The organism is Thermophilibacter provencensis (assembly GCF_900128445.1).
In the GTDB taxonomy this organism is placed as follows: Bacteria; Actinomycetota; Coriobacteriia; order Coriobacteriales; family Atopobiaceae; genus Thermophilibacter; species Thermophilibacter provencensis.
On sequence record NZ_LT671417.1, the window covers coordinates 56,643 to 112,803 of the forward strand.

53 protein-coding genes and 1 pseudogene (2 of these 54 only partly in view) are annotated in these 56,161 nt (G+C 66.6%); 16 read left to right on the plus strand and 38 right to left on the minus strand.

The annotated features are described in order from the left end of the window. From BQ7391_RS00265 to BQ7391_RS00310, 10 genes are all read right to left on the minus strand, one after another. A protein-coding gene (locus BQ7391_RS00265; RefSeq protein ID WP_075278785.1) for an ATP-binding cassette domain-containing protein crosses the window boundary here: on the minus strand, positions 1-408 show its 5' end (the start). The gene continues 480 nt to the left of window position 1, outside the view; the window shows 408 of its 888 coding nt (coding positions 1-408); the start codon lies at positions 406-408; the stop codon falls past the left edge of the window. Further along, positions 408-1,271, minus strand: a complete 864-nt coding sequence (locus tag BQ7391_RS00270; RefSeq protein ID WP_075280803.1) for an alpha-D-ribose 1-methylphosphonate 5-phosphate C-P-lyase PhnJ — start codon at positions 1,269-1,271, stop codon at positions 408-410. The genes BQ7391_RS00265 and BQ7391_RS00270 overlap by 1 nt, the downstream gene beginning before the upstream one ends. Next, positions 1,264-2,397, minus strand: a complete 1,134-nt coding sequence (locus BQ7391_RS00275; RefSeq protein WP_075278786.1) for a carbon-phosphorus lyase complex subunit PhnI — start codon at positions 2,395-2,397, stop codon at positions 1,264-1,266. The genes BQ7391_RS00270 and BQ7391_RS00275 overlap by 8 nt, the downstream gene beginning before the upstream one ends. Continuing rightward, positions 2,397-3,071 carry a phosphonate C-P lyase system protein PhnH gene (gene phnH / locus BQ7391_RS00280; protein WP_075278787.1) on the minus strand — a complete coding sequence of 225 codons (675 nt, stop codon included), beginning with the start codon at positions 3,069-3,071 and terminating at the stop codon, positions 2,397-2,399. Before phnH ends, BQ7391_RS00275 begins: the two co-directional genes overlap by 1 nt. Further along, entirely contained in the window at positions 3,068-3,532 is a 465-nt protein-coding gene (gene phnG, locus BQ7391_RS00285; RefSeq protein WP_200799548.1) for a phosphonate C-P lyase system protein PhnG, read from the minus strand. Before phnG ends, phnH begins: the two co-directional genes overlap by 4 nt. A 127-nt stretch (positions 3,533-3,659) precedes the next feature. After that, positions 3,660-4,538: a PhnE/PtxC family ABC transporter permease gene (locus BQ7391_RS00290; RefSeq protein WP_075278788.1), complete on the minus strand. Its 879-nt coding sequence runs from the start codon at positions 4,536-4,538 to the stop codon at positions 3,660-3,662. After that, positions 4,538-5,362, minus strand: coding sequence for a PhnE/PtxC family ABC transporter permease (locus tag BQ7391_RS00295; RefSeq protein ID WP_075278789.1), 825 nt, complete (start codon positions 5,360-5,362; stop codon positions 4,538-4,540). Before BQ7391_RS00295 ends, BQ7391_RS00290 begins: the two co-directional genes overlap by 1 nt. Then, the gene (gene phnC, locus BQ7391_RS00300; RefSeq protein ID WP_083662010.1) at positions 5,359-6,216 is read right to left on the minus strand and encodes a phosphonate ABC transporter ATP-binding protein; all 858 of its coding nucleotides are present in this window, start codon (positions 6,214-6,216) and stop codon (positions 5,359-5,361) included. Before phnC ends, BQ7391_RS00295 begins: the two co-directional genes overlap by 4 nt. A gap of 104 nt (positions 6,217-6,320) precedes the next feature. After that, a complete protein-coding gene (locus BQ7391_RS00305; protein ID WP_075278790.1) occupies positions 6,321-7,427 on the minus strand; it encodes a phosphate/phosphite/phosphonate ABC transporter substrate-binding protein in 1,107 nt (368 codons plus the stop codon). A gap of 446 nt (positions 7,428-7,873) precedes the next feature. Continuing rightward, on the minus strand, positions 7,874-9,082 hold the full coding sequence (locus BQ7391_RS00310) for a MalY/PatB family protein (protein ID WP_075278791.1): 1,209 nt from the start codon (positions 9,080-9,082) through the stop codon (positions 7,874-7,876). A 72-nt stretch (positions 9,083-9,154) separates the two neighbouring features. Between BQ7391_RS00310 and BQ7391_RS00315 the strand changes: the two genes are divergently transcribed. Beyond that, the gene (locus tag BQ7391_RS00315) at positions 9,155-9,538 is read left to right on the plus strand and encodes a VOC family protein (protein WP_075278792.1); all 384 of its coding nucleotides are present in this window, start codon (positions 9,155-9,157) and stop codon (positions 9,536-9,538) included. Between the two features lie 403 nt (positions 9,539-9,941). Here the strand turns inward: BQ7391_RS00315 and BQ7391_RS00320 are convergent, their stop codons facing one another. The 5 genes from BQ7391_RS00320 to BQ7391_RS00340 form a co-directional block, all read right to left on the minus strand. Beyond that, positions 9,942-11,027 (minus strand): IS110 family RNA-guided transposase, encoded by a 1,086-nt coding sequence (locus BQ7391_RS00320; RefSeq protein ID WP_075278793.1) that lies wholly within the window; start codon positions 11,025-11,027, stop codon positions 9,942-9,944. 498 nt (positions 11,028-11,525) lie between these two features. Continuing rightward, the gene (leuB, locus tag BQ7391_RS00325) at positions 11,526-12,656 is read right to left on the minus strand and encodes a 3-isopropylmalate dehydrogenase (RefSeq protein ID WP_075278794.1); all 1,131 of its coding nucleotides are present in this window, start codon (positions 12,654-12,656) and stop codon (positions 11,526-11,528) included. Between the two features lie 2 nt (positions 12,657-12,658). Further along, positions 12,659-13,165: a 3-isopropylmalate dehydratase small subunit gene (leuD, locus tag BQ7391_RS00330; protein WP_075278795.1), complete on the minus strand. Its 507-nt coding sequence runs from the start codon at positions 13,163-13,165 to the stop codon at positions 12,659-12,661. Between the two features lie 689 nt (positions 13,166-13,854). Continuing rightward, a complete protein-coding gene (gene leuC, locus BQ7391_RS00335; RefSeq protein WP_200799549.1) occupies positions 13,855-15,117 on the minus strand; it encodes a 3-isopropylmalate dehydratase large subunit in 1,263 nt (420 codons plus the stop codon). Positions 15,118-15,408: 291 nt separating this feature from the next. Next, positions 15,409-16,944 (minus strand): 2-isopropylmalate synthase, encoded by a 1,536-nt coding sequence (locus BQ7391_RS00340; protein WP_075278796.1) that lies wholly within the window; start codon positions 16,942-16,944, stop codon positions 15,409-15,411. A 515-nt stretch (positions 16,945-17,459) separates the two neighbouring features. On the opposite strand from BQ7391_RS00340, the gene BQ7391_RS00345 reads away from it, so the two are divergent. The 4 genes from BQ7391_RS00345 to BQ7391_RS00360 all read left to right on the plus strand — a co-directional run bounded on the left by BQ7391_RS00345 (position 17,460) and on the right by BQ7391_RS00360 (position 20,695). Continuing rightward, complete coding sequence (locus tag BQ7391_RS00345) at positions 17,460-18,287, plus strand: Cof-type HAD-IIB family hydrolase (protein WP_075278797.1); 828 nt, start codon at positions 17,460-17,462, stop codon at positions 18,285-18,287. Positions 18,288-18,569: 282 nt separating this feature from the next. After that, on the plus strand, positions 18,570-19,811 hold the full coding sequence (locus tag BQ7391_RS00350) for a radical SAM/SPASM domain-containing protein (protein WP_075278798.1): 1,242 nt from the start codon (positions 18,570-18,572) through the stop codon (positions 19,809-19,811). An 84-nt stretch (positions 19,812-19,895) separates the two neighbouring features. Continuing rightward, a complete protein-coding gene (locus BQ7391_RS00355) occupies positions 19,896-20,384 on the plus strand; it encodes a hypothetical protein (protein WP_075278799.1) in 489 nt (162 codons plus the stop codon). Between the two features lie 41 nt (positions 20,385-20,425). Next, complete coding sequence (locus BQ7391_RS00360; RefSeq protein ID WP_075280807.1) at positions 20,426-20,695, plus strand: helix-turn-helix domain-containing protein; 270 nt, start codon at positions 20,426-20,428, stop codon at positions 20,693-20,695. 115 nt (positions 20,696-20,810) lie between these two features. Here BQ7391_RS00360 and nudC read toward each other — a convergent pair whose 3' ends face one another. Further along, the gene (gene nudC, locus BQ7391_RS00365; RefSeq protein WP_075278800.1) at positions 20,811-21,710 is read right to left on the minus strand and encodes an NAD(+) diphosphatase; all 900 of its coding nucleotides are present in this window, start codon (positions 21,708-21,710) and stop codon (positions 20,811-20,813) included. A 172-nt stretch (positions 21,711-21,882) separates the two neighbouring features. Continuing rightward, a complete protein-coding gene (locus tag BQ7391_RS00370) occupies positions 21,883-22,764 on the minus strand; it encodes a DMT family transporter (protein WP_075278801.1) in 882 nt (293 codons plus the stop codon). Between the two features lie 329 nt (positions 22,765-23,093). On the opposite strand from BQ7391_RS00370, the gene BQ7391_RS00375 reads away from it, so the two are divergent. Continuing rightward, positions 23,094-23,828 (plus strand): iron-sulfur cluster assembly scaffold protein, encoded by a 735-nt coding sequence (locus BQ7391_RS00375; protein ID WP_075278802.1) that lies wholly within the window; start codon positions 23,094-23,096, stop codon positions 23,826-23,828. Positions 23,829-23,846: 18 nt separating this feature from the next. Continuing rightward, a complete protein-coding gene (locus tag BQ7391_RS00380) occupies positions 23,847-24,851 on the plus strand; it encodes a GGGtGRT protein (RefSeq protein WP_075278803.1) in 1,005 nt (334 codons plus the stop codon). 100 nt (positions 24,852-24,951) lie between these two features. Here the strand turns inward: BQ7391_RS00380 and BQ7391_RS12550 are convergent, their stop codons facing one another. Next, entirely contained in the window at positions 24,952-25,257 is a 306-nt protein-coding gene (locus BQ7391_RS12550; protein WP_235858698.1) for a hypothetical protein, read from the minus strand. A gap of 167 nt (positions 25,258-25,424) precedes the next feature. Further along, positions 25,425-25,724: pseudogene (locus tag BQ7391_RS12555) on the minus strand (transposase); the annotation flags it as partial. Between the two features lie 247 nt (positions 25,725-25,971). Between BQ7391_RS12555 and BQ7391_RS00390 the strand changes: the two are divergent. Then, complete coding sequence (locus BQ7391_RS00390) at positions 25,972-26,406, plus strand: DUF1893 domain-containing protein (RefSeq protein WP_075278804.1); 435 nt, start codon at positions 25,972-25,974, stop codon at positions 26,404-26,406. Positions 26,407-26,524: 118 nt separating this feature from the next. Here the strand turns inward: BQ7391_RS00390 and BQ7391_RS00395 are convergent, their stop codons facing one another. From BQ7391_RS00395 to BQ7391_RS00440, 10 genes are all read right to left on the minus strand, one after another. Beyond that, positions 26,525-27,205: a PspA/IM30 family protein gene (locus tag BQ7391_RS00395; RefSeq protein ID WP_075278805.1), complete on the minus strand. Its 681-nt coding sequence runs from the start codon at positions 27,203-27,205 to the stop codon at positions 26,525-26,527. 12 nt (positions 27,206-27,217) lie between these two features. Then, complete coding sequence (locus BQ7391_RS00400; RefSeq protein ID WP_200799550.1) at positions 27,218-28,120, minus strand: hypothetical protein; 903 nt, start codon at positions 28,118-28,120, stop codon at positions 27,218-27,220. Between the two features lie 352 nt (positions 28,121-28,472). Continuing rightward, positions 28,473-28,775, minus strand: coding sequence for a hypothetical protein (locus tag BQ7391_RS00405; RefSeq protein ID WP_075278806.1), 303 nt, complete (start codon positions 28,773-28,775; stop codon positions 28,473-28,475). Positions 28,776-28,781: 6 nt separating this feature from the next. Then, complete coding sequence (locus BQ7391_RS00410; RefSeq protein WP_083662013.1) at positions 28,782-29,816, minus strand: ABC transporter ATP-binding protein; 1,035 nt, start codon at positions 29,814-29,816, stop codon at positions 28,782-28,784. Continuing rightward, positions 29,816-31,045 carry an ABC transporter ATP-binding protein gene (locus BQ7391_RS00415; RefSeq protein ID WP_075278807.1) on the minus strand — a complete coding sequence of 410 codons (1,230 nt, stop codon included), beginning with the start codon at positions 31,043-31,045 and terminating at the stop codon, positions 29,816-29,818. Before BQ7391_RS00415 ends, BQ7391_RS00410 begins: the two co-directional genes overlap by 1 nt. Positions 31,046-31,058: 13 nt before the next feature. Beyond that, positions 31,059-32,738 (minus strand): ABC transporter permease, encoded by a 1,680-nt coding sequence (locus BQ7391_RS00420; RefSeq protein WP_075278808.1) that lies wholly within the window; start codon positions 32,736-32,738, stop codon positions 31,059-31,061. Between the two features lie 17 nt (positions 32,739-32,755). Next, a complete protein-coding gene (locus BQ7391_RS00425; RefSeq protein WP_075278809.1) occupies positions 32,756-33,742 on the minus strand; it encodes an ABC transporter permease in 987 nt (328 codons plus the stop codon). A 200-nt stretch (positions 33,743-33,942) separates the two neighbouring features. Beyond that, positions 33,943-36,195 carry an ABC transporter substrate-binding protein gene (locus BQ7391_RS00430; RefSeq protein WP_075278810.1) on the minus strand — a complete coding sequence of 751 codons (2,253 nt, stop codon included), beginning with the start codon at positions 36,193-36,195 and terminating at the stop codon, positions 33,943-33,945. Between the two features lie 251 nt (positions 36,196-36,446). Further along, positions 36,447-37,022, minus strand: a complete 576-nt coding sequence (locus BQ7391_RS00435; RefSeq protein WP_075278811.1) for a GNAT family N-acetyltransferase — start codon at positions 37,020-37,022, stop codon at positions 36,447-36,449. A 37-nt stretch (positions 37,023-37,059) separates the two neighbouring features. Next, positions 37,060-38,280: an MFS transporter gene (locus BQ7391_RS00440; protein ID WP_075278812.1), complete on the minus strand. Its 1,221-nt coding sequence runs from the start codon at positions 38,278-38,280 to the stop codon at positions 37,060-37,062. A 60-nt stretch (positions 38,281-38,340) separates the two neighbouring features. On the opposite strand from BQ7391_RS00440, the gene BQ7391_RS00445 reads away from it, so the two are divergent. After that, positions 38,341-38,613: a hypothetical protein gene (locus tag BQ7391_RS00445; RefSeq protein ID WP_075278813.1), complete on the plus strand. Its 273-nt coding sequence runs from the start codon at positions 38,341-38,343 to the stop codon at positions 38,611-38,613. A gap of 72 nt (positions 38,614-38,685) precedes the next feature. On the opposite strand, the gene BQ7391_RS00450 is transcribed toward BQ7391_RS00445, so the two are convergent. The 3 genes from BQ7391_RS00450 to BQ7391_RS00455 are packed head-to-tail and all read right to left on the minus strand — an operon-like array spanning position 38,686 to position 42,155. Beyond that, positions 38,686-39,885 (minus strand): helix-turn-helix domain-containing protein, encoded by a 1,200-nt coding sequence (locus BQ7391_RS00450; protein WP_159437334.1) that lies wholly within the window; start codon positions 39,883-39,885, stop codon positions 38,686-38,688. Beyond that, positions 39,882-40,400, minus strand: coding sequence for a hypothetical protein (locus BQ7391_RS12285; RefSeq protein ID WP_159437335.1), 519 nt, complete (start codon positions 40,398-40,400; stop codon positions 39,882-39,884). The genes BQ7391_RS00450 and BQ7391_RS12285 overlap by 4 nt, the downstream gene beginning before the upstream one ends. Before the next feature lie 51 nt (positions 40,401-40,451). Continuing rightward, positions 40,452-42,155, minus strand: a complete 1,704-nt coding sequence (locus BQ7391_RS00455) for a M3 family oligoendopeptidase (protein ID WP_200799551.1) — start codon at positions 42,153-42,155, stop codon at positions 40,452-40,454. Positions 42,156-42,253: 98 nt separating this feature from the next. On the opposite strand from BQ7391_RS00455, the gene BQ7391_RS00460 reads away from it, so the two are divergent. After that, positions 42,254-43,138, plus strand: a complete 885-nt coding sequence (locus BQ7391_RS00460; RefSeq protein ID WP_083662015.1) for a DegV family protein — start codon at positions 42,254-42,256, stop codon at positions 43,136-43,138. Positions 43,139-43,234: 96 nt separating this feature from the next. Here BQ7391_RS00460 and murI read toward each other — a convergent pair whose 3' ends face one another. Then, a complete protein-coding gene (gene murI, locus BQ7391_RS00465) occupies positions 43,235-44,002 on the minus strand; it encodes a glutamate racemase (RefSeq protein WP_235858595.1) in 768 nt (255 codons plus the stop codon). Between the two features lie 149 nt (positions 44,003-44,151). Here murI and BQ7391_RS00470 point away from each other — a divergent pair, with 149 nt between their 5' ends. The 6 genes from BQ7391_RS00470 to BQ7391_RS00495 all read left to right on the plus strand — a co-directional run bounded on the left by BQ7391_RS00470 (position 44,152) and on the right by BQ7391_RS00495 (position 49,040). After that, the gene (locus tag BQ7391_RS00470) at positions 44,152-45,933 is read left to right on the plus strand and encodes a Tat pathway signal sequence (RefSeq protein ID WP_235858596.1); all 1,782 of its coding nucleotides are present in this window, start codon (positions 44,152-44,154) and stop codon (positions 45,931-45,933) included. 154 nt (positions 45,934-46,087) lie between these two features. Next, positions 46,088-46,438 carry a PadR family transcriptional regulator gene (locus tag BQ7391_RS00475; RefSeq protein ID WP_075278816.1) on the plus strand — a complete coding sequence of 117 codons (351 nt, stop codon included), beginning with the start codon at positions 46,088-46,090 and terminating at the stop codon, positions 46,436-46,438. Then, entirely contained in the window at positions 46,435-47,520 is a 1,086-nt protein-coding gene (locus BQ7391_RS00480) for a hypothetical protein (protein WP_075278817.1), read from the plus strand. Before BQ7391_RS00475 ends, BQ7391_RS00480 begins: the two co-directional genes overlap by 4 nt. A gap of 141 nt (positions 47,521-47,661) precedes the next feature. Beyond that, entirely contained in the window at positions 47,662-48,090 is a 429-nt protein-coding gene (locus BQ7391_RS00485; protein WP_075278818.1) for an FKBP-type peptidyl-prolyl cis-trans isomerase, read from the plus strand. Between the two features lie 280 nt (positions 48,091-48,370). Next, entirely contained in the window at positions 48,371-48,751 is a 381-nt protein-coding gene (locus BQ7391_RS00490) for a type II toxin-antitoxin system RelE/ParE family toxin (protein WP_075278819.1), read from the plus strand. Continuing rightward, on the plus strand, positions 48,738-49,040 hold the full coding sequence (locus BQ7391_RS00495) for a helix-turn-helix domain-containing protein (RefSeq protein ID WP_075278820.1): 303 nt from the start codon (positions 48,738-48,740) through the stop codon (positions 49,038-49,040). The genes BQ7391_RS00490 and BQ7391_RS00495 overlap by 14 nt, the downstream gene beginning before the upstream one ends. A gap of 46 nt (positions 49,041-49,086) precedes the next feature. Here BQ7391_RS00495 and BQ7391_RS00500 read toward each other — a convergent pair whose 3' ends face one another. The 5 genes from BQ7391_RS00500 to BQ7391_RS00520 form a co-directional block, all read right to left on the minus strand. After that, positions 49,087-52,065 carry a glycoside hydrolase family 2 TIM barrel-domain containing protein gene (locus BQ7391_RS00500; RefSeq protein ID WP_075278821.1) on the minus strand — a complete coding sequence of 993 codons (2,979 nt, stop codon included), beginning with the start codon at positions 52,063-52,065 and terminating at the stop codon, positions 49,087-49,089. 131 nt (positions 52,066-52,196) lie between these two features. Beyond that, on the minus strand, positions 52,197-53,480 hold the full coding sequence (locus BQ7391_RS00505; protein WP_075278822.1) for an O-acetylhomoserine aminocarboxypropyltransferase/cysteine synthase family protein: 1,284 nt from the start codon (positions 53,478-53,480) through the stop codon (positions 52,197-52,199). Between the two features lie 184 nt (positions 53,481-53,664). Then, positions 53,665-54,546: a MurR/RpiR family transcriptional regulator gene (locus BQ7391_RS00510; RefSeq protein WP_075278823.1), complete on the minus strand. Its 882-nt coding sequence runs from the start codon at positions 54,544-54,546 to the stop codon at positions 53,665-53,667. A gap of 113 nt (positions 54,547-54,659) precedes the next feature. Further along, positions 54,660-55,562, minus strand: a complete 903-nt coding sequence (locus tag BQ7391_RS00515) for a ketose-bisphosphate aldolase (RefSeq protein WP_075278824.1) — start codon at positions 55,560-55,562, stop codon at positions 54,660-54,662. Between the two features lie 89 nt (positions 55,563-55,651). Further along, a protein-coding gene (locus BQ7391_RS00520; RefSeq protein WP_075278825.1) for a class II fructose-bisphosphate aldolase crosses the window boundary here: on the minus strand, positions 55,652-56,161 show its 3' portion. The gene runs 351 nt beyond the window's last position; only the last 510 of its 861 coding nucleotides appear in the window; its start codon lies off the right edge, out of view — the gene reads right to left on this strand; its stop codon occupies positions 55,652-55,654.

Below are 56,161 nucleotides of genomic sequence, written 5' to 3' on the forward strand. Positions count from 1 at the left end.
GTTCTGGTAGACCATGCCGAAGATGCGGTCGCGGATGAAGCGCTTCTGCTGGCGGGAGATCTCGAAGCAGTTGGCGGCGCCGTCGTCGTAGGGGGCGACGCGCATGTCGCCCTCAGTCGGGTCCTGGTCGAAGTAGAGGCACTGCATGAGCGTCGACTTGCCGGAGCCCGACTCGCCCACGATGCCCAGGATCTCGCCGGGGTGCACCTCGAGCGAGACGTCGCGCACGGCGTGCACGGTCCCGCAGACCGGGCAGATGTTGCGCTCGAGCACGGCCCCCGGCGCGAGGCAGTGCGCGCAGCCCGGGCCAAAGCGGCGGGACAGGTGGCGCACGGCCAGGACCGGCGCCTCGTCAACGAACTCGTGGCGCATGGTCGCGGGCAGAAGGCCCAGGTCCTTCTCGGCCATCAGGCCTCGCCTCCCCTCTCGTCCGCGGCGCGCGCGGCGACGCGCTGGGCGCAGAAGTCGGTGTCGGAGCACTGCCAGGCAGGCTCGCCGGTCGCAGGGTCCACGGTCTGGGTGAGATAGACGCCCGTGGCGCCGCAGACGCAGCAGCGCGCCCCCTCGAAGTCCTCGGTCACGAAGGGGTGGTCGTCAAAGGCGAGCGACTCTACGCGGGTGTGCGGCGGCACGGCGTAGATCTTCTTCTCGCGGCCGGCGCCGAGCAGCGTGAGGTTCTCGGCGTCGTCGAGCTTGAAGTTGTCGTAGCGCGGGATGGGGCTCGGCGCCATGACGTAGCGACCGTTCACCATCACCGGGTGGTCCGCGCCCGTCGTGGTGGTGCCGTAGCGCACGACCTGCTCGAAGAGCTCGAGGTAGGCGCCCGTGTACTCGGCCTCGGCGTGGAGTCGCTTGGTGACGGTCTCGCGCGGCTCGTAGGTACGCAGCGGCTCAGGCGTGGGGACCTGCAGCACGAGCAGCTGGTCGCGCGTGAGCGGGCGCTCGGGAATGCGGTGGCGGCTCTGGATGAGCGTCGCCCCCTCCGTGTGCGTGGTCGTCTCCACGCCCGTGGTCTCGCGCACGAGCCTGCGGATGGAGACGGCGTTCACGCTCGCGTCCGACCCCTGGTCGATGACCTTGAGCACGTCATCGGGGCCGATGCAGGAGAGCGTGAGCTGCAGGCCGCCCGTGCCCCAGCCGCGTCCGATGGGCATCTCGCGACTGGCAAAGGGCACCTGGTAGCCCGGAATGGCCACGGCCTTGAGCGCGGCGCGGCGAATCTCCCGCTTGGAGCCCTCGTCGAGGAAGGCGAAGTTGTAGTTCCTACGCATCGGCATCGCCTCCCTTCTCGGCCATGGAGCGTATCGCCGAGTCGAGCTTGCTCTGGAAGGTGACGTAGTGGGGCAGCTTGAGGTGGCTGATGAAGCCGGTGGCCTCCACGCCGTCGATGTGGTAGAGGACGAACTCCTGGTCCTGGGTGGGGAAGCGCACGTCATCCGCGCGCAGGCTGTGGTCGAGCACGCTCATGGCGATGGCCTTGGACTCGTCTGCGCCCATCACCAGGCCGTAGCCCACGTCGAGCGCGGAGCGGTGCTGGCCGCGCTCGTCGACCTCGTCGCAGACGATGAGGCTCTCCACCTCGGTGGCGGGAATGGAGCCCAGGTAGTAGGCATCGTCCCTCTCGCCAGCGCCCCCCGGGGCATCGATGGTCACCGCGAGGTCGCCGCGGCGGAGCTCGCCCACCGTGGGATGCGAGAGGCCAAAGCCGCGGATGGCGGCGTAGCCGATGGCCACGACCGCCTGCGTGAGGCCGCGGGAGAGCGCCTGGAGGACCGCGCTTCTCGGCGCGGGGAAGGAGAGGGGCGTCTTGGTGACGTCCACGGGCTCGGCATCATCCGTCGGCCAGGAGCGCACCATGTCGAGCGAGCGGAGATGGTCCAGGACGCGCGGCATCCGCGCGAGCGTCTCGGCGTCGTCGGCGGCGCGGGAGTGGTCCGCCTCGTCGGCGAGGTCCTCGTTGATCTGGCGGAGGCGCTCGCGCACGTCGGCCGCGGTCTCGTCCACGAGGTCGAAGTCAATGAGGCGATGCGAGTAGTCGCGCGTGGCACCGAGCACCTGACCGCCCGCGATGTCCTTGAACGCGGCGGAGATCCTGCGGTCGACGCGCATCTCCGAGGTGTCGATCACGCGCGAGACGTAGAGCCGCTCGAGCGTGGAGCGCCACGCCCGCATGAGGAAGACGGCCTCCTCGACCGAGCCGCGGGCCTGCTTGACGGCCACGGCGGCCTCGTCGGGAGCCCAGAGCGACCCCTCGGACTGCACCTGCTCCACGAGCTCGGGCAGCGCGTCGCGAATGAGCGCGCACGACAGCGCGCCGCCCTCGAGCCGGCGCGCCTCCAAGAGGTCGAGCGAGGCGGCGATCGCCTGCTCGCCGCCGCTCACGGCAACGTATCCCATCAGGCCACCCCCTCTACCCGCGTCGTGCGCGGGATGGCGACCACGTGCCCGGCACGGTCGACGAGCACGAGGTCGATGCCGCACGGGAACTCGTCAGCTCGCCCGATGCGGGCGAGAAGGACGTCGGCGCGGTCGCACTCGACGAGCGCGGCGTCCTTGATGCCGGGGCCCGTGAGACGCCACGCGCTCGCGGCCGCCTCGCCGCTGGAGGAGCCCACGCGACTCCCGTCCGGGCCCGCGCCCACGAGCGCGGAGCACTCCACCACGCACGTGGCGCCAAGCTGCGGGTCGAGCAGGTTGCCCGGCGTGAGGGAGGCCACTGCCGCGGACGCCTCGTCGCCGCGCACGGAGCACGGGAGCAGCACATAGGGGGCCGTCTCGACGGGCGCGCCGAGAGCGTGCGTGCGTCGAGAGATCACGCGGGCAGCCTCGGTGTCTTGACCTGCCACGGCCACGGACGTGGCCGCGTCGAGAAGGACGTCGGCCACCGCGACGGTGGGGGCGAGCAGTCCCGCCTCCGCGGCATCCGCCGCACAGGCCTCGTCCGCGCGTGGGAGCTCGGCCACCTCGCCGGGACGCGCCGTTGCGTCGAGCAGGGCGCGGAAGGCAGCCTGCAGGTAGAAGGCACGACGGTCGATGAGAGCGTCGCGCTCGAAGACGTCATCGCGCGTCATTTGACCACCGCCTGAACGCTCATGTCCTGCCCGCCCATCTCGTCAAAGCTCACGCGCGAGACGCACGTGCGTGCCGCAGCGCGGCGACGCTCCTCGGCAAGCCTGCCCTCGGCGGCGAGAATCGAGCGCTCCAGCTCGCCCGCCAGCTCGGGAGCGACGCCTCCCTCGGAGAGCGCGGCGTCAATAACGGCCAGGTCGCGGGCAAGCTCGGGGCGGGCGCCAAGCACGGCGCCGAGCCCCTCCGCGTCGCCGATGCGGACGCGGCACTCGGTCATGAGGGCCTCTCCGAGATAGAAGCGCGAATTTCTCGCCGTCTCCCTGACCTGGCACATCACGAGACCCTGCCGGGGCGGTGCGACCTCGCGGACTCCGACCGCGCGCTCCACGAGCGCGGCGAGGTCGTGAGCAACGGAGGGGTCGCTCTCCACAAGCGCCTCGGTCCTTCTCCGTCTGGAAATCATGCGTTCCTTTCTGCAAATTGGGGACGTGTTTTTTCTTTCAGTGGTTTTGGGACAGGTCTTGGTTGAGAGGGCTCGCGGACAGACCTGTCCCAATTTGGCTGCAAGAAATAACCCGTCCCCTTTTTGGCTAATCGTTGAGGATGTAGCGGCGGCGCAGGCGCACCGAGACGAACTCGAGCACGAAGGCCGCGACGAGGCATACGTAGACGATCACGCCCACCTCGTGGAGGTTGTAGTAGCGGCTGCCCGCCTGGTAGAGCTGAAAGCCGATTCCGCCCGCGCCGGCGAAGGCGCCCACGGCCACCGCGTTGGTGAAGTTGATTTCCAGGCGGATGAATGTCCAGGAGATGATCTTGGTGATGGTGGCCGGAACGATCGCCTGGAAGACCACCTGCCAGAAGCTCGCGCCCGAGGCGCGCAGCGCCTCGATCACGCCCGCGTCGATCTCCTCGAACGACTCCGAGTAGCTCTTGGTGAGGTAGGCGATCGAGTGGAACGAGATGCCGAGAACCGCCGCCTCGGAGCCCAGGCCGATGGCCACGGTGAAGACGAGGACCCAGAGGATCGTGGGGATGGAGCGGATGATCGCCACGACGCCCTTGACCACGTTTGAGACCGCGGGGCTCGAGAGGTTCTCCGAGGCGGCAAGCGCCAGGAAGAACGACACGATGCCCGAGATCACCGTGGTGATGGCCGTGATGGCGAGCGTGATGACGGCGCTCTCGAGCACCGTCTCCCACGTGAAGTGGCCGGCACCGTAGGGCGGGTCGAGGGCGGGCTGGGCCATCATGGCCCAGAAGTCGGCAAGGGCCTGGCGCGTGGCCTGGACGAGGTCGACCGTGCCGTAGCCCATGCGCAGGAACGTCACCACAGTGAGCGCCACGAGCACGACGAGCGTCACCTGGACGGACACGTTGCGGTTTGAGGAGGAGGTGAGGCGGATCTTGCCGAGCACGTCGCGCTCGACGGTCGCCGCCGCGCCCTCGGTGAGGCGTACGCTCTCCATCAGATCATCGACCTCCTCGCCTTGTTGGAGACGGCCTCGATCACGAGGACGAAGACAATCGTCACGATGATCACGAGGCCAGCCGTGTCATAGCGGAACGACGTGTAGTACAGGTTGAAGACAAAGCCGATGCCCGTTCCCGTGAGCAGGCCGATGAGCGTGGCCGAGCGGATGTTGGTCTCCACCATGTAGAGCATCCAGCTCATGAGGTCGGCCACCGCGAGCGGGATGCCTGCCTGGAACACGATCTGCCAGTAGGAGGCGCCCGTCGCGCGCAGGGCCTCGATCGGGCCGCCCGGTATCTCGTCGAACGTGTCCAGGAAGAAGCGCGTCAGCTGGCCGAACGTGGTGAGGAACAGGGCGAGAAACCCGGTGAACTCGTTCTGCTTGAACGAGAGGAGCAGAAGCAGCGCCCAGGCGATCATCGGGATGTTGCGAAAGACGCTCGCCACAGCGCGGATGACGGCGCGCACGGGTGCGAACTCGACGCCGATCGAGGAGGACCCGAGCACGGCGAGCACGATGCCCACCACCGCGGCGATCACCGTGGCGGCCACGCTGTCGAGCGCCGTGGAGACGGTCTGCTCGATGATGATCGAGAAGTACTGGAACGACTCGGCCGTGGGGATGAAGTTCTGGAACATCCAGACGAAGGCGGCCGGGATCGAGGTGATGGCGTAGGCGAGGCTGAAGTTGCAGATCATCGAGCAGCCCTGGAATACCAGGACCGCCGCGACGACGACCGCGAGCGCGCGCAGCTGCTTGCGCCGGAACCACGCGAGGTCGACCGAGGGACGCTCGACGACCGCGGCACCCGCGCTCATCGCGCCTCTCCCATCGCGGCTGCGACGGGGGTCGCGACCTGCCCGTTCTTCTCGACCCCAACCGCCACGTCGACCATGGCCTCGGCGTCGCCCTCGTAGATGCCGCGGATGACGTCGGGGGTGCACTCCGCCGGAGAGCCGTCGAAGACCTTCTCGCCCGCGCGCAGGCCGACGATGCGGTCGGAGAACTCGAGGGCGAAGTCCACCTGGTGGAGGTTCACGATGCAGGTGATGCCGCGGGAACGCGAGAGGCGACGCAGCTGCTCCATGACCATGCGGGAGCTCTTGGGATCAAGCGAGGCAATCGGCTCGTCGCAGAGCATGATCTTGGGCTCCTGCATGAGGGCGCGCGCAATGCCCACGCGCTGTTTCTGGCCGCCGGAGAGCTGGTCTGCGCGGCGGTAGGCGAACTCGCCGAGACCCACCTCGTCGAGGAGCTCGAACGCGTGGATCTTCTCCTCCTCGGTGTAGAGGCCGAGACTTCCCGCGAGGACGTTCTTGTAGCCGAGGCGTCCGTGCAGGACGTTCTGGATGGCGGTGAGACGATAGACCAGGTTGTAGTTCTGGAAGATCATCGCGATCTGTCGGTGCACCGGGCGAAGCTGCCCACGCGAGAGATGCGTGATGTCCTGCCCGCAGAAGGTGACGGTGCCGTCGGTGGGCTCGATGAGGCGGTTGATGCAGCGCAGGAAGGTGGACTTGCCGGCGCCGGAGGGGCCGATGACGGTGATGAGCTCACCGGGCTCCGCCGTGAAGTCAACGTCCCTGAGCGCGCGCTGCCCCTTGTCTCCGTTGCGCGTCTGGTAGGCCTTGCCGAGACCGGTCACGACAAGCAGCTGGGTGGATGTGTCCATGACGCTCCTCTCGAATCAAAGTCGCGGATGCGGCGCCCGACGCTGTGCGCCGGGCGCCGCTGGGAAGGGGCCCGACAGGGAGGGAGGCCGGGCGATGGAGTCTGCTAGGCGAGCGCGCGAATGGGGTCGTACCACTCGTCCTCGACGGCAATGAAGCCGGCGGTGTCGCCCTTGCTCCAGATGGCACCGGTGCCCTCGGCATCCTCGGGGGCGAAGAGCTGCTCGTTGCCGGCGACCTCGGCGGACGTCATGCCCTCGAGGATCTTGTCCTTGAGGTCCTCGGGCAGCACGTCGGCGTTGTAGACGATCGGGCCGTTGAGGACGGGGGTGGACTGGATGATGCCGAACTCCTTGCCCTGGACGCGGTCGAAGGGCTGGGCAGCGCCCTCGGCGACGCCGTAGACGGCGCCGGGCTGGTTCACGGCGTCGCGCTCGCCCTCGGGGACGGCGAGGTACATGTCGACGTCGATGTCATCGAAGGCGGCCACGTCGGCGTCGCCCTGGAGCAGGTTCACGCAGGAGCCGGGGTGGGAGTTGCCAAAGAGGACCTGGCTGAAGAAGCCGGGCTGGGCGAGCTCGTCGGTGGAGGTCACCTCGTCGGGGAACTCCGCCATGATGGCGTTGCAGGGCACCTTGAAGCCGGAGGTGGAGGTCTGCGTGACGAAGCTCATGCGCTTGCCCTTGATGTTCTTGATGGAGTAGCCGGTCGCGCTCTCGGCGTCCTCGTACTCGGCCATCTGGTCGGCGGGCACGGCGATGCGGCTGTAGTACTTGGCGCCGTCGAGGGTGCCCTCGGTGTCGGCCGTGGTGAAGAGGGAGTGGACGTTGGGGTTCTTCTCCTGCGCCTGGATGTAGCCCTCGGCGCCGAGGTTGGCCATCTGCGCCTTTCCGGAGGCGATGGCCTCGATGGCGACGTTGTAGTCGGTGGTGGTCATGAGCTCCACCTCGACGCCCGCGTACTCGGAGAGGACGCGGCCGAACTCCTCGCGGCCGGCGTCGAACTCGGCGGCGGACTCGTTGGGAAGCCACACCATGGTGATCTTGTCGAGCGAGGCGGCATCGGTGCTTGCAGCCGCGTCATCGGTGCTCGTGGCGGCGCCGCCCTTGCCGGCATCGTTGCCGCCGCAGCCAACGAGGCCGAGGCCAAGCGCGGTGACGCCGAGGGCGCTCAGGAACGAACGACGGGACATCGAGGTCTTGTTGAGGTTCATCGCCGTGCTTCTCCCTTCGGGGCACGTGCCCCTTCACGTGTTGTTCCGTCCGCATCGCGGACTCCGAGGGAGATGGTATGGACCTGACGGCGGCCCTGGGAGCGCGCCCGGGCATGCCTTACCGGACAATGACCGAACTTTACGAAAGTCCGCGCGGGGGCCGGCCGGTCCCCGCGCGGATGCTGACGCTCTCGATACGAAACTCTGACGCGCCTTACCAAAAGCTTGCCGGCGCGAGGGCTGGACGCAGAACGCGGCGGCAAGTCCACGCGCGGGCAAGCGAGCAGGTAGGCGAGTTAGTTGGTAAGTGACAGCTTCCGACCGGATAGGGCCCCCGGAAGGGCCCCGTCTGTTCGAAAGCAGTCACTCACTCACCTGCCCACCCATCCGCTCATGTTTGGGATACCGCCAATCTCTAGGGGGCCAGCCCTCTTGGCTGGGTACGCCTAAGCGGAGAAGACGTGACGCTCCAGGCGCCCGAAGGCCTCCTGCACGCGGGAGAGCGGCAGTGCCAGGTTCATGCGAATGTGGCAGGGGCCGTTGAAGGCGCGTCCGTCCTGCCAGTAGACGCCCACGCGCCAGCCGGCACGCAGGAGCTCGTCGATGCTTCGCCCGTTCTTCTCGCACCACCGCGTGCAGTCGAGGAAGAGCATGTAGGTGCCCTGCGGCCGGAAGACGTCAACGCCGGGGATGCTGCGCTCGATGAAGTCGCACGCCCAGTCCACGTTGCCGGCGATCACCTGGTTGAGCTCGTCGGCCCATGCGCGACCCTCGGGGCCATAGGCGCCGATGAGCGCATGCTGCGAGAGCACGTTCATCGAGTTGTAGTGGGGCTTTGAGCCCTTGGACTCAACGCGGTCGCGCAGGTAGTCGCTATAGATGACGTGGTAGCTGCCGATAAGGCCGGCGAGGTTGAAGGTCTTGCTCGGCGCGTAGAGCGCAACCGTGCGCTCGCGCGCGTCGTCAGAGACGGACTGCGTGGGGACGTGCGCGCACCCCGGGCGCACGATGTCCGACCAGATCTCGTCGGAGACGACCACGCAGTCGTGGGCGCGGAAGAGCTCCATCGCCCGCTCGACCTCCCAGCGCTCCCACACGCGCCCGCAGGGGTTGTGCGGCGAGCAGAAGATGGCCACGTGGATGCGCCCCTCGGCAAGGCGGCGCTCCATGTCCTCGAAGTCCATGCGCCAGACGCCGTCCGCGTCCCGAACGAGCGGCGAGTGCACGATCTTGAAGCCGTTGTCCTCGAGCGCGTGCGTGAAGCCCACGTAGGTGGGGCTGTGCACGAGTACCGGATCCCCCGGCGCCGCAAAGGCCGTGAGCGCCGAGACCACGCCGCCGAGCACCCCGTTCTCGTAGCCGATGTGGCGCGGCTCGAGGTCGCCCATGCCCTTGCGGTCGCGGTGCCAGTCGATGATGGCCTGGTAGTAGGCATCGCTCGGACGGAAGTAGCCAAAGGTTGGGTACTGGAGCCGCTCCTCGATGGCACGCGTGATTGAGGGCGCCACGGGGAAGTTCATGTCCGCGACCCACATGGGGATGGGGTCGAAGCCCTCGTCAGGCGCGGGATATCCCGAGCCCGGAGCGCCGATGGCGTCGAGCGCGAGCGCGTCATGCCCGGCACGGTCGAGGATGGTCGTGAAGTCATAGGTCATGGGGGGTCCCTTCGCCGCGGTTTTCCTTTGCTAGGATACTCGCAACGGAGCACGCCCGGCATTGGAGGGACCATGAGAATCGAGCATGTCGCGCTCTATGTCACCGACCTCGAGGGAGCGAGGGACTTCTTCGTCCGCTTCTTCGGCGCCGTCGCTGATGACGGATATCACAACCCGCGAACGGGCTTTCGCTCCCACTTCCTCACCTTCGACGACGGGGCGCGCCTCGAGGTCATGACCAAGCCGGACATGACGGACGCAGAGAAGGGCCTCGCGCGCACCGGATGGGCGCATCTCGCCTTTGCAGTGGGCTCCGAGGCCGAGGTCGACCGGCTCACCGCCAAGCTCGTCGCGGCGGGCTACGAGGTCGTAAGCGGACCGCGCACCACGGGCGACGGATACTACGAGTCTTGCATCCTCGGACCCGAGGGCAACCAGGTGGAGATCACGGTCTAGGGTCGCCGCCCGGCCAACTCTGACAAAGAGGCCGTGCAGTCACCGGGATAGTGTGAAATAATCTCGCTGCGCCACGCAATCACCGGGATAGTGTGAAGCATTTTCGGCACCCAAAGCCGCTCTGATATGTAGATCAACCTGTCAAGAGGCAAGACCGTCCCGGCCCGCGGAGGTGCGGGTTGGGACGGTTTCGCTATGCTCCGATCCGGGGCGGCGGCGCGGCGGAGAGCCGGAAGGCTTCAGCGATCTCCAGTCTGACATCCGCGCGTCGTGGCGCATTCCGATCTGTCCGGCGCGGGGCACCCGCTTTCTAGGATCGCGCGTCGCCAGGGGCTGCGCATAGCGGCATCGCGGTTCTCCCCATCGCCCGCCCGGCGCCTGCGCCCCGGGGGTCGGCGGTTTGTCAGCCCTCGCAGTTGGCGAGGGCCCAGACGAAGCCGGCGAGCTCGCGCGCGACGGCGACGTTGGCCTTCGCGGGGCGCACGCCCCTCCTCCTCAGCCGCTCCGCCTTCGAGTGGAGCCTCCGGTTGGCCTCCGCCGCGACGCGAGCGGCCTCCGGGCCTATCCCCCGGCGCGCGGCGACCTCGGTCGGCAGCAGGGGGCTCCATCTGCGCGCGTGGTGCCAGGCGGCCTCGACGAGCAGCGTCCGGACGTGGGCGTTGCCCGTCCGCGTGATCGGCCCCCGCGCGACCGAGCCGCCCGACGAGCCCTCCGAGGGCACGAGGCCGAGGTAGGACATGAACGAGGGGGCCGTCGGGAAGCGCGAGAAGTCGCCGATCTCGGCGGCCACGGAGAAGGCGGTGACGGTGGAGATGCCGCGCACGGCCGAGAGCCGGGAGACGACGGGGCGCCACTCGTCGGTCGCGGCGAGCGCGGCGATGGCGGCGTCGAGCCGGTCGCGCCGCTGCTCGCAGGCGACGACCTGCTGCAGGTACTCCGAGAGCACGAGCCCCTCGGTCGAAAGCGGCAGCTCGATGGAGCGCAGCCAGTCGCGGTGGGCTGCGGTCCAGGCGCTCTTCCCCGGGTAGACGAGCCCCTTCCTCAGCAGCATCTTGGAGAGCCTGTGGCGTGCCGCCATGAGGTCGTCCCGGGCGTCGGCGCGGGCTCGGGCGAGGTCGCGGGCGGCCTCCTGCCCGGGCGTCGGGCACCACACCTCGACGACGTTGCCGACCGCGAGCATGCGCGCCAGGAACACGGCGTCGCGCCTGTCAGTCTTCACGCGGTCCCCGGCCGGCCGGAGCATCTTGCTCACCGCGCCCACCACGCACGGCAGACCGAGGGCGTCGAGGGAGCGCTTGAGGTCGAAGCCGGTGGGGCCGGACTCGTAGACGGCCCGCGCGGGCTGCGGCAGGGCCGCCGCCCACGCGGCGACGGCGGCCGCGTCGTAGCCGAACGAGCTCTCCTCGACCTCCCCGGTCTCCGGGACGAAGGCCGCCGCGGCGATCGAGCGGGCGTGTACGTCGAGGCCGACGCTGGTACGATAGATCATGGCTGGGACCTCCTATGACTTGTGGCGGGCCTGTCTCACGACTCGAGCCTAACCCACGTCGCCGCTGGCGCGGCCCTTGGTTCATAGAGAGAGGTCCCAGTCGCTCTCTACATATCTTCTAGGGCCACACGGACACATCGCCATCTGGGCTTTTGCGGGCTTGCTACCACGGAGGCTCGAAAAAATGCTTCACACTATCCCGGTGATTGCATAAAAACCTCGGCCGCTTTCACACTATCCCGGTGATTGCGCGCTCAGCCGTCGCCGAAACGGCAAAGTGCGCCCGAGCGCGCCTCAGCAGAGCCGGAACGGCCATCGAGATAGGCGCCTACTGGGAAAACTCGGCAGGGCAAGAAGGGCCTCGATCACCCCGACGTCCATTGCCGGATGTCCGACGCACCTGGAGCCAGAGGAGCCCCGCCCCGGATTCTTGCCGCGCCCTTCGCGGCAAGCTGTCCGAGCGCCGGACCTTCTCTGGCTCCTGCCAATCCGAAACGCCTAGCCCAGGGCCCCCACGATCTTGTCGCCCATCGCGGCGGTGCCGAGGACCTTCTCGGCAGGCGTGCCCTCGTCGGCGATGTCCGCGGTGCGCCAGCCCTCGTCGAGCACGCGCGTGACCGCGACGGCCAGCTCGTCGGCGGCGTCGTCCATCCCAAAGCTGTAGCGCAGCATGAGCTCCACGGAGAGAATCTGCGCTATCGGGTTGGCGATCCCCTGCCCCGCGATGTCGGGCGCCGAGCCGTGGCTCGGCTCGTAGAGCGCCGTGCCGTCGCCCAGGCTCGCGGAAGCGAGCATGCCGAGCGAGCCCGTGAGCATGGAGGCCTCGTCGGAGAGGATGTCGCCGAAGGTGTTCTCGGTCACGAGCACGTCAAACTGCGCCGGGTTGGCGATGAGCTGCATCGCGGCGTTGTCCACGTACATGTCCTCGAGCGTGACGTCGGGGTACTCGGCGGCGATGTTGTGCGCCACCTCGCGCCACATGCGGGAGGTGTCGAGCACGTTGGCCTTGTCCACGGAGTGCACCACGCCCCTGCGGCGGCGCGCCGCGTCAAAGGCCCAGCGCACCACGCGGTCGACCTCGTACTCGGAGTACTCCAGGATGTCGCGCGCGTACTCACCGCGGGTGCCGCCCACGCCGGCGCCCTCGACTCCCATCGTGCGCTCGTGGCCGCCAAAGTAGAGGCCGCCCGTGAGCTCGCGGACGATGATGAGGTCAACGCCCGTGAGCACCTCGCGCTTGAGCGTGGAGGCGTCGATCAGCGCGTCAAACATGCGCACCGGGCGCAGGTTGAGGTAGAGCCCCAGCTCCTTGCGGATGGCAAGGAGCCCCTGCTCGGGGCGCACGGCGCCCACGCGCGTGTCGGTCCACTTGGGGCCGCCCACCGCGGCGAGAAGAACCGCGTCGGCCGCACGCGCCGCCTCGAGCGTGGCGGGCGGGAGCGCCGAGACCGGACCGCCGGCCGCCTCGGTGGCGTCGATCGCCGCACCGCCGATCAGATGGTCCTCGCAGACGAACTCGACGTCGTACTTCTCGCCAAGCGCGGCGAGGACCTTCTTGCCCTCGGCGATGATCTCGGGGCCGATGCCGTCACCCGGCAGGGTACAGACGCGATAGGTCGCAGAAGCCATGACTACATCACGCCCTTCTCGGCCATGACGCGCTTGGTGCGCGCGACGAGACCGCCGTCGTTGATAATTTCCTGGATGAACGGGGGGAACGGCTGGGCACGGAAGACGGCCCCCGTCGTCTCGTCGGTGATGATGCCGGTGTCCGCGTCCACGGAAACCACGTCGCCCTCCGAGATGGCATCGACGGCCTCGGGACACTCGAGGATGGGCAGGCCCATGTTGATGGAGTTGCGGTAGAAGATGCGCGCGAAGCTCTTGGCGATGACGCAGGAGACGCCGGCCGCCTTGATCGCCACGGGCGCGTGCTCGCGGCTGGAGCCGCAGCCGAAGTTCTCCTCGGCCACGACGATGTCGCCCGCGCTCACGCGGCTCACGAACGTAGGGTCGAGGTCCTCGAGGCAGTGCTTGGCGAGCTCGGCCGGGTCCGACGTGTTGAGGTAGCGCGCCGGAATGATGACGTCGGTGTCGATGTCGCGTCCGTAGCGGAAGACGGTTCCCTTGAACTGCATCGTTGTCCTTTCTGCCGGGTGCCCGGGTCGTGGGACACGCCCCGCGCGTCGAGAAGAGCGTGCTGTTGGGGAGGAGCCGCCTGACGCAGCTCGCGTCATCGCGGGGCCTCCGTCGATTCTTGGCTGGCGCCATTCTAGCGTCGGCATCGCGACGCTCTTACAAAAAGGGGGATGGGTTCTTCGAGCATTAACGGAACTACTCTCAGAGCCCGTCCGAAGGGCCGGAACATGACATGGCGGCACGCGAAGGGGGCGCGGCCGCAGCGGACCGTCTGCGGGATTGCGGCCAGCTCCGCCTCACCCGGGCTGCTTCGTCGGCTTAGACGCCCGGACCCGGCGCCCCTCTCGCCAGGCCCACCCATCGGGCAGCGCTCCGTATAATTCATTTATTTATTACATGGATAAGCATGTAGGAACGGCTGTCCCGGGCCGGGATTATGCCAAGGCGCCCCAGTTCCTACATGCTTTTCAATGTAATAAAGAATCGAACTGAAGAGAGCGCTCGGACCAAGCGGCCACAAGACGCCGGGGGCGGACAGGGTGACCGCCCCAGCCCGAAAGAAAAGACGACCGATGGGGCGCGCGCGAGAAGGGCGGTGGAGAAGAGAAACCCCGGCCCCAATCCAGGCGAGCCGCGCGGCCCACCCGAAGGGCTGCGGCTCTGGAGGGGCCGGGATTTCCGGCGGGGCTTACAGGTCGGATGGCAGTGCGATGTGGCCCGCGACGGCCGAGGCGGCCGCGACGGCGGGACTCGCCAGGTAGACCTCGGAGGTGGGGTCACCCATACGTCCCACAAAGTTGCGGTTGGTGGTGGAGACGCATCGCTCCCCCGCCGCAAGGATGCCCATGTAGCCGCCGAGACACGGGCCGCACGTGGGAGTGGAGACCACGCAGTGCGCGTTGATGAAGATGTCCATGAGCCCCTCGTGCACGCACTCGAGCCAGACGCCCTGGGTCGCGGGGATCACGATGCAGCGCACGCCATCGGCGACGGTGCGCCCGCAGAGGACGTCGGCGGCGGCGCGCATGTCCTCGATGCGGCCGTTGGTGCAGGAGCCGATGACCACCTGGTCGATCTTGATGTCGCGGCTCTCTGCCACCGGGTGCGTGTTGGAGGGCAGGTGAGGCCAGGCGACGGTGGGCACCACGTCGGCGGCGTCGATGTGGATGACCTGCTTATAGGCAGCGTTGGGGTCGGCGTGGTACTCGACGATGGGGCGCTGGGAGCGGCGGCTCACGTACTCGCGGCACTTGTCGTCAACCTCGAAGAGGCCCGCCTTGCCACCGGCCTCGATGGCCATGTTGGCAATGGTGAGGCGGCCCTCCACGGAGAGCTCCTCGATCGTGGAGCCCGCGAACTCCATCGCGCAGTAGAGCGCGCCGTCCACGCCGATCTTGCCGATGACGTGCAGGATGATGTCCTTGGCCGACGCCCCCTCAGGCAGCTCCCCCTCGACCTCGATGCGAATGGTCTCGGGCACCTTGAACCACGCGCGACCGGTGGCCATGCCCACGCCGGCGTCCGTAGAGCCAACGCCAGTAGAGAAGGCGCCGATGCCGCCGTAGGTGCAGGTGTGGGAATCGGCGCCGATCACGAGGTCGCCAGGCACCACGATGCCTCGCTCGGGAAGAAGCGCGTGCTCGATGCCCATGCAGCCCTGCTCGTAGTAGTGCGTGATCTGGTACTCATGGGCAAAGTCGCGCGTGACCTTGGTCTGCTCGGCGCTCTTGATGTCCTTGTTGGGGGCATAGTGGTCGGGCACGAGGCAGATCTTGTCCTTGTCGAAGACGCCGGCCCCGATCTCGCGCACCGTCTTGATGGCAATGGGCGCCGTGATGTCGTTGGCGAGAACCAGGTCGAGGTCGCACTCGACGAGCTGCCCGGGGACGACCTCCTCGAGCCCCGCGTGCGCCGCAAGTATCTTCTCCGCCATCGTCATGGGACGTGCCATGTCTCTCCTTCCGATGAGCTGGCGGGAGGTTGTCCCCGTGCTCAAACAGCTTTGCTTCGCAAAGAACTGCGCGCGGGGACAACCTCCCGCCAGCGTCAGCTCGATACAACTCTCAACAACGTAAGACTCACAACCAAAACCCTCGGTAAGAGCTAGCGACAAGGACGTGAACGCCATCTCGTCGCAGAGACGTTAACGCAGGCCGTTCGGGGCGAGGTTTTTCTTCCCAGCGACTTCTGAGCGCAGCGAAGTGAGCTGGGAAGAAATACCTCGCCCCGAACGGCCGGACCGCTACCTGCCTTCCTTCGAGCGCGAGGTCTGGATCATGCGGTTGATGGCGTTCACGTACGCCTTCGCGCTCGAGACGATGATGTCGTTGTCGGCGCCGCGGCCGGTGTAGACCTTGCCGTCCTCGGCCGTGATGCGCACCGTGACCTCGCCAATGGCGTCGATGCCGCGGGTGATGGCCTTGACGGAGAACTCCGCGAGGTCGCCGTGGACCGCCACGACCTTGTCGATGGCCTGGTAGGCGGCATCGACGGGGCCGGTGCCAGTGGCGGCGACCACGTGCTTCACGCCCAGCTCGTCGGTGATCGTGGCCGTGGCCGTGGGGATCAGCGGGTCGCCGCAGGAGACCTGGAGCGCCTCGAGCGTGTAGACGGCCGCGACGTCGCGCTGGCGCTCCTGGACCATGGACTCGAGGTCCTCGTCGTAGACCTCCTTCTTCTGGTCCGCAATCTCCAGGAAGCGCTGGTAGACCTCGTCGAACTCCGCATCCTCGAAGGTGTAGCCGAGCTCTGCCAGACGGTGGCGCAGCGCGGCGTGGCCGGAGCGCGCCGAGAGGATGATCTCGGAGCCGGCGGCGCCCACGTCCGCGGGGTCGATGATCTCGTAGGTGTTGCGGGCCTTGAGGACGCCGTCCTGGTGGATACCCGAGGAGTGCGCGAAGGCGTTGGCGCCCACGATGGCCTTGTTGGCCTGGACGTTCATGCCCGTGATGCGACTGACGAGGTGGCTCGCGCGCGTGAGCTCCTGGGTCACGACGTCGGTGTGGGCGTCGAGCTCGTCGCCGTGCATCTTGATGGCCATGACGACCTCCTCGAGCGCGGTGTTGCCGGCGCGCTCGCCCAGGCCGTTGATCGTGCACTCGATCTGGCGGGCGCCGTTCTTCACTCCCTGGAGGGCGAGCGCCGTGGCCATGCCGAGGTCGTTGTGGGTGTGCACGGAGATGATGACGTCCTCGATGCCGATGACGTTGTCGCAAAGGCCCTTGATGCGGCGACCAAAGTCCTCGGGCAGCTGATAGCCCGTGGTGTCGGGGATGTTCACGACGGTGGCGCCGGCCTTGACCACGGCCTGGATCACGCGCTCGAGGAAGGCCTGGTCCGCGCGCCCCGCGTCCTCGGCGTAGAACTCGACGTCCTCCACGTACTTCTTGGCGTACTCCACGCAGTGGATGGCGCGCTCGACGCACTCGTCCTCGGTGATGCGCAGCTTGTCGCGCAGGTGGGAGGGCGAGACGCCGATGCCGGTGTGGATGCGCGGGCGCTTGGCGCACTTGAGCGCCTCGGCCGCGCGGTCGATGTCCTTCTCGACGGCGCGCGTGAGGCCGCAGACCACGCAGTCGTCGCCCGCCAGCCGTCCGATCTCCTGCACGGAGCGGAAGTCGCCCGGCGAGGAGATGGGGAAGCCCGCCTCGATGACGTCAACGCCCATGCGGATGAGCTGCTGGGCGATGACGAGCTTCTCCTCGGTGTTCATGGACGCGCCGGGGCTCTGCTCGCCGTCGCGCAGGGTGGTGTCAAAGATGTGAATCTTCCTGGTCATGTGAGTGCCTTTCTACGATGCCTTCGCGGGGGGAGGGCCGCAGCGCGGCGGGGCTGAGCACACAAAAAGTGCCCCGTCCCCTCAGGGAGACGGCGGCACAGCTGGCGCGCGCAGGGGTGTGCTGACCCTAGCGCGCGCTGGTTAGGTCGAGTAGGTTGGCCATGGCAAGCAGGAGATCCCGGCTGCCGAGAAGCACGAGCGCGGACGCGCGCTCGGTGACTCGATTGACAGCAGCCCCATGCCGTACCATTGCCGGACCCCCTTGACGGTCAAGCGCCCCCAGCGGGCGCGATACGTCGCACTATGCCATAGATGACGCTACGGTCCACATTAGGATTCGGACCCGAAACAATCGATTCCGCGGACGGCGCGCGGCGACGGACGGGCGGCGCGTTCTTCTCGCCGTGCGCGCTACCCCCCCTCTTTAGCACGCACGGGCAGACGCAGGGGTCTCGCCATCTGGCGCCTGACGGAGTACCCTGAACGAGTCAGGACGCCACCGCCAGGGAGGAACCATGTACCGCCTCATCGCCGCCGATCTTGACGAGACGCTGCTCGACTCCGGCCATCACGTACCCGAGCGCGTCCGCGCCGCGATCTCCGCCGCCCGCAGGCTCGGGGCGCGCTTCGTCCCCGCGACGGGACGTCCCTTCGCCTCGGTGGCTGGAACGCTTGACGAGCTGGGGCTGCTCGGTGCGCCGGGCGAGTACGTCCTCTCCTTCAACGGCGGCGTCATCACCGAGAACTCCCGATCCAAGCCGCTTACCTCATGCGGGCTCGACCCGCAGCGCGCCGAGGAGCTCTACGCGTTCGGGGCCCGGCACGGGTTCTGCATGCACCTCTACACGCTCGACCACGTCTACGTGCGCAACTACCTTCCCGAGGAACGCGCCTACATCGGCGGGCGCATGAACATCGTTGAGACGGACGAGAAGGACCTGGGCTTTCTCGCCCAAACGGGGGAGCACGTGGTCAAGCTCCTCTTCATGAGCCTCGACATGGACCTCCTGCACTCGACCGCGGACCACCTTGCGGGGCTGGGGCTCACGGAGGGACTTGAGGTCGTCTACTCCTCGAACCGCTACCTTGAGTTCAACGCCCCGGGCGTCAGCAAGGGGGCCGGCCTGCTCGAGCTCGCTCGGATGCTCGGCATCCCGCCCGAGGAGACGATGGCCATCGGCGACAGCTCGAACGACATCCCCATGATTCGCGCCGCCGGCCTCGGCGTTGCCGTGGCAAACGCGACGGACGAGACCAAGGCGGCCGCAGACTACGTTTGCCGGGAGAATAACGACGTGGGCGGCGTCGCCGAGGCGATCGAGAGATTTGTCCTTCGCGCATAGGGCGCGCACGCGCTCGCTCCAAGATTCTCGCCAGCGCTCAGTTTCTCTATCCCTAGGGTGACCGTAAGCTAACGGTATGTCGCGCCTCATCGCAAAAATGTGGTAGGGGGTATGTTCCTCCCCCTTTCCGTTATCCTGTTTGAAATAATTTTTTGAATCTTTAAGATCGCAGTGAGAAACATTTTCCGAGATGTTTGTACCGTTAGCAGAAAAGTACTTAAATCTATATATTGTCTCCGTATCATATTGAGCATCGTATCTGGCGCTATCCGAGGAGGGGCTATGAGACTTGCCGACCACGTCGAGCTCTTCTCTTTGGGAGGCATTCCCATGGCGGGCAACCTGGAGACGGGCGGGGTCATTGGCCTCACGCGCGCAGGCGAGACGCTCTGCCGGAAGATGTCGGAGCGCGATGCCATGACGCGCGAGGTTCCCGCCGAGTGCGAGTCGCTCGTGGAGCATCTGCAGCGCGGGGGCTACCTCGCCTCCTCAGAGCGTCCCTCGACGGGGCGGGGTCACGTGCGCTCCGCATACCTGCACGTTACGCAACGCTGCAACCTTCGCTGCAAGTTCTGCTACTCGGAGGGCGATGACAGGAACCTCCTGCCAGACCCCTCGGCAGAGAGCCTGGCCAGGGCCATCGGTCTGCTCGCCTCGCTTGGGACAAAGCGCCTCGTCATATCGGGAGGCGAGCCGTTTCTCCGCGACGACCTCCCCGACATCGCCCGCTCCGCCTCAATGGCAGGCATCGAGGAGATAGTCGTCCTCACCAACGGGCTGCTCGTCAGCGAGAAGAACGTGGCATCGCTTGCCGGGGTCGTGAGCTGCGTCGGCGTCGCGTTCGACGGATGCTCGAACGACGCCACAGCCCATCTGCGCGGGGGGCAGAACTTCGACCAACTCGTCGCCGCAGTCAAGACGATTCGCACGGCGGGAATCGCGGCGCGGGTCCTTCCAACGATTCACGGACGCAACCTGGGAGACATGGGCCGCTATCGGGACATCGCGCGCAAGCTGGGGGCAAGCGTCGGGTTCAGCATGCTCACCGCACCCCTCTCCGAGCTCGGCGAGTTCGCGATTGATGACGGCCAGCTCGCCGATCTGGGCCGGGCCGCCGCCGATGACGGGCTGGACTACGGGGACGACCTGCCCGGGGGAGGCTCGCTCGGGGTGCGCAGGTCCTGTGGGGCGGGCGTCCGAACGCTCAGCGTGGCAGCTGACGGGACGGTCTATCCCTGTCACATGCTGCACGACCGTCGCCTCGCCATGGGCGACGCCTTTTCCGACGATGCCGAGAGGATTATGAGCGGCGAGGCGGCGCGCCTGTTCGCCAGCCTTGACGCCAGAACGTTCGATAGCTGCGACGCCTGCAGTCGGCGCCCGATGTGCGGCGGAGGGTGCCGCGCGCGGGCGCTCATGTCCACGGGCAGCCTCACCGGGCGCGATCCGTACTGCGCTCTCCCAAGCGCGTACTACGACCGCCTTGGCGAGCGCCTGCGGCGGCGATTCGCCGAAGGGAGGTGATTTGCATGCTGTTCGAGATCGAGGGGCGCGGTGGATTCTGCTTCACAATCGCAGGAATTACTATCGGCTGGTAAGGAGATAAGCATGCCTGAGAAGCTCATTGCCAACTATCAAAAGGCAAGAATAGCCTCGCTTGTTGGAGCTATTGCTCTCTATGTTTTGGGGACGAGTTGCATCGCAACCTTACTGATTTACCTCATAGCTGTGTTTCAGATAGGGGGAACGGCGGAGCATCTGTTCCGCGCATTAATCCCAATATGCTCGCTGCTATCAATTTCGATATCAGTTATTATGCTCGCCGAGTTTTTCCGTCACTTCTTTACGGACTACTCCCCCTTCAATCGTCGCCAATCAGTTCGGCTAATATGCGCTGCAGTTGCCCTTTCGATAAAAACGTTTCTTGACGGCCTTCTTCCCTCATTTGAAGAAACAGCACTGTCCGCAGGCATTACGCTCGTGCCCCAGTCCGGCCTTGACCTCAAGGTCGTCGTGATGGTCGTCTTTCTCGTCTGCCTTGCGATGGTCGTTCGGTATGGAGATGCCCTCAAAGAAGACTCCGATGCTTTCGTTTAGTATTGTTAAACGAAATGAACGCCGTTCTGGAGGTGAAAAAGTTGCCTATCGTCATGCGACTTGACCGTGTCATGGCCGAGAGGAAAATCACGTCGACGGAGCTTGCCAAGAGAGTTGGCACCTCTACGGTCAACCTCTCCAACATCAAGAACGGCCACATCAGGGGAATGCGCTTCTCCACGCTTGAGGCCCTGTGCCAGGTCCTCAACTGCAAGCCGGGAGACATCATCGACTACATGACCCCCGAGGAGGAGCAGGCCGAGCGCACCCTCGGCGAGATTCGCGAGAGGAACTACGAGAAGCGAAGCTAGCGGCTAGTCACTCTTCTTGCTCCGGCATGCCACGCGCCGCACCGCCCCGCTCGCCCACCCTCGGCGTGCGATGGTGGTGCGGCGCCTCGTACTTATCGCCGACCCGCGGCAGGGGCTACTCCCAGGCAGCCCTTCCCATGAGGCGGAAGCGCTCGATCATCTCCCCGGTCATGCTCGCGCGGTCACCCGTGCGCTCCAGGGGGATCTCATCGCGCCTGAACCAGCGGGCCTCCTTGAGCTCGGAGTGGTCCACCCGCAGGGCGTCATCGCCATCCACCTCGCACCAGAAGCCGACCATGATCGTGTCGGTAAAGCTCCAGGGCTGGCTCTTGTAGAAGCGCAGGTTCTTGACGGAAAGCCCGACCTCCTCCATGACCTCGCGGCGAACGGTCCCCTCGAGGGGCTCGCCGATCTCCGTGAAGCCGGCGACGAGCGCCCAGAGCGCGGTGGTTCGTCCCGCGTAGCGCGTGAGCACGATGCGGTCGTCCGCGGGGTCATCGCCGCGGCTCACCACCGCGCAGATGACGCCCGGGCAAATCTTGGGATACACGATCCTGGCGCACTCGGGGCACACGATCTCCCGGCTCGCGGGGGCGAGCTCCGTCGGCGCCCCGCAGCGCCCGCAGTAGCGGTTCTCGCGATACCACCGGTCCAGCTGGGACGCCGTGGCTGCGGCAAAGAGCAGGTGCTGCGGCTCGGCTCGACGCAGCCAGTTGACGGACTCGTACGTGAAGCCGGCCGGCGCCGCCACCCTGTCGTCGAGGGCGAGGAAGAGCCGCTCGTCCCCCAGCGAGAAGAGATACGTCATCTTGGCGGGCCTGCGCGGGTAGTCCCCCAGACGCGGCAGCTCGATCTCCTCCCCCGCGTCGCCCGCGTCGGCGTCGCCGCCTCCCACGTGCGTCACGTGCGTGAGGCAGCCGCCCTCGCGGAAGTGCAGGACATAGGAGCCGTCGCCCGGCTCGTGCGGCTCGAAGTGGTTGTCGAAGACGTGCTCGGCGCCGAACTCCTGAATCATGGCCTCTCCCGTCAGTCGAAGATGCGTACAGGATAGCCCCGACCCGCGCTGAGAAGGGCAGGGTTGGGCAGCCCTCAGCTAATTCACGTTGTCGATATGGGGGCTGTGCCGGCGGGAAGGCGCGGCCCGCCGCCAGAGCCACAAAAGTCGCAACGCGCGCCGCGACGCGACGTCACCCCCGTGCCCGCCTCCTGACGCCGAGCTCGCTCACGAGCACGGCCACGAAGATCGTGCCGAAGCCAAGCGCAATCCGCGGCGTCACGAGCTCCCCGTAGAAGAGCACGCTCGCCACCACGGCAAAGACGCTCTCGAGGGAGAGCAGCAGCGACGCCTGGGCGGGCGGCACGTGCGCCTGGCCCAGGTTCTGGAACACCATGCACACGCACGAGGACAGAAGCACCAGGTACGCGAGCGAGAGCCACGTGTCCGGGGAGGCAAAGACCTCGGGCGCGGGCGGGGCCTCCAGGACGAGCGCCGTCCCGAGCGCGACCAGCGCGCTGACCGCGAGCTGCACCACCGTGAGGGTCATCACGTCGTGCGCCGACGAGAAGCGCGCCACGAGCACGATGTGCACGGCAAAGAGCACCGCCGCCACGAGCGTCATCCAGTCGCCGCCGCTCATGATGAGCGAGAGGTCGTCGCCGAGCGCGACCAGCCCCACGCCCACGATGGCGAGAACCGCAGCGAGCACGTTCCCCCCATCGGGGCGCCGGCGCGTGACCAGCCAGTTAATGAACGGCGTCATCACGCAGTAGGTGGCCGTGAGGAAGGCGTTCCTGCCCGGCGTGGTGTCATCGAGGCCGATGTTCTGCACCACGAAGGCCGCTCCGGACGCCAGGCCCAGGATCGCGCCCATGGCGAGGTGGCTGCCGTCGAGGTTGTCCCGCAGGCGCCGCCAGAAGAGCGCCCCCACGATGACGGCGGACGCGGCGAAGCGTATGCCCATGAGCCACGCGGGCGGGATGTTGTCCAGCGTGTCCTTCATCACCACGAACGAGCCGCCCCAGATGGCAGCGCATGCGGCGAGGGAGAGCTTCCAGGCCCACTGGGGCACGGCGGCCTCCCCGTGCCGCGCGCCCGGACCGATGTTCTTCTCGATATCCATGGTGGGAAAGTATAGCGCGACCGAGCGGCGCCGGACGGCTCGAGGCGGGTCCCGCGATGCACGGCGCCGCGTTAGGGGGTCCCTCGCCGGGACGGGAAGAGGGGCGCGGCACGCGCTGGCAGATTCGTGCCGCTTCGTCCCTCTCGCCCCGGCGTTTTGCCGTAAACTTAGATGCGGGCTGCCCATTGGGCCGCCGCATGGCTCTGGCCGGTCTGAGGGGACCGGTTCGTTCGCGCCGGGGCATGGCACCGGCACAGATTCATGGAGAGGAGCAATACATGCAGTATTCCGCAGAAGTCGAGAATATGTGCCCCGTCGCCAAGGGCGCATATCACGGCCCCGCGCCCATCCCCGAGGAGGGCAAGTGGGTCCAGGCCAAGGAGATCAAGGACATCTCCGGCCTCACGCATGGCGTGGGCTGGTGCGCGCCCCAGCAGGGTGCCTGCAAGCTCACCCTCAACGTCAAGGAGGGCGTCATCGAGGAGTGCCTCGTCGAGACCCTCGGCTGCTCCGGCATGACCCACTCGGCGGCCATGGCCTCCGAGATCCTCCCGGGCAAGACCATCCTCGAGGCCCTGAACACCGACCTCGTCTGCGACGCCATCAACGTCGCCATGCGCGAGCTGTTCCTCCAGATCGTCTACGGCCGCTCCCAGACCGCCTTCTCCGAGGACGGCCTGCCCGTCGGCGCCTCCCTCGACGACCTCGGCAAGGGCCTGCGCACGCAGGTCGGCACCATGTTCGGCACCAAGGCCAAGGGCGCTCGCTACCTCGAGCTCGCCCAGGGCTACGTCACCCGCATGGCGCTCAACGAGAACAACGAGATCATCGCCTTCGAGTTCCTGAACCTCGGCAAGTTCACCGAGGCCCTCAAGGCCGGCAAGACCGCCGAGGAGGCCATCGCCGGCGCCATGGGCCACTACGGCCAGTGGGAGAACGCCGCCAAGTACATCGATCCGCGCACGGACGAGGAGACCCACACGGTCGCCAACGTCTTCCCCGTTCACGAGTAGAAAGGGAGGGAAAACCAAATGGCAGTTTCGTTTGAGGGCTATGAGCGCCGCATCGACAAGATCAACAAGGTGCTCGCTGAGAACGGCATCTCCTCCCTCGAGGAGGCCGAGCAGATCTGCCTCGACAAGGGCGTGAACCCGCGCGAGATCGTCGAGGGCGTCCAGTCCATCGCGTTCGAGAACGCCAAGTGGGCTTACGTCTGCGGCTGCGCCATCGCCATTAAGAAGGGCGCCAAGAGCGCCTCTGAGGCCGCCGCCATGATCGGCGAGGGCCTCCAGGCCTTCTGCGTCCCCGGCTCCGTCGCCGAGGACCGCAAGGTCGGCAAGGGCCACGGCGACCTGGGCGCCATGCTCCTCGGTGACGACACCGAGTGCTTCGCGTTCCTGGCCGGCCACGAGTCCTTCGCCGCCGCCGAGGGCGCCATCGGCATCGCGCTCAACGCCAACAAGGCCCGCAAGAAGCCGCTGCGCGTCATCCTGAACGGCCTCGGCAAGGACGCCGCCCAGATCATCGCCCGCATCAACGGCTTCACCTACGTGAAGACCCAGTTCGACTACTTCACCGGCGAGCTCAACATCGTGGAGAAGATCCCCTACTCCGACGGCCCGCGCGCCGAGGTCAACTGCTACGGCGCTGACGACGTCCGCGAGGGCGTTGCCATCATGTGGCACGAGAACGTCGACATCTCCATCACCGGCAACTCCACCAACCCGACGCGCTTCCAGCACCCGGTTGCCGGCACCTACTTCAAGGAGCGCGTGCTCGCCGGCAAGAAGTACTTCTCCGTCGCCTCCGGCGGCGGCACCGGCCGCACCCTGCACCCGGACAACATGGCCGCCGGCCCCGCCTCCTACGGCATGACCGACACCATGGGCCGCATGCACTCCAGCGCCCAGTTCGCCGGCTCCTCCTCGGTGCCCGCGCACGTTGACATGATGGGCCTCATCGGCATGGGCAACAACCCCATGGTCGGTGCGACCGTCGCCTGCGCCGTCGCCGTCAACGCCGCTCTCAACGAGTAGCGATGATGACAATGGTGACAGGGTAAACTGTCACGCTACGGGCCGTCACCCCCGGGTGGCGGCCCGTTTTATGACAAAGGTGACAGGGTAAACTGTCAGGTCATCTGTCAGGTTCTTCTCGCCCGCCCAACAGGACATGGGCTATGGTCCCGCGCCCCATGCCGGTCAGGCGCTCGATCCACCGAATCGAGAAGCCCTTCTCGCCCAGGAGTCTGATGGCGGCGTCCCTTCGGGCCCTCGAGAGCCTCTTGACGTCTCCCGGCGCGCCCAGGCCGGCGGCGGAAAGCACCTCGGTCGCCACGCAGAGCCGCGCGTTCTCGTCCATGCCGCGCCCGAGCCTCGGCACGTAGACCACGCCCCCGTCATCCGAGCACAGCGCGATGAACCCTTCCGGCCCCTGGACCATGTCAAGCACCGTTTCCGTCCGCGCAAGGCCGGGTGCGCCCAGGTACTCCTGATAGCTGCTCCACCGATACTCCCCGCCGGGCACACGCCCGCCCGCTCCGGGTTCAGGTGCACATACCGCACGGCGGCCAGAAGATAGCGGTCCCCCTCAATCGGCTCGCTGAAGAATCGTTCCTGAAAGACGTGGCCGACATGCCCGGTCCGCTCGTTGAAGTACCGCGCATAACGGGACAGCAGCATCCTCATAGCCTCGCTCATCCTGCCTTCCGCGTCCTCGAGGACCATGTGAACGTGATTCTCCATGAGGCACCACGCAATGATCTTCACGCCAGCTGCGGACGAGCTTTCTCCCAGCATGCGCACGAACGTCGCGCGATCATCGTCGCTCTCAAAGATGATCTGCTTTCCGTTGCCCCTTGCAACAACGTGATAATACCCTGACTCCGATTCCCTTCGCGCTGCCCTCATCCCTCCCCCTTTCGTCCCGAGATGAGGCACATCATCGCATATGAGTCAATAATTTTATTCAAGTTATATATTTAGCTATTAAAATACTATGAAGTTTTGTGTCACATTTCGGTTAGTTTCATGACAGTTGACCCTGGCACCTTTGTCAGGTTGTACCGGTTTCGGCGAACGGCGTTGCGAGCGGCCGCGATTGTGGTAGAGTACCCGCTTGATCTGAATTCACCCGCGGACTGGGAGGATTGAAGATATGGACGCCACCGACCTCGACCTTGCACGTGCCCTGCTTATCGCCAACAAGGACGCCACCCTCGTGGCCGTTCGCGGCGACGAGATCGTCGTCTGCCGCGATCGCGGCGTGAAGCCGCTTCTCAAGATGGTCGCCGAGGGCCGCAGCCTCAAGGGCTTCTCCGTCGCCGACAAGGTCGTCGGCAAGGCCCCCGCGCTCCTCTATGCCGTACTCGGTCCCGAGGCGGTCTTCTCCCCCGTCATGTCTTGGACTGGCCGCGCGGTCCTTCTCGCCGCAGGCATCTTCGTCAGCCACGACGTCCTCGTCCCCCACATTAGCAACCGCGCCAAGAGCGGTCAGTGCCCCATGGACGAGTCCGTCACCAACATCTGGGAGCCCTACGAGGCCGTCGGCGTGCTCGAGGAGCGTGCCCGCCAGATGGCGCTCATGGCATAGCGTCCCCATCATACGCAAGACGAGCGCGGGGCGAGAAGAACGTTCTTCTCGCCCCGCATCCTGTGTGACAGGGTCGTCCTGACAAACGACCCTGTCACCTTTGTCAACCTCTGTCAGGCTAGAGGCCCATCTCGGCCTTGAGACGGGCGAGCTCGTCGTCGACGGCCGCGTCATCAGTCGCACCCGCGTACTTCTGTGCAAGCGCCTCCGCGTCGTCGACGGGCTCGGTGTTGAGCTCGGCAATGGCGTCGGCCGTGTCGAGCATCCGGTCCGCCTTCTCCTCCATGCGGTTGAACGCCTCGATGGCGCTCTCGGCCTTATCGGACCCGGAGGTGTAGCCGGCGACCTTCTCCTGCGTCTTGGCGACCGCCATCTTGGCCTTGATCGTCTCGCGGCGGCCCTTGAGGTCCTCGATGTCGCTCACGAGCTTGTCGTGCATCTGACGCATCTTGTCGGCGTTGGCCTTTGCGGCGTCGGCAGCCTTCTGAAGCTCGGCGCCAGCCGCCTCGAGCTTCTGCTTCTTGGCGAGAAACACGCGGGCGTCGTCCTCGTTGCCGGCCTTGAGGGCCTTCTTGGCGAGGTCCTCCATGCGGGAGACCTCCTTCGCGTTGGCGTCAGCGGCGCGCTTGGTGCGGGCCTCCTCGGCCATGACGCCGGCCGTCTCGCGCTTGACGTCGGCAAGCGACTCGGTGAGGTCGACGAGGTACTGATCGACCATCTTGGCCGGGTCCTCGGCCTTGTCGAGCAGCTCGTTGATGTTGGCCTTCACGATGGTTGCGAAGCGGTCAAGAATGCCCATGGCGGTTCCCTTCTAGTCCTTGTCCTCGTACTTGTCCGCGAGGTCCTCCACATCCTTATCCCCGAACTTCTCGAGCGGGGTGTTGAGAATGTCCTCCATCCTCTGCTTCTCCTCGGCCTCCTTGGCCCTGCGGCGCTTCACGACATACGCGATGCCAGCTCCGGCCGCAACAACCAGGATGGCGCCTCCCACGACGAGCGTCGTGGTCCTGCCCTGCTGCTCCTCCTCTGCCGCGGACATGATCCTGTCCGCGGTGCTGGAAAAGGCATCCGAGAAGACCCCCTCGTCAGAGCTTGCGTTGTTGTACGCATAGTTGAGCTCGTCTGCCAGGATGTCGAGCGCCTCGGTGTCCATTATGGCCGAAGCTGCGGTACCGACCGTGTACCCGCAGTTGAAGGTGCCATCCCCTGCGTCACAGAACACAAGGAGGAAGTGCCCCTCATCCTGGAAGAGCTCTCCGTAGAGCTGCTCAGCCCGCGCGGTCAGCTCGTCGACCGAGGTCGTCGTGCCATTGGGGAGGATATAGACATACGGCTGGACGCCCGTCTTGTCATAGAACTCCTCGAGCCCCTCGGTGAGGCGCCCTGCGCTGTGAATCCAGTCGCCGTCCGCGTCCGTGTAGTAGTCCGTGCGCGTCACCGCATCGGCCGGGAGCTTCTCGCGGACCGTGGCGGACGCCTGTCCCTCGGAGTGGCCCGTAACGTACGCACCGGAGCCATAACGGCCGCCCCCGCAGGTCGAGAGGCCAGTGGTGAGCAGCGCGATGAGCAGGGCAGCCAGGATGAGCCCCATGATGCCGCCCATGCAGCCGCCGCAGCCGCCTCCCATGGCCGCGCCTCCCGGCATGGGCGAGCGGCGAAAGCCTCCGAAGCCGCCGAAGAACGGAACGCCCACGTGAATGTGGGGTTGCGGCATTGGACCGCCGCCGGGCCGGGGGCCACCCGCCGGCCGCGCGCTGCGGCCGCCGCCAAAGCCCCCAAAGCCACCGGAGAAGCCGCCTGACCTGCGTCCTCCACCGGAGAACCCGCCAGACCTCCCGCCGCCGGAAAAGCCTCCACCGCCTCCGCCGGACCTGCCCATGCGCACCTCCTCGATCGACTCCGCTGCCTAGAGTATGCCCCAACGCGGCCCCGAGGCCTCCTGACAAAGGTGATGACAGAGGTGACGGGTGATGACAGAGGTGACGGGTGATGACAGAGGTGACGGGGGAAACTGTCATGAGACTAAGGTCTCATGACAGTTTCCCCCGTCACCTCTGTCATCCCCCTCAGCCCTGCATGCAGGACCAGAGGGAGAGAAGGACGACAATCGCGAGTCCGAGCACCACGACGTAGACGCAGCCCACCGTAAGCCCCGCCTTGAGGGCGCCGAGGGCCATCCAGACGCGTTCGCTGGTTGTGAGGCGGACCTCGGGCTCCCTGCGACCGCGCGGGCGCTCTCCCGGCGCCTCGGCTCTCTCACGCACGCGCGCAGGTGCGTGACCAAGGAGCGACGGCCGCTCCACCGCCGACATGTCGGCGATGACGCGGCCGTCGTCCTCGAAGTCGTCCGTGCGCCTCCTGCGAGCCACCGTGACCTACTTGTCGTAGAGATGGCAGGAGACGAAGTGTCCCGGCTCCAGCTCTCGCTGCTCGGGCGCGATCTCCTTGCAGCAATCCTTGGCAAACGGGCAGCGGGTGTGGAACTTGCAGCCCTTGGGCGGGTTTGCCGGCGAGGGGATGGAGCCCTCGAGCACGATGCGGTTCTGCTTGGCCTTGGGGTCCGGGATGGGGATGGCCGAGAAGAGCGCCTTGGTGTACGGGTGCAGCGGGTTCTTGAAGATGTCCGCAGTATAGCCGTACTCCACCATGCCGCCCAGGTACATGACTCCGACCGCGTCCGAGATGTGCTCGACGACGGAGAGGTCGTGGCTGATGAAGAGGTAGGTGAGCCCGCGCTCCTCCTGCAGGTCGTGCAGGAGGTTGATGATCTGCGCCTGGATGGAGACGTCGAGCGCCGAGACCGGCTCGTCGCAGACGATGAACTCGGGGTTCAGGGCGAGGGCGCGTGCGATGCAGATGCGCTGGCGCTGTCCGCCGGAGAACTCGTGCGGGTAGCGCATCTTGTGGAATGGCTGCAGGCCGCACTCCTCCATCACCCGGTCGATGTAGTCGTCAAGCTCATCCTTAGGAACAAGGTTATGCTCGCGAACCGCCTCGCCCACAATCTCGGAGATAGGAAGTCTCGGAGAAAGGCTCGAATACGGGTCCTGGAAGATGATCTGCATCTTGGTGCGGACGTCGTGAAGCTCTTTGGCACTGAGGCTGTAGACCTCGCGACCGTTAAAGAGCACGTCGCCACCGGTCTTCTCGCCCGCGAGGCGCAGGATGGTACGCCCCGTGGTGGACTTGCCGCAGCCGGACTCGCCCACGAGGCCCATGGTGTGGCCGCGACGTAGCTTGAAGGAGACGCCATCGACGGCCTTGACCTGGCCGACGACCCGGTTGAACATGCCGCCCTTGATGGGGAAGTACTTCTTGAGGTCGTTTACCTCGAGGATGATGTCCTCGGTGCCGGGCGCGGCGGGGGCCTTGGTGGACGTGACGTCCACAGTCGCGTTCGTGGAAGCCATTACTTGTCCTCCCCCTCGTTGTCGGAACCGCCCGCGATGATGTCGTCGAGCACGGCGGCGGTTTGCTTGGCGGCGTCGGCCGACTTGTCGTCATAGTAGCGGTAGCAGCTCACCTCGTGCGTGGGCGAGAGCCGCACCATATGCGGATAGGCGCCATCGCAGGCCTTGACGCAGAGCTCGCAGCGGTCCTTGAAGTAGCAGTAGTTGGGCATGTTAACCGGGTTGGGGACCTTGCCCGGGATGGAGTAGAGGCGCTCCACCTTCTTGCCCACCACCGGCTTGGAGGCCATGAGGCCGATGGTATAGGGATGGGCGGGGTGGTCGAAGATCTCCTCGGCGGTGCCGCGCTCGACGATGCGGCCGGCGTACATGACCACCACGTAATCCGCCATCTCCGCCACGACGCCGAGGTCGTGCGTGACGAGGATGATCGAGGAGTTGATCTTCTCCTTGAGCGAGCGGAGAAGGTCGAGGATCTGCGCCTGGATAGTCACGTCGAGGGCGGTGGTGGGCTCGTCGGCGATGATGATGCGCGGGTTGCAGGCGAGCGCGATGGCGATCATGATGCGCTGACGCATGCCGCCCGAGAGCTCGTGCGGGTACATCCCGTAGACGCCCTCGGAGTTTGCGATGCCGACGGTCTCGATCATCTCGATCGCGCGGGCCTTGATCTGCTCCTTGGACCAGTCCTTGCCGTCGTGGAGGGCGATGACCTCCTCGATCTGCTCGCCCACCTTGAAGACCGGGTTGAGCGAGGTCATGGGCTCCTGGTAGATCATGGAGACCTCGGAGCCGCGGATCTTCTGCATGGCCTCCTCGGGCGCCTTGGTCACGTCGATGGCGTGGTCGCCGAGGTTGAGGCGGATGGAGCCGCCCGTGACCTGGCCCTGCGGGCGCTGCAGGAGCTGGATGAGCGAGAGGCACGTGACGGACTTGCCGCAGCCGGACTCGCCCACGACGCCCACGGTCTTGCCCACGGGGACGTCATAGGACACGCCGTCGACGGACTTGACGACGCCCGTGTCGGTGAAGAAGTACGTGTGCACGTCGTCGAACTCGACCGCGTTGCCCGGGTCGCGCATCTCGCACGCGTACTCGGAGGGATCGGCGTTCTTGCGCTTGCGCTTCTTCTCGTACTCCTGCGTGATCTTGCGGTTTTCCCTGGAGATGCGGCGGGACTCCTTCGCGGAGAGGTAGCCCGCCTCCTTCTTCTTCTCGGAACCAAACATTGGCTGCCCCTCCCTAGCGGTTCATCTTGGGGTCGAAGGCGTCGCGCAGGCCGTCGCCCACGAAGTTGAAGCCAAGGACCGCAAGCAGCAGGCAGATGCCGGCGGGAATCCAGATGAACCAGTAGTTGGTCATGACGAAGGCGTTGTTGACGTCGGAGATGATGTTGCCCCACGAGGCGAACGGGAACTTCACGCCCAGGCCAAGGAACGAGAGCGTGGCCTCGGTGATGATCGTGGAGCCCAGGCTCATGGTGCAGGAGACGATCAGCTGCGGCATGACGTTGGGGATGAGGTGACGGACGATGCGGTGCGGAATCGAGATGCCCGTGGCCTCGGTGGCGAGCATGAACTCCTGCTCGCGGAGGGACAGGATCTGGCCGCGCACGAGGCGCGCGATGGAGGGCCAGGACAGGAAGCCGAGGATGAGCATGAGGTAGATCATGCGGATCCACGGGTCGAGGCGCATGGCGTCCATCGCCGAGCCGAGGATGATGATGATCGGCATCGAGGGCAGGCAGTAGAAGATGTCGACGATGCGCATGATCAGGTTGTCCACCCAGCCGCCGAAGTAGCCGGAGATGCCGCCCATGATGACGCCGAGGCCGGCGGCGATAAACACGACGATGAAGCCGATGATGAGCGAGACGCGGCCGCCGTACATGAGGCGCGTGAGCATGTCCATGCCGTTGCCGTCGGTGCCGAGCCAGTGCTCGGCCGAGGGGCTCGCATAGCGGTCGTAGACCAGGTTCTCCGTGGTCTCGGTGACGTTGTAGACCTTGGAGTAGGCGTCATAGGAGATCGTGTAGGTGTGCTCGGCGCCGCTGGCGTCGGTGTAGGCGACGTCGCTCACGTCTGCGGAGACGGCGGTGAGCAGCGCCTCGCGAAGGTCGTCGGGGATGACGGTGTTGCCGTCGGAGGCCGAGATCACGAACGGGCTCACCATGGCGACGGTGGCACCGGAGGCGTCCATGACGTTGCCGGACTCGTCGAACGAGTAGGTCTGGCCGTCAGCCTCGAAGGTGTTGCCGGCGGCCTGGGCCTCGGCTGCCTCCTCCGCGGCGTTCTCCTCGCCGCCCTCGACCACGACGACGCCCTCCTCGGTCACCTCGGGGGCGGGGGCGGCGTCGCCGGCCGCAGTCGCGTTGGAGACGGCCGTGATGGCGGCGATCTGGAAGTCGAAGGAGAGCGCCGACGCGCCGGACGGAACGCTCACGACCTCGGTGGAGGCGTAGGCCACGACCTCGCCGCCCTGCCTGAACACATAGAGGTCGGGCGCGGGCTGCTCGATCGTGTAGGTCACGCCGCTACGCTCGAAGGACGTCGCGCCGGAGCTGATGGCCGTGTTGGCGCTGGACTGCACGAGGGCGCCGAAGTCGGCGTCGGGCGCGGCGGAATAGCGCAGCGAGGTGGTCTCGGTGATGCCCGCGTACTGTGTGTTGAGCTTCGTCATCGTGGAGAACGTCTGGTCCTGGCCGTAGGGGCTCACCAGACCACCGATGAACGAGAACACGAACATCACAACAAGAATGACGAGGCCAACGACCGCAAGTCGGTTACGGAAGAAGCGCTTGGCGATAAGCGCGCCCGGCGAGAGCACCTTCACACGACGGTCGTCGTTAAGGGAGTACTCCTGCGCATCGTCTCTCGACTGATCGTTCTTCTCGGCGGGCATGCCGTTCTTGGAATCGCTCATGAGTTACACCCGCCTTCCTAGGAAATGCGTACGCGGGGGTCGACCACCGCGTAGAGGATGTCGGTCAGGAGGTTGGAGAGCAGCGTGATGATGGCGATGAACGTGAGGAAGAACATCGTGTACGGGATGTCGCCTCCGGTCATGGCCTGGTATGACGTGTAGCCCGTGCCCGGGATCATGAAGAGGGTCTCCGTGATGAGCGCACCGGAGAAGAGGCCCGGAAGCGAGCCGCCGATGACGGTCACGAGCGGGATGAGCGTGTTGCGGAAGGCGTGCTTGTAGATGACCTTGCGCTCGGGCAGGCCCTTGGTGCGCGCCGTGCGGATGTAGTCGGCATTGAGCACCTCGAGCATGTTGGTGCGCGTGTAGCGCATGAGCGAGCCGATCTGGATCACCGTGAGCGTGACCACGGGCATGATCATGTGGTTCACCATGTCAAGCGCCTGGCCAACGGCATCGAGCTGGGCGAAGTCACGCCCCATGAGGCCGTAGAGGTCAAACCAGCCGAGCCCGACCGAGAAGATCAGCTTGAGCAGCGTCGCGAAGAAGAAGGTGGGCAGCGAGATGCCCGCGAGCGCGACGGCGGAGATGATGTAGTCGGCCTTGGAGTACTGGTGGGTTGCGGCCAGGATGCCCAGCGGCACAGCGATGGCAGTCGAGAGCACGAAAGCGATGCCACCCATCGCGAACGAGATGCCAATGGTGTTCTGGAACTCGGTCAGGACCGGCACGTTGAACTTCCAGGAGTCACCGAAATTGCCGGTCATGAAGTCGCCGAGCCAGGTGACATATCCGATGGGCACCGGCTGGTCGAGGCCATACTGGGCGTTGAGCTGGGCCATCCACTCCTCGAAGGACTTGGCGCCCGGCGCCTGAGAGAGCTGCATCGCCATGGTCTCCACGTAGGAGGACGGCAGCGCGCGCATCAGGCCATAGATGATGAAGGTCACGCACAGCAGGATGATGACCGAGATTCCGATGCGCTTGACGATATAGGTTCTCACGTCGCAAACGCTCCTCTCACTTGTGCCCGCCCATTCGCGGGCAGAAGAGACCCCGTTTCTGCGCTGGAAGGCGCAGCCTCTCTGTCTTCCAGCACGGGAAGGAGGTCTCTCAATCCAACAGGGGACCAGCCCCTAGCGATGGCGCGGGGCGCGACGGCACTCTGCCGTCGCGCCCAACGCGTTCAACTTGGGAAAGGGACCTACTTGAGCTCGAGCTTCTCGATCTCATCCTTCCAGGTCCAGTACGGGGTCTGGTCCTGGACGACGGAGTCGATGTTCACGCGCTCAGAGGAAACGAGGGTGCACTCGCTACGCTGGTAGACGGGCAGCTCGACGCCCCAGTCGAGGATGATGTCCATGGCCTCCTTGTAGATGGCCTTGCGGCTCTCGGTCTCGAGCGTCTGGCGGCCGGCCTCGATGAGCTCGTCGAGGTCAGCGTCGTTGATGCAGTAGTAGTTCGTGGAGCCCTGGCTGTGATAGAGCTGGTACATGTCGGGATCGGCCGTGGACTGCCAGGCAGCGCACCACATCTCGGCCTCGCCAGACTGGTAGGAGGCAAAGAGGTCGGAGGCGTTGGCGATGTCGTTCACGATGAAGTTCATGCCGATCTCGGAGAAGGCGTTCTTGGCCTCCTGCAGGATCATGAAGGTGGGGTGGTCGCCCTGGCCGCCACCGCCGATGTTGCACTGGTACTCGAGCTTGGCGCCCTCGGGGGCAGCGGTGAGCATGCCGTCGGCGACGGTGTAGCCAGCTGCCTCGAACCAGGTGAGCGCGCCGGCCTTGGCGGCCTCGATGCGCTCGTCGTCGCTCATGCCGTCGGTGAAGAGCGGGTTGCCGGAGGCGTCGGTGGAGTAGCAGACCGCGTAGCCCGGATCGGTCTCGTTGGGGGACGCCCAGGAGGACGTGGAGATCGGGTAGTTGAGGACCGACGCGGTGTCGCCGTAGTAGGAGGCGACGCCGGAGGCGCGGAACGGCGAGATCAGGGTGCAGATGGCCTTGCGCAGCGCCTTGGAGGCGTCGGAGGCGGGGTCGCCCGCGACGTTCACCTTGTTGGCGGAGATGGCCAGGTAGCCGTAGCCGCGGTAGTCGTGCAGGAAGGTGGTGATGACGTCGCCGGAGGTGGAGTCGTTGCCGTTGATCTCCTTGATCTGGCCCTCGACCTCCATGGAGTAGGACGGCTGGGAGATGTCCAGCGTGCCGGCCTGGACGCCGGTCACCATGTCGGCCTCCTGCGACTCAACGAGGTTGAGGTGGGCGGTCTTCGGGGCGCCCTTGTAGTACTCCTCGTTGGCGGACATGTGGACGGTGCCGGAGGTGTAGTCGTCGAACTTGAAGGCGCCGGAGCCCATGGGCTGGCCGTTGAGGCCACGGGCCTTGGAGAGGTCGCCCTTGGTGAAGCCGAAGGAGTTGTTCTCGTAGTCGTAGAGCGACTCGTCGCCGTAGTACTTGTAGGAGCACGGGGCGATGGAGAGCTGATAGATCATCGTCGCGTCGACGCCGTTGGTGACGACGGACATGTTGTAGTCGTCAACCTTGACGATGCCCGCAACGTTCGGCGCGGCCTCGCCGGTCTCGACGCCCTGGGTGCCCATGTTGTAGACGTCCTCGGGGATGAGCTCGGAGAGGGGGGTGCCGGCGGTCTCGGCCTCGCACGCGGAGAAGTTCCAGTCGTAGTTGGCGCCGATGGCCTCGAAGAAGTCGGTGGCGGTGGCGTCGGCGGGCAGGTCGGGGTAGGCCCAGCCAGCTGCGGCGGAGGCAACGTCGGTGGCGCCGTTCTCCATCATGTAGTCGACGATCTCCTGGGCGAACTTGGCGCCGCCGTCGTCGACGGCCGCCCAGAAGGCATCCTGCTGCTCCTGGGTGAAGTAGGTGAAGTCGGTGTTCTCGCGGCCGGCGTTGCCGATGAGCGAGGCCAGCGTGGCCATGCCGGAGCGGTACTCCGCGAGGCCCTTGATGTCGTTGGAGTAGAGGGTGGCCGACCCGTCATAGGTGGGGTCGAAGTAGGAGTAGAACGTGAAGATGATGTCGTCCACCGTCATGTTGGAGCCGTCGTGGAACTTAAGGTCGTCACGAAGCTGGACGTTGTAGTTGACGGTGCCGTCGGCGTTCTCGACCATCTCGATGTTGGCCGGGCCGGTGTAGGTGTACTCGGTGCCGTTGTACTCCTTGGTCTCGCCCTCGATGCCGTTGTAGACGGGCTCGGCCATGCGGTCGGTCGCGAGGAGCGTGATGTTGTTGAAGCTCACGACGTCCTGGTCGGCCGCAGAGGCGGTGAACAGCGGGCAGAACTTGCCCTCAAGGCCGTTGGTGGACGCAACGAGGGTGCCTGCGTGATCGGAGCCGCCCTCGCCGCCGTTGCTGGCCTCGCCGCCGTTGCCGTTGCAGGCGGCAAGGGCGAGCGCGCCCATCGTGGCTGCGGAGAGCCCGAGCATCCTTCTTCTGGTTACGAGCATCTTTCCCTACCTTCCTCCCATGTGGGGATCGTCTTCAACCGGCGCACTTCCCCGAGCGCGTCCGGCGTAGAGCCTCGGTACAGGATACCTAGTATCTCATACTCCGGGTGAATGTTACTTTTTGGAAATCTTAAAAGCGACTGGAGCGGTATCGCTTTCACGCACTGGTTACAAACTGGTTTCACCAGTCGCGGACCTGCTGCAGTCGCGTGACAGGGGGACGGAGGATTTGTCACCGCTCCGTCCCCCTGTCACGCCGTCTCGTCGGATTCCCGGAGCTCCCGCCACTCGTCCTCGAGGATTGCCATGAGAACGTCGTCGCAGTAGGTGCCGCCGGGCAGGAGCATGGCGTCGCGCAGGACTCCCTCGCGACGAAACCCGGCGCGCTCGTAGACGCGCTCCGCGCGCGGGTTGATCGAGAAGACGTCCAGCTCGAGGCGGTGCATGCCCAGCTCCGCAAAGGCGTAGTCGCGCGTGAGGGCGCATGCCCAGGAGCCGAGCCCCCGGTCGCGGCCCGCCGCGCCGAAGATGCAGATCCTGAAGTTGGCGCCTCTCGCCCGCCAGTCAATCTCGTTGATGACGCTCTCCCCCAGGACGGCGCCCTCGGGCGAGAAGATCAGCAGGTCACGACGGTCCGGGTCATCCACGCAGCGCAGGAAGAAGCTCGTGGCCTCGTCCTTCTCATACTGGTCCCCGCTGCCCGTGAGATACGCGGCCTCCGCGTCGAGCGTCGAGAGCCCCGCCCAGTAGGCGTCCGCGTCCCCGGCGCGGGCGAGCCTGAGCACGTGACCGTCCGCCCGCTCCCAGCATACGTCGACCTTCTCCATGCGACCCTCCATTTGTGAATTGGGGACTGTCCCCAATTTACACAAACAGCTTCTGGACGTCGGCGCGGGCGCGCCAGACCGTGGCCCAGCACACGGCGAGCGCGCAGCCCGCCGCGAGCGTCATGCACGCCCGCACGTCCAGCACCTCCCCCAGCGCCCCCACGACCAGCGTGAGAACGCTGCGCCCCGCCATGACGATCGCGCCTTCGAAGGCGTTCATGCGGGCGCGCAGCTCGTCGGGCAGGTAGGTCTGCACCGCCGCCTGCCGCAGCGTGGCGCTGTTGATGCCGCAGAAGCCCACCACCGCGCGGTTGGTCAGCATGAGCGGGTACGGCAGCCACAGCAGGACCATGTCCATGAGCTCGTAGAGGTTGTAGACGCCAAAGCAGATGCCGAACTTGCGCTCGTCGGGGACGCGGAGGCGATACTGCACGACGCCGCCCAGGCTGCGCCCGATAAACTCCGCCACCGAGAAGAGCGCGTAGAGCGCGGGCGAGAGCCCCGGCGCGGTGGAGAAGTACGCCACGAGCAGCGGCGCGTAGCCGCTCGCGACGCCGTTGGTCACGGCCTGGTAGGCGTACATGTTGGCGAGCCCGCGCTCGCCTCGCAGATAGCGGGCCGCCTCGCGGACGTCGGCCCACCACAGCGCCAGCGACGCGCGCTCGCCGTTCATGCGCCGCTCCTCGCGGACGCGGATGCGACTCTCCACGGCCGCTGCCGCCGCGGAGAGGCAGCCCTGCGCCACGAGCACCCAGCCCACGCCCACCGTCTCGTAGAGCACGCCCGCCACCGGCATCATCACGACGTTCATGACCGGGTAGAGCATCGACGAGACCGTGTAGCCGCGCTGCTCCATGCCCTGGGGGATCAGCTTGGGGTACATGGAGTTGTACGCCAGCTCGTCAAACGCGCCGAGGGAGGAAATGATCAGCGAGAAGACGAGGTAGCCCACGTACGAGAAGCTGAAGTGCATCAGATACAGCCCGGCGAGCGCGTAGAGGACGGCGTTCACGCAGTCGCCCGCCACGAGGAAGGGCTTGCGCGGAAGACGGTCCATCCACGGCGCGGCCGCGATAGGCACCACGAAGTACGGCACGAGCTGGATGGCCAGGACGAGCGCCGAGGCGAGCGTGGAGCCCGTCTCGTCGAAGACCAGAAACGAGAGCGCGAAGCCGCCCGCGACGCTGCCGATGGCCCCGAGCGCGGAGGCCACGGTCACGAGCGTGAAGTCGCGCGTCCAGAGGGTGGTCGCCGCCATGTCTCACCGTCCTTCTCGTTGTCCATCTTTAGTATGGCGGCCACTTAAGCGAGAAGTGAGATGGCGTTTTGGGAAAATGCGTCAAGCATATTGGTGCTGACAGAGGCTAAGTCGATGTTCATGAGAGAAATCGGCGGCATTGGGTACAATCCCCACACCGCAGCAGGGCTCCGCATCGTCGGGCCGCGCCCTCCGAAAGGAGGTGACGGCCTCATGGACCTTTTGATTGCTCTCCTCAAGCTGGCTGGGGCAGTGCTCAGCCTTGCCGCAGGTGTCATCAGGTTTCTGTCCGCGACGAGCGAGTCAGGCGACGAAACGGACGGGGACCGTTAGCCACTGAACTAACGGTCCCCTGAAGTCCTATCGGGCGCGGCCCCCATTCCACTGCGGGCCCTGCCGTCCCTCTTATTGTACCCCGCTCACGCCGTCGTATTCAACGACCGCGGGGAGCTTGAGCGGGAAGTCGCGCTCGAGCTCGAAGGCGGCGCGGTACTGGCGGTTGGCCGTGTGCCACTCGAGGACCCACGGCAGGTGGAACGCCGCGAAGCCGATGGGCAGCTCCGCCCGGCAGCGCGCAAAGACGGCGAGCAGCGCCTTGCCGTACTCGGGGCGATGCAGGTAGTCGGGGTGCTCCAGGCGAAAGCGCACCACGTCGCAGAGTTCGCCCGCAAGGTCATCCCCCACCTCGGTGCGCGGCTCGCGCTGCGCCTCGGGCACGCGGTCGAGCGCCGCGAGCGCCTCGTCGCGCCGGCCCAGGCCCTCGCAGCACACCGCGAGCTTGTGCAGGTCGAGCGCGCTCGGGTCATCGAGCGTCGAGAAGAACGCGTAGGCCCGCTCGAAGTGGCCGCACTCGGCATGGGCGGACGCGGTGTTGTAGGAGATCGTCCGCAGCATGTCCTTCTCGCCCAGCGTGCGGGCCAGCCGGCTGGCGACGCGATACTCGACCTCCATGTTCTCGAAGTCAAGCTGGTTGCAGTAGCAGTTGCCCAGGCAGACCTTGGCCGAGAGCATCACGCGCGCCCGGCCCTCCCGCGCGGCCAGCTCATAGGCCTGTCGGAGGAGGTCGATTGCCGGGACGTAGTTCTTCTCGCCGCTCTCGTAGGCCGCCGCGCCGGCCTGAAGGTATGCGTACGCGCAGGGGTTGAGCCTGAGGGCGTCGTCAAAGCGCCCCTGTGCCAGACGCTGCAGGCCCAGCAGCCTCCCGTCGAGAAGGACCTCGAGCTCGGGCTCCACCGGCCGGGCGGGCTTGGCGAGAAGCCCCTCGAGCAGCGTCGCCTCCGCCACGAGCGGGCTCGTCGCAAGGTCGGCCGCGAGGTCGGCGAGCTCCGCGGTGAGCGCCGGGAACGCCGCCTCGTCAAAGGAGAGGAGGGCATCGTAGCCGCGGTCCAGCACGTCGCGCGCACGGGCGAGAAACGCCTCGTCGTCGTGCCATGCGATGCCCAGGCGCTCGAGCAGAGCGCCCGTGACCTCCGGGCTGGGGTCGGCCTCGCCGCGCTCGATCTTGGACAGGTACGAGACAGCGCAGATGCCGTGCGCAAGGCCCTTGAGGCTCCAGTCGCGCGCGAGGCGCTCGCGGCGGACGAGCGCACCGACCCCGGCGATCACGCGGGCTCCCAGGCGGTGTCGAGGCAGGCGCGGCGCAGCGTCACGAGCGCCACGACCGAGACCGCCTCGCAGGCGAGAAACGCGAAGTCCGCCGCCGCCGGCGCCGACCCGCCCGTGGCGAGAAGGACGACCTCCCCCACCGCGGCGACGAGGCCCAGGGCGGCCGCCACGACGCAGCGTCGCGGCAGCGCGCCCACGGTCTCGTCCCGCACGTAGACGCGCACGCGCTCGCCGGCGACGGAGAACCTGCCCATGCCCCAGAGCACCGCCACCATCGACACGAACTGCGCGATATACGGAAGCACCACGTAGGGGCAGCCGGAGAGCCCCGCCGGGTTGGCGAGCGACGCGCCAAGCACGGCGAGCGCCGCCGCGCCGCACGCCGCCCACAGCGTGACGACGAGGCGGCGCCGGTCCTGCCCTCCGGCAAGACGGACGTGGTCGCCGAGGTAGGCCATCTTGCCGTTGTCGTCAAGACCAAAGTCCTTGAGCCGCTCGCGCGCCTTCTTCCTCACGTTCTTATCGCCCCTCCTCTTGCGTGCAAAAGTGACTGTCCCCTTTGCACGCTACAGGTCGTAGGACTCGAGCCAGGCAGTGGCGCGCTCGCAGATGGAGCGGAGGCACCCCTCGTCGAAGGGCGAGGTCATGCCCGCATGGGCGAGAAGGTCCGTGAAGGCACGCGTGCCGCCCTGGCGCGTGTAGGCCATGTAGTGCTCCCAGGCGCCGGAGAAGTCGTCCTGCGACATCGCCCAGAACTCGAGCGCCACCGTCTGCGCGAGACAGTAGTCGATGTAGTAGAGCGGGTTCTCGTAGATGTGGCTCTGGCGCTGCCAGCCCTCCCCCTCGGCGTAGAAGGGGATGTCGCCATCGAGGCGCATCCACGGCATGTACTCGCCGAGCAGCCGCCGCCAGGTGGCGTGGCGCTCGGCGGGCGTCATCTCGGGGTGCTCGTAGACCTCGTGCTGGAAGTGGTCGACCATCGTGCCGTACGGGATGAAGGTGATGGCGCCGGCAAGGTGCGCGTAGCGATACTTGCGCGCGTCCTCGCCGAAGAACTCCTCCGCCCACGGCCACGCCATGAACTCCATGGACATGGAGTGGACCTCGCAGGCCTCCGTCGAGGGCATGGAGAGGCCGATGGGCGTCTTGTCCGTGTTCATGTAGTAGGAGAACGCGTGGCCCGCCTCGTGGGTGACCACCTCGACGTCGCCCTGCGTGCCGTTGAAGTTGGCAAAGATGAAGGGCACGTCGTAGTCCGGGATCTGCGTCATGAAGCCGCCGCCGGCCTTGCCCTCGGTGGAGAGCACGTCCATGAGGCCGCGATCGAGCATCATGTCGAAGAAGGCGCCGGTCTCGGGGCTGAGCGCGCGGTAGAACGTGCGACCGGCCTCGAGGACGTCCTCGGCGGTGCCGCGCGGCACGGGGTTGCCGGAGCGGAAGGAGAGCGCCTCGTCGGCAAAGGAGAGCGGGTACTCCACGCCCAGGCGCTCCGCCTGCGCGCGGTAGACCTTATCTGCCAGCGGCACCACGTAGGCGCGCACGGCCTCGCGGAAGCGCTCCACGTCCTCGCGCCCGTAGGAGAGCCGTCCCATGCGGTCATAGCCGAGCGGCAGGTAGTTCTCGTAGCCAAGCTTCCTGCCCATGGCGTCGCGCACGTGCGTGAGCTCGTCGTAGATGCGGTCAAGGTCCGCCTGGCGCTCCTTGTACCAGGCGCCCTCCGCCTTCCAGGCCGCTAGGCGCTGGGCGTCGTCGGCGGACTTCTTGAACGGCGTGAGCTGCGAGAGGGTGTAGGTGCCGCCCTCAAAGGGGATCTGCGCGGAGGCGATGAGCTTCACGTACTCCTGCACGAGGGCGTTCTCGCGCTTCATGTCCTCCACGATCTGGGGCTTGATGGTGCGGCGCTCCTGCTCCGCCTGTGCAAAGAGCAGCGTGCCGTACTTCTCCTCCAGCTGCGCGCGAAAGGGCGTGGCGAGAAGCGCCGCGGTGAAGGCGTCCGCGGCAGACTGCAGCTCGGGCTGGGCCTCGTCCCAGAAGGACGCCTCGCCGTCATAGAACTCGTCGCGCGTGTCGATGACGTGGCGGATCATGGCAAGCTCGGCGGCCGTCTGCGTGTGACGGTCGAGCCGGTCCTTCTCGAGAAACGCGGCCTCCGCGGCGTCGAGGCTCTCGGCGGACGCCAGCGCCTCGGCGAGGCGGGCGTACTCGGCCTTCACGGCCTCGAGGTCAGGGCGCTCGTAGGGCATGTCCTTGAACTTCACGGCATCGCTCATGTGGGCTCCTCCCCTGGGGAAGCCACCCGACGCGGGGTGCGCGGGGGCAAGTTCGGCTATGATTCGAGATGGTATTGTACCCGTCAGAGGAGTTTTCCATGCCTAGCTACGTTCTCAGCTGCTGCTCCACTGCCGACGTCACGCGCGAGTGGCTCGACGACCGCGACATCAAGTACCTCTACTTCAACTACTACCTGAACGGCGAGATGTGCAAGGACGACTTCGGGGCAACCAACTCCCCCGCCGAGCTCTATGCCAAGATGCTCGCTGGCGCCGAGGCCAAGACCTCGCAGATCAGCGCCGGCGACTACATGGCGCACTTCGAGCAGTACCTCTCTCAAGGGCTCGACGTGGTGCACCTGACGCTCTCCTCCGGCATCTCGGGCACCTACAACTCCGCCTGCGCGGCACGTGACCAGCTGGCCGAGAAGTACCCGAACCATCACGTCTATGTAGTTGACTCGCTCGCTGCCTCGTCGGGCTACGGCCTGCTCATGGACCGGCTGGCTGGGCTGCGCGACTCCGGCATGGGCGCCGCGGAGCTCGCCGCCTGGGCAGAGGAGCACAAGGGCGAGGTCCAGCACTGGTTCTTCTCGTCCGACCTGACGTTCTTCATTCGCGGCGGCCGCATCTCCAAGGCGGCCGGCCTCGTGGGCGGCATGCTCAAGATCTGCCCCTTGATGGACGTGGCGCCGGACGGGTCGCTCGCCGTCAAGGAGAAGATCCGCACCAAGGCCAAGGCCATCAATCGTGTGGTGGAGAAGATGGTCGAGCTCGCCGAGGGCGGGCGCGACTATTCCGGCAAGTGCTTCATCAGCCAGTCCGAGTGTCTCGCCGACGCGCAGGAGGTGGCGCGCCGCATCGAGGAGACCTTCCCCAGGCTCGACGGCAGGGTGGAGATCTTCCCCATCGGCGCCACCATCGGCGTGCACACCGGGCCGGGCACCGTGGCAACGTTCTTCTGGGGCCAGCGGCGGGCGTAGACACCGCGCGCGGACTCCTTGGGGCGGTCGCCGGCTCGGCGGCCGCCTTCTTTCTTGTTGCGGGCGGGCCCCTCCCTGACGGCGGCCGGCGCGACGCTACAGGGGAATCGAGAAGAACCTCTCGTAGAGGGCAATCTCCTCAGGGGTATCCAGGCTCGAGGCAAACGTCACGTGCCCGGGGCGGGCCTCGCGCGCGAGGAGGCCCTCCTCGGCGAGGCGCGCGCGCAGCTGGCGGGCCGTCCCCGCGCCGCCGTCGAAGAAGCGCGCCTCCGGCCCCAGGACATCGGCGATCTGCCGGCGCACGAAGGGGTAGTGCGTGCAGCCGAGCACCACGGCGTCAACGGCACCCGCGTACGGGCCCACGAAGCCGCGAATCATCTCCGAGAGGTCGGGCGCGCCGAGGTCGCCGCGCTCGATGCGCGCGGCGAGGCCCGGGCACGGGACCGAGATGACCTCGCACTCCCCTCCCCAGGCGCGCGCGAGCTCGTGGTACTTCTCCAGCCGCAGCGTGACCTCGGTGGCCATCACGAGGACGCGCCCGTGCGGGAGCGCCCTGGCGGCCGGCTTGAGCGCGGGCTCGATGCCGACGATCGGAACGGCCGGATGCGCGGCGCGCAGGCGCGCCGCGGCCACGGACGTGGCGGTGTTGCAGGCGATGACGATCGCCTTCGCGCCGTCCGCGAGAAAGCGCTCGGCAATCGAGCGGGAGAGGTCGAACACCTCGTCCTCGGTCTTCTCGCCGTAGGGCGCGTTGGCAGAGTCGCCGAAGAAGCGGAAGTCCTCATGCGGCAGCTCGGCCACGAGGGACCGCAGGACGCTGATGCCGCCCACGCCGGAGTCGAAGACCCCCACAAAGCCGTCCACGCGCACCTCCTCCAGCACGTCGCCTACGGGTTATAGGATACCCAATGTGACAGCGGCGCGCCCCTCGGGCATACTGGGAGCACGCCGCCGGCGTCGGGGCCGCGCACCTGACGAGCGACCCCGTCACCTTTGTCATGAGAGGAGCGCGCATGCCCCAGGGACACGGTCCCTTCGACCAGATCTTCTCCGAAGCGTTCGGCACCAGGTTCGAGTCGCTCGCCCGGTGGAGCCGCCGAGCGCTCGTCGTGCTCGCCGTCGTGCTCGTGCTGGCGCTCGCTGCCTGCTACTGGTGGTTCCACCCCGCAATCAACCTGGGAAGCAGGCAGGTCTGGACCTGGATCATCGCCGTCGCGGCGCTCGCGGCGGGCGGCCTCTGGGTGGCCTCGCTGCGCTCCTCGAGCCGCAGCGCGCTCCTGCGCCGCCTCATGGTCGTCCCCGCCAGCGTCGTCGCCGCCTTCGTGCTGGGCGTCCTTCTCGGCCAGCCCTTCATCCCGGGCAACGCCGAGCGCTACGCCTCCGTCCTCACCACCACGGAGGGCACCTTCGCGGAGGACATCGAGGAGGTCGACTACTCGGAGGTGCCCGTCATCGACCGCGACTCGGCGATCATCCTCGGCAACCGCGCGATGGGCTCCATCCCCGAGTACGTGAGCCAGTTCGAGATTGCGGACACCTACAGCCAGATCAACTATCAGGGCCGTCCCGTGCGCGTGAGCCCGCTCGCCTACGCCGACCTCTTCAAGTGGCTCTCGAACCGCGACACGGGCATCCCCGCCTACGTGCTCGTGGACATGGCATCGCAGGAGACCCAGGTCGTGCGCCTCGAGCGGCCCATCATGTACTCGGACTCCGAGCCGCTCGCGCGCAACGTCGACCGCCACGTGCAGCTGCGCTACCCAACCTACCTCTTCGACCAGAAGTCCTTCGAGCTCGACGAGGACGGCAACCCCTGGTGGGTCTACCCCGTCCAGCGCCGCACGATCGGCCTCTTCGACGGCACGACCATCGCGCGCGTCGTCCTCGTGGACGCCTGCACCGGCGAGACTGAGGACTATGCGATCGAGGACTGCCCCGCGTGGGTCGACCGAGCCTACCCCGCCGACCTCATCATCGAGCAGTACAACTGGAGCGGCGCCTACTCCGGAGGCTGGCTCAACTCCTGGCTCGGCCAGCAGGGCGTGGTGCGCACCACCCCGGGGACCAACGGGGAGCTCGGCTACAACTACCTCGCGCAGGGCGAGGACATCTACCTGTACTCCGGCGTCAGCTCGGTCACGGCCGACAGCTCCAACGTTGGCTTCATCCTGGTGAACCAGCGCACGGGCGAGTCGCACTACTACCCCGTTGCCGGCGCGACGGAGGACTCCGCGATGGCCTCGGCAGAGGGGCAGGTTCAGAACCTCGGCTACCAGTCCACGTTCCCGCTCCTGCTCAACGTGGCGGGTCAGCCCACGTACTTCATGAGCCTCAAGGACGACGCGGGCCTCGTGAAGATGTACGCGATGATCAACGTGGAGCAGTACCAGACCGTGGCCACGGGCTCCACGGTGGCCGAGTGCCAGGAGGCGTACCTCGACATGATGGCGGACGCGGGCGTCCTTGGCGAGGACGAGGCCGCGGCCGCCTCCGACAAGCGGGACGTCGAGGGCGTGGTGGAGACGATTGCGCAGGCCGTCGTGGACGGCAACTCCCACTTCTACGTCACCCTCGTGGGCGATGACGCCATCTACGACTTCGCGCTGCCGGGAATGCTGGAGATCGTCACGTACCAGCCCGGGGATGCCATCTCGTTCACCTGCACCGAGTCCGACCGCGTGATGACGGTTACGTCGCTTGGCGAGAGGGACGAGGCGGATGCCCCCACGGACCCCGATGGGACAGCCATCGAGGGCACGGCGGAGACCCCTCCCCAGGAGGGGCAGGAGGGCTAGGGCGCGGCGTCCCGGCTGAGGCCGGGGCGCCGTTTTTTCTGGTGCGCCGCTCGCCCCCGCATCCTCACCATTCGCGGTATATCGCATATTACTGTACTATGTCTATCGAAGTAGTACGTTAGACTAGGCTCAAAGACGGACGAGGAGGTGACCCATGGCGGGCAGAGACGCGGAGAGCGACCTCATCAGGGGCAACATCGACGCCATCGTTCTCAACGCCCTCACGAGCGGGGACTCCTACGGATACGAGATCTTGAAGGACGTGGCCAGCGCGAGCGACGGCGCCTACGAGATGAAGGAGCCCTCGCTGTACACGAGCCTCAAGCGCCTCGAGGGGCAGGGGCTCGTGGAGAGCTACTGGGGCAGCGAGTCCCAGGGGGCGCGTCGCAAGTACTACCACATCACCGAGGGCGGGCGCGGGGAGCTCGCCGAGGCCACGGCGCGGTGGGTCCGCGCCCGGACCATCATCGACCGACTCCTCAGTCAGGACGGAGGCGCCACATGAGCGGCATCAGCGACATCAGGATGTACGTCGAGCACCTCTTCGAGGGACGCACGCTCGACGCGGAGACCATCGAGCTCAAGGAGGAGATCTACGGCAACCTCGTGGCGCGCTACGAGGACTACCTCGCGCAGGGCATGGGCGAGGCAGAGGCGTATCGTCGCACCTGCGAGGCCGTGACGAGCGTCGAGGACGTCATGGGCGAGAAGGACGGCGATGCCGCGGCCGAGCCCACAGTCGTGGCGCCTGCGGTCGCCGCCGCGGAGGAGACGGGCGCCAGGGAGGACATCCCGCCCGCGCCCACGGCGGAGGCGGACGCCCCGCAGAAGAGGCGCTGGTCGACGGGGGTAATCGCTGCCGTTGCGATCGCGTGCGTGCTGATTGCGGGCATGGTCGTGGTGACGGCATTCAACCTCCTGAGGACGGACGACGCCCGCAATGCCTACAACAGCTCGACGGACGCGACCGTCCAGCAGGTGGACGAGCCGGACGGAACCACCCACACGGACCAGAACCGAGGTGACACCGTCACCACGAACACGCAGGCACCCAGCACGACCACCACGCAGCAGCCGCAGGACGGCCCCGTCGACAGCGATATCCTGCTCGTGACCGACGAGCTGGACGACCTCATCCGCTCAAACGACCCGAGCTCCTACGCGTCCCTCGCCCAGGGGTCTGCCCTCGACGTCATGGCCTCCCTTCCCCTCGGCTACCATGTCGCGTCCGCGGAGGCAGGCGCCCAAGCCGACGAGCTCCTCACGGAGTATGACTTCGGCAAGGACGAGCGGCTCGTGTACTTCGACGACGACGCCGTCGAACGGGCCCTCACCTATGATGCGGCAGTTGTGTTCTGCTCGATGCCCGGCGTCAACACCTGGACGGTCACGCTCGTCGAGACCGACCTCGAGGACCGTGACGTCGATGTGGACCGCTACTCCTTCAGGCGCTCCGACCTCGAGCACCTTCTCGGCGTGACGCTCGACGAGAGCCAGCTTGGACCCTCTGCCTGGAGCTCCGTGCGCGACCAGCTCATGTCAAAGCGGGTGTGGGACGAGGCCACGGACCGCGCCGAGCGCGACTAGGCTCGTCGACTGTACACGTGCGGCGCTTTTGGCCTTCCGAAGGGGGCCAAAGTGCCGCACGTGTACACCCGTCCCGAGCACGCATCCTCCCGTTCTGTCACAATCAGGGACCGGAACTGCCCCAGACAGAACGGGAGAACCATGAGCAACGAGGGCAAGAAGGTCAAGGTCCACTACGTCGGCACGCTCGATGACGGCACGAAGTTCGACTCCTCGCGCGACCGCGGCGAGCCGCTCGCCTTCACCTGCATGGCCGGCCAGATGATCAAGGGCTTCGACGAGGCCGTGCGCGAGATGGAGGTCGGCCAGGTCGTCGACGTGCGCCTCGAGCCCGCCGAGGCCTACGGCGAGCGCGACGAGCGCCTCATCCAGACCGTCCCCGTGTCCGCCATGCCCGGTGCGGAGGCCCTCTCCGCCGGCGACCGCGTCATGCTCACCGCGCCGACCGGCCAGCCCTTCCCCGCCGTGGTGACGGTGGTGGAGAACGGCAACATCACCTTTGACATGAACCACGAGATGGCCGGCAAGACACTCAACTTCAACATCGAGCTCATCGAGGTCGAGGGCTAGCACAGGCGCCCATGCGGCACCGGCCCGTGACGTCGCAAGCGTCACGGGCCATTCTTTTCCTCTTGACACGAACATTTGTTTGCAATATGGTTGTGCTACGGCCAGCGAAGGAATGCTGGGAGGCGCGCGACGGCGGGTCGCGGCCGCAGCGACGAGCGCATTGGATGGGTCGCCGAATCCGAACGTTCAGGTAGCGACCATCTCACACGAACAACCCAGTCTGATTCTCCCGTTTGTAGGGGCCATTTGCCCTTGAGTAATATAGGGGAAAGGTTATAGTATGAGGTGGAACGTACAGACCGAATTAATTCGAAGCTGGCTTGATTCGCTCGACGAGCCCGTTGCGCTACGCGCTGCGGAAGCTCTAGAAGCCCTTGCCGCAGACGGCCCCGCGCTCGGACGTCCTCTCGTGGATTCCATCCACGGATCTTCGATTCACAACCTAAAGGAGCTGAGGCCAAGATCAGCCGGAAGGAGCGAGATAAGGATTCTCTTCGTCTTCGATGAAGACAGAAACGCCGTGACGCTTTTGGCGGGAGATAAGGCTGGCTTCCTCAAGCGAGGGCCGAAGTGGGGCAAGTGGTACAAGAAGGCAATACCAGAGGCAGAGCGACGCTATAGACGCTATCTCGAATGGAAGGATAACGGTGGACACACTTGACGACTTTATTGCCCGCAGGGGCTTTGACCGGGAGGAGATTCACCGGGAGGCGCTCAAGCTCATAGCGGAGTGCCGAGCCTACGAGCTGCAGGAGGCGCGCAAGGCAGAGCACCTCACGCAGACGGACGTCGCCGAGCGCATGGGCATCAGCCAGGCGCGCGTCTCGGAGGTCGAGAGCGGTGACATCGGCTCGCTCAAGGTGAGCACGCTCATGCGGTATGCCGAGGCGCTCGGCGGCACCTTCGAGGCCCTCATCCAGATTGGTGACAAGACCATCCGGCTCGCATGAGCGCGGAGGGCGAGAAGGACGAGGGGACGTCCTTCTCGCCCCGCGCCTACTCCCAGGAGACGAGGTAGCTGAGCTCGTAGTCCTCGCGGCAGTCGAAGCGATACTCCGGACGCGTGGCCGGGCCGCAGCTTCCCGTTCCGATGCCCATCTGGAAGGCCTGGACGGTCAGGTAGGTGCCCGTGCGGACCTCGTCCTCACGGTGGAGCATCCCGCGCAGCTCCTCGTCGGAGTAGGGCTTGACCCCCAGCTCGAAGGGCCGCGAGACGGCCGTGATCTGCACGCGACGCTCCCCGTCCGAGAGTCGGACGTACTGGCAGTCCATGCGGTTGCCGCTCTCCTGGGGCCGGATGTTGGGCTCGGTCATGTCCTCCACCCGGCAGCTCACGCGCGCGACCTGCGCCTGCTCGCACATGTCACGGTAGGACTCGCCGTTGCGCCCGAGGTAGTCGACCTCGTCCCAGGAGGGGTCAAGCCGGTAGCACATGCCGAAGCGCGGCAGGTCACCCCGCCCGCGCTCGCAGTGGAGACGAGCGGTCACGAGCACGCCCGCCGCCACCGCCTCGTACGTTGTGGTACAGAGGAACTGGTGGCGGGGCAGCGCGAGGCGCGTCGTGACGACGACGCTCCCCTCGCCGCGAGAGACGCCCACGACCTCGCGGCATACGTCGTAGAACTCCTCGAGAGGCCGGTTTCCCGCGAGGTCGCGGTCGTTGTCCGTGGAGACGCGCGTCAGAAGGAGCGGCTCGGCCGCGGGAGCCATCACGCCGGGCAGAGCCAGGCCCTTCTCGCCGACCTCGCAACCCTCCGGGAACGACGCGCGGCGCTCGAGCAGGCCCGCGTCCAATGGCGCCATCTCGGTGAGCGCCATCTGCTCGCGTGACACCTCCTCGCCCGTCTCACGTCGGGTGACCGACACCGTGACCCATCTCATCCGGTTGCGCCGCAGGCCCTCGTCCTCGTCGGCCGCCCCCTGCTCGGTCGGCCGCACCAGGAGGGACTGCTGTCGGAGCGGGTCGACGTCGCACACGAGCTCCGCAACGCCCCCGTCGCTCCACTCGAAGCGCAGGGTGAACGCATCCCCCGGCGTGAAGGAGGTCGCGTTGAACACCATGAAGAAGTCCCCGCCCACGTGTCGCACGCGGAGCGGCCGATAGGCGTGGCGCACCACGCGCGCGCCCGTCGAGGGCGTGCGGTCGGGATAGAAGATCCCGTCGCAGCAGAAGTTGCCGTCGTGCTCCCACTCGCCGTGGTCGCCGCCGTAGGTGTAGCCGCCGCCCTCGTGCAGCACCGCATGGTCGGCCATCTCCCACACGCAGCCGCCCGCGAGCGCCTCATGCGCGTAGATCTGCCGCCAGTAGTCCTCGATGCCGCCCGGGCCCACTCCCATGGCGTGCGCATACTCGCAGAGTACGTACGGCCGGTCGTTGAGCCGCCGCACGCTCGAGCGGCCCTCCCCCACCGATATCACGCGCTCGACCGTGGGATACATCTCGCTTCCAACGTCGTACGCGCGCCGGCGCGAGTGAATGGCGCCCTCATAGTGCACCGGCAGGCCCGAGCGCGAGCGCAGCAGCTCGTACATGGCGTCGGCGTTGCAGCCGCCTCCCGACTCGTTGCCCAGGCTCCACATGATCACGCAGGGATGCAGCTTGTCCCGCTCGAAGAGGCGGTCGGCGCGGTCGAGGTAGCGCTCCCGCCAGCGGGCGTCACGCGTGATCCGGCCGTGGCTCGGCGGAACCCTCCCCACGAGCGCCCCGTGGGTCTCAAGATCCGCCTCGTCAATCACGTAGACACCCAGCTCGTCGCAGAGCTCGAGGAGCAGGGGGTCGGGAGGGTAATGAGAGGTGCGAATGGTGTCGATGTTGTGCCGCTTGCAGAGGAGCGCGTCACGCTCTATCTGCGCGGGGGTCATCGCGTAGCCCGCCTCGGGCGTGGTGTCGTGATGGTTGACGCCGTGAAGCTTGACCGGCCGCCCGTTCACGAGCAGCCGTCTGCCGTCAACCCGCACCTCGCGAAAGCCCACGCGACAGCGGACGCACTCGGACGCCGTCTCAACGTAGAGGTCGTAGAGAGCGGGGGTCTCCGCCGTCCACTCGCGCACGTCGAGCCCGTCAAAGGAGAGCTCGACCCTCCGGTCATGCGTCGAGGCGGCAGCCGTCCGCTCGAGCCCATGGCCCCGCAGCGTGACGCGCGCCTCGCCATCGTCGAGGAGGGTCACGCCCACGCAGAGGCGGTAGCGCACCCTGCCCGCACGCTCTTCTCGCCTCACGGTGGTCGAGACGTCCCAGACGCTCGAGAGGGTCACCTCGCGCAGCAGCACGTCGCGGAATATCCCGTTGTTGCGGAACATGTCCTGGCACTCGAGGTAGCTCCCCGTGCACCAACGCCGCACCACGACGAGCAGCTCGTTCTCGCCGACGCGCTGGAACGGGGTGAGGTTGAACTCCGCGGTGTTGTGCGAGCCCTCCGCGTAGCCCACGCGCCTGCCGTTGCAGTAGAGGTCGATGCAGCTCGCCACGCCGAGGAACGAGACGACGTGCCCGGACGCCATCTCATGCGACGAGAGCCCGAAGACGGTCCGATACACGCCGACGAAGTTGTACTCGTCGACGGGATGGTACACGCGCGGCCCGACGCTCCCCTCGCCCATGAGCGAGAAGACCGGCCCCACCGGCTCCGTCGTGGGAATGCGCGGCGGGTCGAAGGGGAACTGATAGCGAAGGTTCACGTAGAACGGCCGGTCGTAGCCCTGGAACTGCCAGCAGCCGGGCACGGAGACGCGGCCCCACGCCACGGCGTCGGTATCCAGCTCGTCCGGCAGCTCGGCGGGGCGTGGGTAGAAGCGGAAGTCCCACTCCCCGCTCAGGCACCGCACAAGCGTGGAGCCGTAGCGCCGCTCGACCGTCGTCACCGCCTCGCTCGAGGCGCGATTGGGATACGGAACGAAGTAGCTCCGCCCCGGCAGCCGGTTGACCTCCAGGACTCGAGCATCGGCATAGTCAACCTTGTCGAGCTCGTATCTCATCGCACACCCACCCCTCCGGTAAAAGCACCGTCCGAGCCAGGAGGCCCGGCGGGCTCTTCTCGCCGCGAGTTCTTGCCGCGCCCTTTGCGGCAAGCTGCCCGAGCGCCGAGAAGAGCCCGCCGGGCCACCCCCTAGATCGTGGCGAGCGCCTGCTCGATGTCGGCGATAAGGTCCTCGGTGCCCTCGAGGCCGCACGAGAAGCGCACCATGGCGGGCGAGATGCCGGCCGCGGCCAGCTCCTCGTCGGTCATCTGGCGGTGCGTGGAGGACGCCGGGTGCAGGCAGCAGGTGCGGGCGTCGGCCACGTGCGTCTCGATGGCGGCGAGGCTCAGGGCGGCCATGAACTTCTCGGCAGCCGCGCGGCCGCCGGCCAGCTCAAAGGAGACCACGCCCGAGCCGCCCTCGGGCAGGTACTTCTGTGCGAGGGCATGGTACGGGTCGGACGCGAGATGCGGGAAGCGCACGGAGACGACCTTGTCGCTCTTCTCGAGGTACTCCGCCACGGCCAGGCCGTTCCTGAAGTGCTGCGGCATGCGCACGTGCAGGCTCTCGAGGCCAATGTTGAGGTAGAAGGCGTTCTGCGGGCTCTGGATGGAGCCGAGGTCGCGCATGAGCTGCGAGGTTGCCTTGGTGATGAAGGCACCGGCCTGACCGAACTTCTCGGCATAGACGATGCCGTGGTAGGACTCGTCGGGGGTGGTGAGGCCGGGGAACTTCTCGGCGTGCGCCATCCAGTCGAAGTTGCCCGAGTCCACGATGGCGCCGCCCACGCCCACGCCGTGACCGTCCATGTACTTGGTGGTGGAGTGGGTCACGATGTCGGCGCCCCACTCGATGGGACGGCAGAAGACGGGCGTGGCGAAGGTGTTGTCCACGATCAGGGGCACGCCGTGGTCGTGCGCCGCCCTGGCGAAGAGCTCGATGTCGAGCACGTCGAGCGCGGGGTTGGCGATCGTCTCGCCGAAGACGGCGCGCGTGTTGGGACGGAAGGCCGCCGCGAGCTCCTCCTCGGTCGCCGTGGGCGAGACGAACGTGGACTCGACGCCCATCTTGGCCATGGTGTGGGCGATGAGGTTGTAGGTGCCGCCGTAGATGGCCGAGCTCGCCACGATGTGGCTGCCCGCCTCGCAGATGTTGAAGAGCGCGAAGAAGTTGGCCGCCTGGCCGGAGCTCGTGAGCATGGCCGCGGCGCCGCCCTCGAGCGCGCAGATCTTGCCCGCGACGCCGTCATTGGTGGGGTTCTGAAGGCGCGTGTAGAAGTAGCCCTCGGCCTCGAGGTCAAAGAGCTGGCCCATGTGCTCGGACGTGTCGTACTTGAACGTGGTGGACTGGACGATGGGAATCTGGCGCGGCTCGCCGTCGCCGGGGGTGTAGCCGGCCTGGACGCAGCGGGTCGCGATGCTCTGGTCTGCCATGGGACTCCTCTCGGGTAGGTGCCGCGGTTGCGGCACCCCCATGATATTCCCAGTCGCCCGCTCGCGTTTCGCGCGGCGGCAAAGTGGAAACACGCGCAGGGCACCTGACAAAGGTGACAGGGCCAACTGTCATGAACTCGTCGTTCATGACAGTTGGCCCTGTCACCTTTGTCAGGTGCCCCCGTCAGGCGCCGAAGACCTCGCCCGGGACGCCCTTGTCCTCGCCGAGCGACTTCCAGAGCAGGCCCGCGCGCGCCTCGAAGTTGGGCACGTCAGAGCAGAGCAGCAGGAAGATGACCTCGATGATGAAGTTGATCGAGTTGTGAGAGAAGGGCAGGTTGCTGTTGAGCATCCTGTCGAGGGTGGCCGCCTGCAGGACGCACGTCGCCCGACACGCGAGGGGCGAGTCGGGGATGTTGGTGATCACGATGGAGGGGGTCCTCGAGTCGATGACGTTGTCCATCATCTTGTTGAGACGCTTCGAGTGACCGGACTTGGAGATGAAGACGATCACGTCGCGAGGCGTGAGGGAGAGCGAGGAGAGCATCATCGCCTCGGTCGTGGGGGCGCAGTGCGTCCTGAGCCCGAGCTGGGCGATGAGGAACGACGCCGAGAGGGCGGCGGGGATGGTGTTGCCCACGGCGGCAAAGACGATCGAGTCCGCCTGCTCGAGGAGGTGCACCGCCGCGATCAGGTCCTTCTCGTCAACGAGCCTCAGGGTGTCGTGAAGCTCGCGGCTCTTTGCGCTGAGGACGGTCTCCATCGCGCCCCGCGGGTCGTCGAGCGCGATGCGCATCGAGGGGAGCTCGCCGGCATCCGCCGCGACGCCGTTCTCGTGCTGCATGGCGTCGCGAAGCTTGGTGAAGCTCTCGTAGCCGAGATGGCGCACGAAGCGAGAGACCGTCGCGGCAGACGTCTCGCTGCGCGCCGCGATCTCACGCGTAGTCATGGAGGGAATGTCACCCTGATTGGCCATCATGAAATCGGCGATGAGCTTCTCGCTCTCGCTCATGCGGTCGTACAGGGAACAGATCTCGTTGATGACGCTGCCTCTACGCTGCTGCATGGTGCTCCCACCCCTCAGGTTGGGGGACATGATAGCAAAGAGGGGACCCGGCGACGGGCCCCCTCCTGTCTCACGTCAGCGAAATAACTGGAACGCCGTGCGGTTCTTCTCGCCTACGCGAGGTCCTGACGCCACTGCGGGGTGACGGGGTCGCGATAGTACTTCGCGGCGCCCACGCAGTTGAAGAGGTCCATCTTGTGACGGATGACGGCCTTACCGGCCTCGATGCACTCCGGGAAGAGGTTGTTGGGATCCCAGCCGGAGCCCTCCTGCGAGAGGATCTCGCGAGCCTTGATGAAGAAGGCGCTCTTGTAGTCGGAGGAGATGTTCACCTTCTGGATGCCGATCTCGACGGCCTCGGCGATCTCGGAGTCGGGGTTGCCCGAGCCGCCGTGGAGGACGAGCGGAAGGTCCACCTTCTCCTTGATTGCCTTGAGCACGTCCATGCGCAGCTTCGGCGTGACGCCCTTGGGATAGAGGCCGTGGCAGGTGCCTATGGCGACGGCGAGGGTGTCCACGCCGGTCTCCTCGACGAACTTCTTGGCGTCGTCGGGGTCGGTGTAGATGACCTCGGTCATGCCGCCCTCGATGGAGGTGCCGGTGTCACCGATGGTGCCCAGCTCGCCCTCGACGGAGACGTTGACCATGTGGGCGTAGCGCACGACCTCGGCGGTCTTGGCGATGTTCTCCTCGAAGGGGAGCGCGGAGCCGTCGATCATGACGGAGGTGAAGCCGTCGTGGATGGCGCGCATGATGCTCTCGATGCTGTCGCCGTGGTCCATGTGGATGACGAAGGGCACGGGGCTGTTGGAGCAGCGGGCGACCATGTACTTCACGAAATCGTCCTTGCAGTACGCGAGCTCGGTGGGGTGCACGGCGATGATCGCGGGGGCGTCCATCTCCTCGGCGGTCTCGACCACCGTGCGGAACAGGTTGCTCTCGGAGACGTTATAGGCGCCCACGGCGAAGTGGTTGGCCTTGGCCACCTCGAGCATCTGTGACATGTTGATGAGCATCTGTTTTCTCCTTAGTCGTTCCTTGGTTGAAACCATATGTCCCAGCCCCTGGCGGGGCGTGAAACCAGTCCGGGCGGGCGCCTCCCTCCCTAGCGCGCCCTGCCGGCAGATCCGGAGATCTCGATGTAGTGCTTGATCGTCGCCACGCCTGCACGCCAGCTGTCCTCCACGAGCATGGGGTAGTCATAGCCGGGGTTCTCGGCGAGCGCACGAGCAACGAACTCGCGCTGGGCGATCATGTAGTCGGTTCCCACGTTTATCTTGTTGATGCCGGCCTCGACGGAGCGGCGCATGTTGTCGTCGCCCGCACCGGAGCCGCCGTGGAGCACGAGGGGCGTGCCGGTGGCCTGCTTGATCTTCTCGACGATGTCGAAGTGGAACGTGGGGACGTAGCCCTCGGGGTAGTCGCCATGCGTGGAGCCATACGAGACCGCGAGGCAGTCGACTCCGGTCGCGCGGATGAACTCAATGGCAACATCCGGGTCGGTATACATGTCGTCATCGGTCAGAAGGGCGCCCGACTCGTCGATGCGTCCCATGTTGCCGACCTCCGCCTCGACGGAGGCGCCGTAGATCTGGGCGAGCTCAACGATCTCGCG

Bases quoted from the DNA above. Each gene is read 5' to 3' on its own strand.
- BQ7391_RS00270 (WP_075280803.1), bottom strand. From the start codon at position 1,271: ATGCGTAGGAACTACAACTTCGCCTTCCTCGACGAGGGCTCCAAGCGG.
- BQ7391_RS00275 (WP_075278786.1), bottom strand. From the start codon at position 2,397: ATGGGATACGTTGCCGTGAGCGGCGGCGAGCAGGCGATCGCCGCCTCG.
- phnH (WP_075278787.1), bottom strand. From the start codon at position 3,071: ATGACGCGCGATGACGTCTTCGAGCGCGACGCTCTCATCGACCGTCGT.
- phnG (WP_200799548.1), bottom strand. From the start codon at position 3,532: ATGATTTCCAGACGGAGAAGGACCGAGGCGCTTGTGGAGAGCGACCCC.
- BQ7391_RS00290 (WP_075278788.1), bottom strand. From the start codon at position 4,538: ATGGAGAGCGTACGCCTCACCGAGGGCGCGGCGGCGACCGTCGAGCGC.
- BQ7391_RS00295 (WP_075278789.1), bottom strand. From the start codon at position 5,362: ATGAGCGCGGGTGCCGCGGTCGTCGAGCGTCCCTCGGTCGACCTCGCG.
- phnC (WP_083662010.1), bottom strand. From the start codon at position 6,216: ATGGACACATCCACCCAGCTGCTTGTCGTGACCGGTCTCGGCAAGGCC.
- BQ7391_RS00305 (WP_075278790.1), bottom strand. From the start codon at position 7,427: ATGAACCTCAACAAGACCTCGATGTCCCGTCGTTCGTTCCTGAGCGCC.
- BQ7391_RS00310 (WP_075278791.1), bottom strand. From the start codon at position 9,082: ATGACCTATGACTTCACGACCATCCTCGACCGTGCCGGGCATGACGCG.
- BQ7391_RS00315 (WP_075278792.1), top strand. From the start codon at position 9,155: ATGAGAATCGAGCATGTCGCGCTCTATGTCACCGACCTCGAGGGAGCG.
- BQ7391_RS00320 (WP_075278793.1), bottom strand. From the start codon at position 11,027: ATGATCTATCGTACCAGCGTCGGCCTCGACGTACACGCCCGCTCGATC.
- leuB (WP_075278794.1), bottom strand. From the start codon at position 12,656: ATGGCTTCTGCGACCTATCGCGTCTGTACCCTGCCGGGTGACGGCATC.
- leuD (WP_075278795.1), bottom strand. From the start codon at position 13,165: ATGCAGTTCAAGGGAACCGTCTTCCGCTACGGACGCGACATCGACACC.
- leuC (WP_200799549.1), bottom strand. From the start codon at position 15,117: ATGGCACGTCCCATGACGATGGCGGAGAAGATACTTGCGGCGCACGCG.
- BQ7391_RS00340 (WP_075278796.1), bottom strand. From the start codon at position 16,944: ATGACCAGGAAGATTCACATCTTTGACACCACCCTGCGCGACGGCGAG.
- BQ7391_RS00345 (WP_075278797.1), top strand. From the start codon at position 17,460: ATGTACCGCCTCATCGCCGCCGATCTTGACGAGACGCTGCTCGACTCC.
- BQ7391_RS00350 (WP_075278798.1), top strand. From the start codon at position 18,570: ATGAGACTTGCCGACCACGTCGAGCTCTTCTCTTTGGGAGGCATTCCC.
- BQ7391_RS00355 (WP_075278799.1), top strand. From the start codon at position 19,896: ATGCCTGAGAAGCTCATTGCCAACTATCAAAAGGCAAGAATAGCCTCG.
- nudC (WP_075278800.1), bottom strand. From the start codon at position 21,710: ATGATTCAGGAGTTCGGCGCCGAGCACGTCTTCGACAACCACTTCGAG.
- BQ7391_RS00375 (WP_075278802.1), top strand. From the start codon at position 23,094: ATGCAGTATTCCGCAGAAGTCGAGAATATGTGCCCCGTCGCCAAGGGC.
- BQ7391_RS00380 (WP_075278803.1), top strand. From the start codon at position 23,847: ATGGCAGTTTCGTTTGAGGGCTATGAGCGCCGCATCGACAAGATCAAC.
- BQ7391_RS12550 (WP_235858698.1), bottom strand. From the start codon at position 25,257: ATGGTCCAGGGGCCGGAAGGGTTCATCGCGCTGTGCTCGGATGACGGG.
- BQ7391_RS00390 (WP_075278804.1), top strand. From the start codon at position 25,972: ATGGACGCCACCGACCTCGACCTTGCACGTGCCCTGCTTATCGCCAAC.
- BQ7391_RS00395 (WP_075278805.1), bottom strand. From the start codon at position 27,205: ATGGGCATTCTTGACCGCTTCGCAACCATCGTGAAGGCCAACATCAAC.
- BQ7391_RS00400 (WP_200799550.1), bottom strand. From the start codon at position 28,120: ATGCCGCAACCCCACATTCACGTGGGCGTTCCGTTCTTCGGCGGCTTC.
- BQ7391_RS00410 (WP_083662013.1), bottom strand. From the start codon at position 29,816: ATGGCTTCCACGAACGCGACTGTGGACGTCACGTCCACCAAGGCCCCC.
- BQ7391_RS00415 (WP_075278807.1), bottom strand. From the start codon at position 31,045: ATGTTTGGTTCCGAGAAGAAGAAGGAGGCGGGCTACCTCTCCGCGAAG.
- BQ7391_RS00420 (WP_075278808.1), bottom strand. From the start codon at position 32,738: ATGAGCGATTCCAAGAACGGCATGCCCGCCGAGAAGAACGATCAGTCG.
- BQ7391_RS00430 (WP_075278810.1), bottom strand. From the start codon at position 36,195: ATGCTCGTAACCAGAAGAAGGATGCTCGGGCTCTCCGCAGCCACGATG.
- BQ7391_RS00435 (WP_075278811.1), bottom strand. From the start codon at position 37,022: ATGGAGAAGGTCGACGTATGCTGGGAGCGGGCGGACGGTCACGTGCTC.
- BQ7391_RS00440 (WP_075278812.1), bottom strand. From the start codon at position 38,280: ATGGCGGCGACCACCCTCTGGACGCGCGACTTCACGCTCGTGACCGTG.
- BQ7391_RS00445 (WP_075278813.1), top strand. From the start codon at position 38,341: ATGGCGTTTTGGGAAAATGCGTCAAGCATATTGGTGCTGACAGAGGCT.
- BQ7391_RS00455 (WP_200799551.1), bottom strand. From the start codon at position 42,155: ATGAGCGATGCCGTGAAGTTCAAGGACATGCCCTACGAGCGCCCTGAC.
- BQ7391_RS00460 (WP_083662015.1), top strand. From the start codon at position 42,254: ATGCCTAGCTACGTTCTCAGCTGCTGCTCCACTGCCGACGTCACGCGC.
- BQ7391_RS00470 (WP_235858596.1), top strand. From the start codon at position 44,152: ATGCCCCAGGGACACGGTCCCTTCGACCAGATCTTCTCCGAAGCGTTC.
- BQ7391_RS00475 (WP_075278816.1), top strand. From the start codon at position 46,088: ATGGCGGGCAGAGACGCGGAGAGCGACCTCATCAGGGGCAACATCGAC.
- BQ7391_RS00480 (WP_075278817.1), top strand. From the start codon at position 46,435: ATGAGCGGCATCAGCGACATCAGGATGTACGTCGAGCACCTCTTCGAG.
- BQ7391_RS00485 (WP_075278818.1), top strand. From the start codon at position 47,662: ATGAGCAACGAGGGCAAGAAGGTCAAGGTCCACTACGTCGGCACGCTC.
- BQ7391_RS00490 (WP_075278819.1), top strand. From the start codon at position 48,371: ATGAGGTGGAACGTACAGACCGAATTAATTCGAAGCTGGCTTGATTCG.
- BQ7391_RS00500 (WP_075278821.1), bottom strand. From the start codon at position 52,065: ATGAGATACGAGCTCGACAAGGTTGACTATGCCGATGCTCGAGTCCTG.
- BQ7391_RS00505 (WP_075278822.1), bottom strand. From the start codon at position 53,480: ATGGCAGACCAGAGCATCGCGACCCGCTGCGTCCAGGCCGGCTACACC.
- BQ7391_RS00510 (WP_075278823.1), bottom strand. From the start codon at position 54,546: ATGCAGCAGCGTAGAGGCAGCGTCATCAACGAGATCTGTTCCCTGTAC.
- BQ7391_RS00515 (WP_075278824.1), bottom strand. From the start codon at position 55,562: ATGCTCATCAACATGTCACAGATGCTCGAGGTGGCCAAGGCCAACCAC.